General features: G+C 40.4%; 43 protein-coding genes and 2 pseudogenes. 32 read left to right on the plus strand and 13 right to left on the minus strand.

Annotated elements, in window-relative coordinates; all coding sequences use genetic code 11:
* The first annotated feature begins 116 nt into the window (after window positions 1–116).
* The 14 genes from BQ7314_RS13590 to BQ7314_RS13655 all read left to right on the plus strand — a co-directional run bounded on the left by BQ7314_RS13590 (window position 117) and on the right by BQ7314_RS13655 (window position 13221).
* Window positions 117–506: a c-type cytochrome gene (locus tag BQ7314_RS13590; RefSeq protein WP_174484235.1), complete on the plus strand. Its 390-nt coding sequence runs from the start codon at window positions 117–119 to the stop codon at window positions 504–506.
* A 235-nt stretch (window positions 507–741) separates the two neighbouring features.
* Window positions 742–1830, plus strand: coding sequence for a c-type cytochrome (locus BQ7314_RS13595; protein WP_174484236.1), 1089 nt, complete (start codon window positions 742–744; stop codon window positions 1828–1830).
* A 48-nt stretch (window positions 1831–1878) separates the two neighbouring features.
* Window positions 1879–2385 (plus strand): TlpA family protein disulfide reductase, encoded by a 507-nt coding sequence (locus BQ7314_RS13600; protein WP_174484237.1) that lies wholly within the window; start codon window positions 1879–1881, stop codon window positions 2383–2385.
* Window positions 2382–2603, plus strand: a complete 222-nt coding sequence (locus BQ7314_RS13605; RefSeq protein WP_174484238.1) for a DUF4266 domain-containing protein — start codon at window positions 2382–2384, stop codon at window positions 2601–2603. The genes BQ7314_RS13600 and BQ7314_RS13605 overlap by 4 nt, the downstream gene beginning before the upstream one ends.
* Window positions 2604–2620: 17 nt before the next feature.
* Window positions 2621–3793 carry a DUF3570 domain-containing protein gene (locus BQ7314_RS13610; protein WP_174484239.1) on the plus strand — a complete coding sequence of 391 codons (1173 nt, stop codon included), beginning with the start codon at window positions 2621–2623 and terminating at the stop codon, window positions 3791–3793.
* A 9-nt stretch (window positions 3794–3802) separates the two neighbouring features.
* Complete coding sequence (locus BQ7314_RS13615) at window positions 3803–4714, plus strand: FAD:protein FMN transferase (RefSeq protein WP_174484240.1); 912 nt, start codon at window positions 3803–3805, stop codon at window positions 4712–4714.
* Window positions 4715–4780: 66 nt separating this feature from the next.
* Window positions 4781–6718 (plus strand): protein-disulfide reductase DsbD family protein, encoded by a 1938-nt coding sequence (locus BQ7314_RS13620; protein ID WP_174484241.1) that lies wholly within the window; start codon window positions 4781–4783, stop codon window positions 6716–6718.
* Window positions 6719–7497: 779 nt separating this feature from the next.
* Window positions 7498–7980 carry a DUF4956 domain-containing protein gene (locus BQ7314_RS13625; RefSeq protein WP_174484242.1) on the plus strand — a complete coding sequence of 161 codons (483 nt, stop codon included), beginning with the start codon at window positions 7498–7500 and terminating at the stop codon, window positions 7978–7980.
* Between the two features lie 66 nt (window positions 7981–8046).
* On the plus strand, window positions 8047–8388 hold the full coding sequence (gene tnpA / locus BQ7314_RS13630) for an IS66 family insertion sequence element accessory protein TnpA (protein ID WP_174484243.1): 342 nt from the start codon (window positions 8047–8049) through the stop codon (window positions 8386–8388).
* Window positions 8385–8741: an IS66 family insertion sequence element accessory protein TnpB gene (gene tnpB / locus BQ7314_RS13635; protein WP_174484244.1), complete on the plus strand. Its 357-nt coding sequence runs from the start codon at window positions 8385–8387 to the stop codon at window positions 8739–8741. The genes tnpA and tnpB overlap by 4 nt, the downstream gene beginning before the upstream one ends.
* 88 nt (window positions 8742–8829) lie before the next feature.
* Complete coding sequence (gene tnpC, locus BQ7314_RS13640) at window positions 8830–10380, plus strand: IS66 family transposase (RefSeq protein ID WP_174484245.1); 1551 nt, start codon at window positions 8830–8832, stop codon at window positions 10378–10380.
* Between the two features lie 71 nt (window positions 10381–10451).
* The gene (locus tag BQ7314_RS13645; protein ID WP_174484246.1) at window positions 10452–10643 is read left to right on the plus strand and encodes a hypothetical protein; all 192 of its coding nucleotides are present in this window, start codon (window positions 10452–10454) and stop codon (window positions 10641–10643) included.
* Window positions 10643–12601, plus strand: a complete 1959-nt coding sequence (locus BQ7314_RS13650; protein WP_174484247.1) for an HlyD family secretion protein — start codon at window positions 10643–10645, stop codon at window positions 12599–12601. Before BQ7314_RS13645 ends, BQ7314_RS13650 begins: the two co-directional genes overlap by 1 nt.
* Before the next feature lie 2 nt (window positions 12602–12603).
* Window positions 12604–13221, plus strand: a complete 618-nt coding sequence (locus BQ7314_RS13655) for a hypothetical protein (protein WP_174484248.1) — start codon at window positions 12604–12606, stop codon at window positions 13219–13221.
* Window positions 13222–13224: 3 nt separating this feature from the next.
* Here the strand turns inward: BQ7314_RS13655 and BQ7314_RS13660 are convergent, their stop codons facing one another.
* Window positions 13225–14340 (minus strand): ISAs1 family transposase, encoded by a 1116-nt coding sequence (locus BQ7314_RS13660; protein WP_174484249.1) that lies wholly within the window; start codon window positions 14338–14340, stop codon window positions 13225–13227.
* Between the two features lie 103 nt (window positions 14341–14443).
* Between BQ7314_RS13660 and BQ7314_RS13665 the strand changes: the two genes are divergently transcribed.
* From BQ7314_RS13665 to BQ7314_RS13690, 6 genes are all read left to right on the plus strand, one after another.
* On the plus strand, window positions 14444–15058 hold the full coding sequence (locus BQ7314_RS13665) for a hypothetical protein (RefSeq protein WP_174484250.1): 615 nt from the start codon (window positions 14444–14446) through the stop codon (window positions 15056–15058).
* A 23-nt stretch (window positions 15059–15081) separates the two neighbouring features.
* Complete coding sequence (locus BQ7314_RS13670; RefSeq protein WP_217423854.1) at window positions 15082–15894, plus strand: polyphosphate polymerase domain-containing protein; 813 nt, start codon at window positions 15082–15084, stop codon at window positions 15892–15894.
* A gap of 19 nt (window positions 15895–15913) precedes the next feature.
* Window positions 15914–17563: an esterase-like activity of phytase family protein gene (locus BQ7314_RS13675; RefSeq protein ID WP_174484252.1), complete on the plus strand. Its 1650-nt coding sequence runs from the start codon at window positions 15914–15916 to the stop codon at window positions 17561–17563.
* Window positions 17564–17917: 354 nt separating this feature from the next.
* Window positions 17918–18751: a hypothetical protein gene (locus tag BQ7314_RS13680; protein WP_174484253.1), complete on the plus strand. Its 834-nt coding sequence runs from the start codon at window positions 17918–17920 to the stop codon at window positions 18749–18751.
* Complete coding sequence (locus tag BQ7314_RS13685; protein ID WP_174484254.1) at window positions 18714–19469, plus strand: GNAT family N-acetyltransferase; 756 nt, start codon at window positions 18714–18716, stop codon at window positions 19467–19469. Before BQ7314_RS13680 ends, BQ7314_RS13685 begins: the two co-directional genes overlap by 38 nt.
* A 378-nt stretch (window positions 19470–19847) precedes the next feature.
* Window positions 19848–20018, plus strand: coding sequence for a Retron-type RNA-directed DNA polymerase (locus BQ7314_RS13690; protein WP_174484255.1), 171 nt, complete (start codon window positions 19848–19850; stop codon window positions 20016–20018).
* Window positions 20019–20096: 78 nt separating this feature from the next.
* On the opposite strand, the gene BQ7314_RS13695 is transcribed toward BQ7314_RS13690, so the two are convergent.
* The 3 genes from BQ7314_RS13695 to BQ7314_RS16180 form a co-directional block, all read right to left on the minus strand.
* Window positions 20097–20405 (minus strand): type II toxin-antitoxin system RelE/ParE family toxin, encoded by a 309-nt coding sequence (locus BQ7314_RS13695; protein ID WP_174484256.1) that lies wholly within the window; start codon window positions 20403–20405, stop codon window positions 20097–20099.
* Window positions 20402–20608 carry an addiction module protein gene (locus tag BQ7314_RS13700; RefSeq protein ID WP_174484257.1) on the minus strand — a complete coding sequence of 69 codons (207 nt, stop codon included), beginning with the start codon at window positions 20606–20608 and terminating at the stop codon, window positions 20402–20404. Before BQ7314_RS13700 ends, BQ7314_RS13695 begins: the two co-directional genes overlap by 4 nt.
* A gap of 259 nt (window positions 20609–20867) precedes the next feature.
* Window positions 20868–21458, minus strand: coding sequence for a reverse transcriptase domain-containing protein (locus tag BQ7314_RS16180; protein ID WP_425356651.1), 591 nt, complete (start codon window positions 21456–21458; stop codon window positions 20868–20870).
* A gap of 119 nt (window positions 21459–21577) precedes the next feature.
* Between BQ7314_RS16180 and BQ7314_RS13715 the strand changes: the two genes are divergently transcribed.
* Window positions 21578–22819 carry an ISL3 family transposase gene (locus BQ7314_RS13715; protein ID WP_245395004.1) on the plus strand — a complete coding sequence of 414 codons (1242 nt, stop codon included), beginning with the start codon at window positions 21578–21580 and terminating at the stop codon, window positions 22817–22819.
* A 79-nt stretch (window positions 22820–22898) separates the two neighbouring features.
* Here the strand turns inward: BQ7314_RS13715 and BQ7314_RS13720 are convergent.
* Window positions 22899–23019, minus strand: a pseudogene (locus tag BQ7314_RS13720) (hypothetical protein); the annotation flags it as partial.
* Window positions 23020–23890: 871 nt separating this feature from the next.
* Here BQ7314_RS13720 and BQ7314_RS13725 point away from each other — a divergent pair.
* The 4 genes from BQ7314_RS13725 to BQ7314_RS13740 are packed head-to-tail and all read left to right on the plus strand — an operon-like array spanning window position 23891 to window position 29092.
* On the plus strand, window positions 23891–25024 hold the full coding sequence (locus BQ7314_RS13725) for a P-loop NTPase family protein (protein WP_174484258.1): 1134 nt from the start codon (window positions 23891–23893) through the stop codon (window positions 25022–25024).
* A gap of 12 nt (window positions 25025–25036) precedes the next feature.
* Entirely contained in the window at window positions 25037–26740 is a 1704-nt protein-coding gene (locus tag BQ7314_RS13730) for an ABC transporter ATP-binding protein (protein ID WP_174484259.1), read from the plus strand.
* Between the two features lie 9 nt (window positions 26741–26749).
* Window positions 26750–27691: an alpha/beta hydrolase family protein gene (locus tag BQ7314_RS13735; protein ID WP_174484260.1), complete on the plus strand. Its 942-nt coding sequence runs from the start codon at window positions 26750–26752 to the stop codon at window positions 27689–27691.
* A gap of 21 nt (window positions 27692–27712) precedes the next feature.
* Window positions 27713–29092 (plus strand): OprO/OprP family phosphate-selective porin, encoded by a 1380-nt coding sequence (locus tag BQ7314_RS13740; protein WP_174484261.1) that lies wholly within the window; start codon window positions 27713–27715, stop codon window positions 29090–29092.
* A 414-nt stretch (window positions 29093–29506) separates the two neighbouring features.
* Here the strand turns inward: BQ7314_RS13740 and BQ7314_RS13745 are convergent, their stop codons facing one another.
* From BQ7314_RS13745 to BQ7314_RS13765, 5 genes are all read right to left on the minus strand, one after another.
* The gene (locus BQ7314_RS13745) at window positions 29507–29917 is read right to left on the minus strand and encodes a hypothetical protein (protein ID WP_174484262.1); all 411 of its coding nucleotides are present in this window, start codon (window positions 29915–29917) and stop codon (window positions 29507–29509) included.
* A gap of 426 nt (window positions 29918–30343) precedes the next feature.
* Window positions 30344–35359, minus strand: a complete 5016-nt coding sequence (locus BQ7314_RS13750; protein ID WP_245395005.1) for a 2-oxoacid:acceptor oxidoreductase family protein — start codon at window positions 35357–35359, stop codon at window positions 30344–30346.
* A gap of 173 nt (window positions 35360–35532) precedes the next feature.
* The gene (locus BQ7314_RS13755; RefSeq protein ID WP_174484263.1) at window positions 35533–36417 is read right to left on the minus strand and encodes an RnfABCDGE type electron transport complex subunit B; all 885 of its coding nucleotides are present in this window, start codon (window positions 36415–36417) and stop codon (window positions 35533–35535) included.
* 246 nt (window positions 36418–36663) lie between these two features.
* Complete coding sequence (locus BQ7314_RS13760) at window positions 36664–37377, minus strand: superoxide dismutase (RefSeq protein ID WP_174484264.1); 714 nt, start codon at window positions 37375–37377, stop codon at window positions 36664–36666.
* A gap of 145 nt (window positions 37378–37522) precedes the next feature.
* Window positions 37523–37846, minus strand: a complete 324-nt coding sequence (locus BQ7314_RS13765) for a hypothetical protein (RefSeq protein ID WP_174484265.1) — start codon at window positions 37844–37846, stop codon at window positions 37523–37525.
* A 107-nt stretch (window positions 37847–37953) separates the two neighbouring features.
* Here BQ7314_RS13765 and BQ7314_RS13770 point away from each other — a divergent pair, with 107 nt between their 5' ends.
* Complete coding sequence (locus BQ7314_RS13770; protein WP_174484266.1) at window positions 37954–39132, plus strand: ISAzo13 family transposase; 1179 nt, start codon at window positions 37954–37956, stop codon at window positions 39130–39132.
* Window positions 39133–39142: 10 nt separating this feature from the next.
* Here the strand turns inward: BQ7314_RS13770 and BQ7314_RS13775 are convergent, their stop codons facing one another.
* The gene (locus BQ7314_RS13775; protein WP_245395006.1) at window positions 39143–39727 is read right to left on the minus strand and encodes an ISAzo13-like element transposase-related protein; all 585 of its coding nucleotides are present in this window, start codon (window positions 39725–39727) and stop codon (window positions 39143–39145) included.
* A 142-nt stretch (window positions 39728–39869) separates the two neighbouring features.
* On the opposite strand from BQ7314_RS13775, the pseudogene BQ7314_RS13780 reads away from it, so the two are divergent.
* Window positions 39870–40265 (plus strand): annotated as a pseudogene (locus BQ7314_RS13780) (IS6 family transposase); the annotation flags it as partial.
* A gap of 33 nt (window positions 40266–40298) precedes the next feature.
* On the opposite strand, the gene BQ7314_RS13785 reads toward BQ7314_RS13780, so the two are convergent.
* Together BQ7314_RS13785 and BQ7314_RS13790 are read right to left on the minus strand one after the other, a co-directional pair.
* The gene (locus tag BQ7314_RS13785) at window positions 40299–40490 is read right to left on the minus strand and encodes a hypothetical protein (RefSeq protein WP_174484267.1); all 192 of its coding nucleotides are present in this window, start codon (window positions 40488–40490) and stop codon (window positions 40299–40301) included.
* Between the two features lie 4 nt (window positions 40491–40494).
* Window positions 40495–42060 (minus strand): FG-GAP repeat protein, encoded by a 1566-nt coding sequence (locus BQ7314_RS13790; protein WP_174484268.1) that lies wholly within the window; start codon window positions 42058–42060, stop codon window positions 40495–40497.
* 300 nt (window positions 42061–42360) lie between these two features.
* Here BQ7314_RS13790 and BQ7314_RS13795 point away from each other — a divergent pair, with 300 nt between their 5' ends.
* The 5 genes from BQ7314_RS13795 (at window position 42361) to BQ7314_RS13815 (ending at window position 48100) form a co-directional block, all read left to right on the plus strand.
* Window positions 42361–42588 (plus strand): OadG family protein, encoded by a 228-nt coding sequence (locus BQ7314_RS13795; protein ID WP_174484269.1) that lies wholly within the window; start codon window positions 42361–42363, stop codon window positions 42586–42588.
* Between the two features lie 85 nt (window positions 42589–42673).
* Complete coding sequence (gene oadA, locus BQ7314_RS13800; protein WP_174484270.1) at window positions 42674–44443, plus strand: sodium-extruding oxaloacetate decarboxylase subunit alpha; 1770 nt, start codon at window positions 42674–42676, stop codon at window positions 44441–44443.
* 98 nt (window positions 44444–44541) lie between these two features.
* Window positions 44542–45669 (plus strand): sodium ion-translocating decarboxylase subunit beta, encoded by a 1128-nt coding sequence (locus BQ7314_RS13805; RefSeq protein WP_174484271.1) that lies wholly within the window; start codon window positions 44542–44544, stop codon window positions 45667–45669.
* A 440-nt stretch (window positions 45670–46109) separates the two neighbouring features.
* On the plus strand, window positions 46110–46454 hold the full coding sequence (locus BQ7314_RS13810) for a hypothetical protein (RefSeq protein WP_174484272.1): 345 nt from the start codon (window positions 46110–46112) through the stop codon (window positions 46452–46454).
* A 512-nt stretch (window positions 46455–46966) separates the two neighbouring features.
* Entirely contained in the window at window positions 46967–48100 is a 1134-nt protein-coding gene (locus BQ7314_RS13815; protein WP_174484273.1) for a hypothetical protein, read from the plus strand.
* The last annotated feature ends 27 nt before the right edge of the window (window positions 48101–48127 follow it).

Raw genomic sequence — 48127 nt, forward strand, 5'->3', positions numbered from 1 at the left:
TTCTCGCATCTGCGCTTCAATTTCTTTTGAGTAAGGTTTTATCTTGGGTCGATTTTAAATAAAGTTTATGAGTTGCATCATTATAATTCTTAAATTGAACTTGCCTAAATTAATTTGTGCTCATTCCTAATTGGGTGGGTGGTTTGGGGGGATTAAGTTCATTCCAATACTCTATTGGCTTACCCCCGTCTGTAACAAATGATTTAAATAACGATGGCTTTCCTGATGATGATAAGAACCATGATGGGTTTCATGATAATGGCTTAACACCAACATCAAGTACCGCAGAAGGTAAGGCTTTATATGTGAGTCTTGGTTGTGCGGCGTCTTCATGCCATGGCGCTACACCATTAAGTGGTAAAAATGACATTGATCGGGCAATAAACCCCGCAGTGACGCGTAATGCTATTGTTCATAATAAAGGCGGCATGGGCGTTCTATCGCGTGCAGGTATAACGGATGCTGAATTACAAGCTATTGCTGATTATGTAAAAAATCCACAATAAGACTCTTGCTAAAATTCGGAGGTACGATAGCGAAGTGATGATTTTTAGTCTGAAGTAGGTAGCCGATCAGTCGCCAAACTTTTTTGGGAACCGTGACTATGTAGGGTTTAGTGCCTAGTCGTGGTGGTACACCATGTTGTTTTATATAGATATAATTTTTTTATGTCTTCGGAGGGGGGCTAGGTAGGCTCCAAATATTCAATGTATTTTTATTTAAACTAACTGAGGTAATCAAATGAAAAAATTTAAATTAAAACCAGTTGTATTGGCACTAGGTCTGAGTGTTTTCTCGCAGATGGCAACTGCCGTATTATTTTCTGATAAAGCGGTTGTAAAAAATGATGGTTCTGAACGAGTGATAGCCAAAGTGAACTTTCCTAAGCCGGTATCGGGCGATTTGTATGTTGCTACCCAAGTCGGTGGACAGTATTTATTTTTAACTAACGGTGGCAATGAATTTACAACGGATGTCGTGCCCTTAGCCAGCAATAGTGAGTATGTGGGTGAGCATGTTTTATTTGATTTTTCGGGAGCAGGTATAGCACCAGGACGATACCCACTATATCAAGTAGTGACTCAACCAGGAACAGATCCATTAGACTTTACTAATTGGGTGGGTGGTTTGGGGGGCTTAAGTTCATTCCAATACTCTATCGGCTTACCCCCGTCTGTAACAAATGATTTAAATAACGATGGTTTTGCTGATGATGATTTGAACCATGATGGATTTCATGATGATGATTTAGATCGTGATGGGTATCATGATGATGATTTGAACCGTGATGGGCTTCACGACCAGGAGTGTACGGATGGTTCTGAGCGAGAAAATGATCAAAAGAGTAAAGATCATGAGGGCAATGATCAAGAAGGCAATGATAAAGAGGGCAATGATAAAGAGGGCAATGATCAAGAAGGCAATGATAAAGATAACAATGATCAAGAGAGCAATGATGATAGTGGAAGTGAGTACATAAACCCATGTGCACCAGCGCCTGTACCAGCGCCTGTACCAGCGCCTGTACCAGCGCCTGTACCAGCGCCTGCACCAGCGCCTGCACCGGCGCCTGCACCAGCACCGGCGCCTGCACCGGCACCAAGTACTGCAAAAGGTAAGGCTTTATATGCTGGCCTTGGTTGCGCAGCGTCTTCATGCCACGGAGCTACACCGGTAAGCGGTCAAAATAAAATTGGTAAAGCCATAAACCCTGCGGTGACACGTAACGCGATTGTTAATAATAAAGGCGGTATGGGTGTTCTATCGCGTGCAGGTATTACAGATGCTGAGTTACAGGCGATTGCTGATTATGTAAAAAACCCACAATAACCTCCACCTTTTTTTGCACAAGGATGTGCAGTCTTTATAGGATTATTTATGACTAATTTATCTATAAAAGCCTTAGGAATTACCTTGGCTCTAAGTTTTAGTGTGTCGGCACAGGCTCTGGATTTAGGGCAATCTGCCCCTGAATTTTCGTTACCTCAGTTGTCAACAACGCAAGTGAATTCACTGAGCCAGTATCGTGGTAAAGTGGTTTATTTAGACTTCTGGGCTTCATGGTGCGCGCCATGCCGTACCTCCTTTCCTTTATTGGAAAAACTTTATCAGAGCCATAAAGATCAAGGGTTTACTTTGGTGGCTATTAATATGGATGAAGAGCTTGAAGCAGCAAACCGTTTTTTAAAAACGTACCCAGCGACGTTTGATATATTACGTGATGCTAAAGGCGAGTGGGCGGATGCTTATGGTGTAGAAACCATGCCAACCTCTTTTATTATTGATAAAAAAGGTGTCGTTCGGCATATACATAGCGGATTTGCAAAAGATGATATTGCGGATATTGAAAAAATGGTAACTAAACTATTGGCTGAAAGTTTATGAAGGTGCGTGTTATTAAATTGAGCAGCATAGTTTATATGTTAGTGTTTTTGTCGGCTTGTACCCAGGTAAAGCCTTGGGAGCGAGGAGATTTGGCTCTATCTCAAATGGCTCTGGAAGGGGATGCGCAAGAAGCAGGCGTGCGGCATCATACCTTTGCCAGCAAAGAATCCGCCACGGGAGGTTATGGTGGTGCAGGTGGTGGTTGTGGTTGTAACTAGGCTTAAGAGAAAAAATCATGAGTAAAAAAAACTTAATCAGCCGCTTAAGTCTTGCGGCTCTTGCTTTGCCAGGCTTAATACCACAGGCAGAGGCAGGGCGAGCAGAAGAGACCTATAATACGGATGCTCAATATGTGCATTATGAGGAAAGTGGCGGGCGTATGCAGGTTGATGTTGCTGAGATATCGGCTGCCATTCCTATCGGTAAAGCTTATACCCTTGCGCTAGACTTCGTCAGTGATACAATCTCAGGCGCCTCGCCGATGTATAATGCAAAAAATGCCCAAGGAGAGGTGGAGCAAGTGCTTAGTGGTGCCTCTATTACTGAGCAGCGTTATGCAGGAACAGCCTCATTAAGTTATGCGTTTGATGATGTAAGCGTTAGCGTGGGGGGCGGAGTATCAAGTGAGCATGATTATCTTTCAAACTATATCAATGCCGGGTTAAGTTGGGATCTTAATAAAAAACTGACAACTTTGAATGTTTCGGTTTCAGCCGCATTTGATGAGGTTTCACCTACAGGTCAAAACTATACGAAAAATAAAACGAGCCAACAATTTTTGTTGGGTGTTACGCAAATTATTGATAAAAATAGTTTATTACAAAGTAATATGACGTTTTCTTTTAATAAAGGTTTTTTATCAGATCCTTATAAAAGTGTTTATGTAGAACCTGCTGCCGGTGCAAGGTTTGGGCAAATTTTAGATGATAATCGTCCTGATAATAAGTTTCAATGGGCGTGGTTAACGCGTTATGTACGACATTTTAAAACGTTAAATAAAGCGGCATTACATGCAGACTATCGTTTGTATGTCGATGATTGGGGAGTGACGGCGAATATGGTTGAGCTGAGTTGGTTTCAGCCTATTGCGGAGGAATGGCAAATTATTCCGCGTTTTCGTTATTACACGCAAGATCAGGCTAACTTTTATAGTGCAGTCTTTGATAGCGCTACCGTTGGCAGCGTTCATTCCAGTGATTATCGTTTAGCAGGTTTTGGCGCGCTAGGCGGCGGGGTTAAATTAACTAAAAATTTCCAAATGAATGGCATGGTTAAGGACATTAAGTTGCAAGCGGCTTTTGATTATTATGACCGTAAAGCCAGCTATCAAATTGGCGGCCATAATGAAGGTACCTTTGCCGATTACAGCTTTTATATGGTCACAGCATCCATTAATGTAAAATTTTAGGATAATTAAATGAGTAAAAAATGGCAACTGGTGAATTATGCTTTTCATGCAATGGGTTCGCCTTGCCATGTTCAATTTTATGCACCCAGCAAAAAGTTTGGACAGCAAGCCAAAAAAAAACTGAATACTTGTTTGGCGAGTTTGGAGCAACGTTATTCGCGCTATCGTGAGGATAGCCTGATTAGTACGATTAATCGCAGTGCGGGTTTAGGCAAAGCAACGCCTATCGACTCTGAAACAGCGGCCTTATTAACGTATGCGCAGCAATGTTATCAAGAAAGTGATGGCTTGTTTGATGTGACTTCGGGTATTTTACGGCGTATCTGGTCTATGGATAAAACAGCCTTACCTAACGATGATGAGATTAATGAATTATTACCTTTAATCGGTTGGGACAAAGTTCAGTGGAGCGAGAAAACTGTATATTTACCGTTAGTGGGTATGCAGTTAGATTTTGGTGGCATTGTTAAAGAATATGCGGCTGATAGTATTGCACAGCTACTACAAAGTTTGGGTGTAGTATCGGGTATTGTTGAATTGGGTGGGGATATTAAAGTTATCGGTCCGCAGCCTAATGGGCAAGGTTGGCCGGTGGCCATTCGTGATCCCCGGCAGCCTGATAAAGTGATTATCCAGCTGAACTTATTTACGGGTGCTTTAGCCAGCAGTGGTGATTATGAGCGTTTTCAACTAATTGATGGCGTGCGCTATAGCCATTTATTAAACCCGAAAACAGGCAAGCCAGTGACGGGTTTGCGTGCTGTCAGCATTTTAAGTGAGCATTGCGTAGTCGCGGGTAGTGTAGCGACCTTAGCTATGCTTAAAGGGGATCAGGGTTTGCCCTGGTTGCAAGAGAATCAATTGCCTTTTTTCTGCTGTCAAAATGATGGGCAAATTTATAAGCAATTGGAAATTAATTAAATCGTTTTTGTACGAAAGCATTAGCTTTTGAAGTTTGCAAAGATATATTCTTTTAAAGGTTAAACAATGAATTTCGCATTATTTATTAGGTTTTTCTTCTTGTTTTTTATAGCAAGTTCCTCAGTTTTTGCGGGTGCAAAAGCAGAGATTGATATAAAGGTGCTCGACAATACACAATGGCCAGCACAGTATCAAATTAGCTTAACGCCGCCCTTGCATCATCATGCTTATTTAGATAAGGGCGTAGAAAATGCTTATATTCCCGTTGTCATAGATTATAAGAACGAGCTATTCAAGCAGGGGCTAGTGATTAACCAGATCACTTTACCAAAAGGTGAGTTTGATTCTGAAGTTCAGGCGACAGTCTTGCGTGGACAAGGTAATATCACTTTAAGCCTTGTGCCAGAGAAGGGCTACAAACAGGTGGCAGATACAGCTAAGTTTAGTTTGCGCTACCAGTTATGTGATGAAATTAGCAATGTCTGCTTTCGTCCACAAACCGCTAATATCGTCATACAATTACCGGCGTTAGGGGGTGTCGGTAAAGCACTGAATTCTCGTGCTAGTTCTATGGTTGATGATGCACCAGATCAAACATGGATGGAGCAGTTATTAGCCGTGTTTAATAACAATCAAAGCAATACTTTATTGTTATTTTCCTTAATGCTATTAGCCGGCTTGTTATCCGTTGCTACGCCCTGTGTGTACCCAATGCTACCTATTACATCAATGTTGATTGTTAATCGTGCGCAAGGGGTACAAAATAAGGAAAAGTATCATGCCTTTGTGTATTTAATCGGCATGGTAGGAACTTATGTAATGCTAGGTGTTGCTGCAGGTATGACGGGGGGAGCATTCAATAGCTTTATGCAATCAGCTTCGGTAAACCTTGTATTTGCCGTGTTTTTTGCTTTTTTTGCCATTTCTTTGCTCGGTTATTATGAGTTTAGTTTTATGCAAAACGAGGTGGGTCAATTAGATCAAAATACTGACAAGGTCAGCGGCTATTTAGGCACTTGGATGATGGGGAGTATCGCTGGCTTGGTTATCTCACCTTGTGTCGGCCCTATTGTTTTTGCTTTGTTATTGCAGGTTGCAGATAATATTGCTGCCCAAGCGGATGCCTTGGCAGCCATGGGGCAAACACTGAGTTTTTGGGATAAATTAAGTATTTCTATGCATGGTGGGCTCTTAATGGGCGGCTTTGGTTTAGGGATTAGTTTACCCTTCTTTTTAGTCAGTGTGATTAAGTTCAAAAAACTACCAAAATCTGGCTATTGGATGAATAAAGTTAAATATGCTTTTGGTTTTGCAATTCTTTACTTTGCCTATACTTATTTTCATAAAGGGATGGGGGTGCTACAGGTTTCTGAAGAGGTTACCTTGATGCTTGCTTGGGGATTAGTCGGTCTGTGGATTGCCATTGTGCACCTGAATATATTAAGTGACGCAGAGCATGATCAACATCCTACTAGGAAGTTAAGACGGTTTGTGGGAGTCGTTACTTTAATTTTAGGCGGTTGGTTTCTTGTTTCTGGGCTAAATCATATGCCTGTCATAGGAACGGCTAACGCAGCTGTTGCCGTGGTTAATCCGTCGGGAGTTGAACATGATTCTGCCGACACGGGCGGTATTACATGGTTACATTCTTTTGCAGCAGCTAAGCAGCAAGCGAAAGCCAGTGGCAAGCCTATTTTTATTGATTTTTATGCCAGCTGGTGTGCAAATTGCCTTGCTTTTGCTAAAGAGGCAGTAAATGATAAAGCCTTAAATAAAGCACTTCGTGAGCAAGCTGTTCCTTTGAAAATTATTGATAAAACAGCTGAGTTTGAAACGTTTAAAAAAAGCCCTGAACACCGACAATTGAAAATAGGTTTACCTTACTTTGCTATTCTTGATAGTGACGGAGTACTACAGTGGTCTGGTACCGATTATAAAGCTAAGGCAACGATGATTAATATTTTACAGAAGTTGAATAGAGTGGAGGGAGGGTTGAATATTTAGAGCATTTACAATAATCTCATATCTAATTATTATGATTTGTCTATAAAGCACTGCGCCCCATTATTATAGGGTTCTTAACTTAATGGTAATGGGGCTCTAAGGCAAGTAAGTTAATCTTACTCAACAACAAGCTCTTTGGCTTTATATTTCAATATGCTCTTTATTTGTAATATTGCTATGGTTTGTTATGGTGACCTTGTCACCCTTAGAATAATTTTTTTTGTAAAGGCTTACTGGTACAGGCTGTAATTTCAGTAGGCAACTTGTGTCTTAGTTCGGCCTTTTCTTTCCTCCTCCTGTTTACTTTAATAGCCAAAAGTAAATAGAGAAATTCAGTTGCAAACAATCTTTCAGCCGCTACTGTACCATTCCCCGCTTTAATCCATTATTTTGAAAATATGACGTTTATTGCAGAACAATAAATGTTGTACAAATTTTGCACACTCTCGTTTGTTATTTCCCTTTCTTATTATTGATCATCTATAATATTAAAATGCTTATCTTGACAGGTATTGTGCTATCAATATTTAGCCACAGGTAGATCATTTTTCTGTTTATTTCCCCAAAGGCTTGTTGTGGATTGTCTAATTTTCAGAATTCCATTTTAAGGCGGAACAAATAATAGGCATGAAATAGCTATGCAATAGCTTTAGTTGTTGTCGAATCAGCAATAGCTAAACCATTGCACTCCTGCTTATGCTTAATATTTTCAGGCCCCCTGCTTGCCCCATCTTAAGTTCATAGTGACAACCTATTTAAAAGAAATAACAAGGAGATTTATGTTTAACTCAATAACCGTGCAAACTGCCACAGAAACGGAAAGTATTTATATTTTAATATTTACAATTGCATTAGCTTTTGTGTTATCCACCACTTTAGCGTTTGTTTATCAAAAGACTTTTCGTGGTTTGTCCTATTCTCGTAACTATATACAATCTATTGTACTTATTTCTATTATTTCAGCGGTCGTTATTCAGTCTGTGGGTGATAGCTTATCGCGGGGGATTGGGATCATGGCGGCAATGTCTATTATTCGTTTTAGAACTAACTTTAAAGACCCGCGGGATACTTTATTTTTATTTGCAGCACTGACAGCTGGCATTTCTTGTGGTGCATATGCATTTCCTGTTGCTATCGTGGGGACGTTGGGATTTTCGCTTGCCGCTATCATTCTGTATTATTCGCCCTTGGGGCCGCATAGCTACTTTGATGGCATGTTGAGGTTCAATTTACAGGTTAATAGTACTGTAAGCGTCAATTAAAGTACACATTCTAAACCAATATAAAACATGGCAGACTAAGCCCTTCAATTAATTTCGGAGGCACTTATGAGTCCATATCAAAATAAAGCGGCTATGCAAGAGCATATACCGCAATGGCAAGCGAGTCATTTAACACAAGCCGAGTATTGCAAGATCCATGGTATCAAGCCGCATATCTTCAGTTATTATAAGAAGCAATTCAGTTCGACTATTCCACCAGTGAAGCAAGCCAACCCACTGATCCCAGTCAAACTCGTTGCCGAAGATAGCTTGGGCGGCTCAAAATTATTGGCTGGTTCGTCAGTGATTAAAGTGACTCATACCAATGGCTTCAGTCTGGAAATACAGGCTGATACAGAACTCAGTACTTTAAAGCCGTTATTGGAATTAGTGAGGTCTCTCTTATGATAAAGGGGCTTGCTGTTAATCAAGTGTATCTGGCGACAGGCTTTACTGATATGCGTAAATCCATTAACGGTTTGTCATTGATAGTCTCCGAGCAATTTGGGCAGGATCCCTTTGGTGGCAGTGTTTTTGTCTTTTGTAATCGCTCTCGCGACAAACTAAAAATACTCTATTGGGAATGTAATGGTTTCTGGCTATATTATCGCCGCCTGGATCAGGGAAAGTTTCAGTGGCCAACTCAATTGAACGTACAGTCCGTGTCATTAACCTGGCGTGAATTACACTGGTTACTCGATGGTTTACCCTATCGGCAAACACAAGCACACACGCCTGTTTTGGGACTAAAAAATAATTGATTTATGCACTCTATTTTTTGTAAAAATAATGCAATAAAACAGTTGGTTAAGCATGATTAACCTGCCCTTTAGTGGTATAATATTCAGCATGAAAACAGCGTCTGAAATACTGCCAAACGAGACTCATGTACTGCACAAAATGGTGCTGGACTATCAGTCAACTGTCGATCAGTTACAGGAAAAGCTAACGTGGTATGAGGAGCAGTTTCGCTTACTTCAGCATAAGCGTTTTGGCTCATCCAGTGAAAAGTGCCCAGATCAAATGGAATTGTTTAATGAAGCTGAGTCGATTATTGATGATTTAAAACAAGATGACTCTGATATTGAAACCATTCGTTATCAACGGAAAAAGCCCGGCCGTAAACCCCTATCAAATCATATCCCACGCGATGTGATTCGCTATGAGCTGCCTGAAGCCGAGCGTTTTTGTGACTGTGGTCATGCGCTGCATGAGATGGGAGAAGATAAATCAGAGCAATTAGAAATCATTCCTGCTCAAGTCAAAGTTATTGAGCATGTCCAGGTCAAATACGGCTGTCGTGCCTGTGAAAATGGCATTATCAGTGCCCCTAAACCGGCTCAACCTATCCCTCGTAGTTTTGCCTCAGCCAGTCTATTAGCCTACATCATTGTGGCCAAGTTTATGGATAGCTTACCACTCTACCGGCAAGAAACCATTTTCAAACGCTTAAATATTGATCTTTCGCGAGCCACCTTGTCTAACTGGATGCTGAAAGTGGCTGAATTGCTCACTCCCTTTTATGACCGGCTACATGAACTGTTGATTTTGCAAAAAATCCTCCAGGCCGATGAAACGACCTTAAATGTTATTCAGGATGGACGAGAAACGAAATCAAAATCCTATATGTGGCTTTACCAGAGTGGAGGTCATGAACCCGAGCACCCGATTGTTTTGTATGAGTATCAGGCAACACGGGCGGGAGCACATGCCGCAAACTTTTTACAGGGTTTTTCAGGCCACTTACAGGTGGACGGTTATGCCGGCTATCATGCCTTGGCATCAGATGAATGCATCCTTGTCGGCTGTATGGCGCATGCGCGTCGTAAATTTGATGAAGCGCTTAAAGCACTGCCCAAAAAGAGCCGAAAAAATAAAACGGGCATGGCACAAACAGCATTACGGCAGTTTACGCGTCTGTATGCCCTTGAAAAACAATTCAAAGATCTGACTATAGAGCAACGTTATTTACTGCGTCAGGAAAAAAGCAAGCCTTTGCTGGAAGCATTAAAACAGTGGTGCGATGATAATGTCAGCAAGACGGCAAAGGATGCTGCGATAGGTAAAGCCATTCGCTATACCATTAACCAGTGGGATAGCCTGATTCGCTATATTGAAGATGGCAATATACAGATTGATAATAATGCAGCAGAACGACAGATCAAGCCCTTTGTGATTGGACGTAAAAACTGGCTATTTAATCAAACTCCACGCGGTGCTAATGCCAGTGCACTACTATACAGCCTTGTGCAAACAGCGGTAGCTAATAACCTAGAGCCTTTTGATTACCTAAAGTATTTACTGACTGAGCTGCCCAAGTTGGGTAGGCATTATGAACCAGAGGCATTGGATCAATTTCTACCTTGGAACTTAACTGAAAAAATCAAGCCTTTAAAGTAATTGGGGATGTTTGTCTAGGTGGGGAGAATAGACGCTTACATAGTACTCATCAAAAAGAATTAGAGGCGTTGATGTCTGAGTACTGTAAGTCATTTGCTTTAGTGACTTTAAGGGAGGTTTCTCAAGGTCAACGCTTGGATTATGCCTATCATATTAAATTACGAAAAGGAAAGTCGTATGAAGGTTTTATGGCTAGACTAAAGGATATTCATGATTTACAGGGGCTTAGCCTGATGATGCAAGAGTCAACGGTGGATATATAGTGATCAAAAAATTACTTTTACCCTTTTTTTGGGTCGTCTCACTATTTGTTGTGTTTATGCTATCTGATTCATTTACAGATAAGTCATTACATTTTTTTGGCATTGCTGGGGAGCGAGAACAAAGTATTAGCTTTCAATACCCAGTCGAAATTGTACAAATTTTTTCTGCTGAAGGTAAGGATGTAGCGCAAGGTGAGTTAATGTTAGAAGTTAAACGGTATGACCTGAATAATGACTTAACTGTATTGGCTCAGGAAATCAGAGGCTATGAACTACAGAAGCAGGAAACAGATAGTACTATTGGTAGTCAGTTGACGGGGTTGAATGCTAAAAAGCAAGCGATTAGTGCTGATATGGATTATCAAATTCATATTTTAGAGCTTAGATTAAAAATTAATGCAGATATGATGAATAGCATTTCTGCCTCAAAACTGGCAAAAGCAGACCTAGCTGATAGCGTTGAATTGAATGATTTAAAAAGGAAGCGATACTTTTTAATTCAAGGGGTACAAACGGAAATAGATCGTTTGACTGAGCAATTAAATACCCAAAATCGACCTATTGATACCCAGCTTAAGGCACTGCTCCAACACCAAGATGAGTTGCGACGTCAGAATGTTAATTTAAAAGTAAGTGCTCAATTTGATGGGCGAGTAGGGAGTGTTTATTTTAAACCGGGGGAATTGGTTTCCCCCTTTCAGCCTATCATCACTGTACATAGCAGAACACCTCGCTATATTAAGGGCTATATTCATGAGAATATATTGAATGATGTGAAGGTAGGGCAAGCCGTTTGGGTTAAATCTATTGCAAGTAATCAGCACGAAAAGCCATTCAAGGGCGTTGTTGAAAGCCTAGGAAATCGAATCGTTGAGTACCCCGAACGTCTTAAAAAAAATCCACTGGTTCCTGCATGGGGGCGTGAAATACGGGTTCGTTTAGAGACACTAGACCAACCTTTGTTATTCGGGGAGAAAGTGCAGGTGTTTTTAGAGAACCCTGAACATAGCTCCCAGTGGTTTTCCATTTTTGGTGAGGCGAGAGCATCTGGGAGGAACGTTTTGAAAAAGCAAATGTTTACAGAAATTGAATCGAGCAGTGCAAGCATTAATGCAAATAAAATTGAAGCCTCGGGCATTTTATGGAACCCGAAAGAAGAGCATTATCTGTTGGTCAGTGATGAACAATATAAACGTCAAACGAGTATCTTTATTATGGAGGAAGCGGGTGTTATTTCGGCGGGATTAGCTTTAGATGCCGACGATATTAATGATTTAGAAAGTATTAGTCGTGATGGTGGTTATGTTTATGTGCTGAGTTCTTTATCGCATAATAAACATGGTCGACTTAAGCGTAAACGTAAGAAGTTAATGCGTTTTAGGTACCAATCTCAGCGTGTTACTGAGCAGCAGGACATTGATTTATATGCGGTGTTAAAGCAATTGAGTAAGCAATCAAAAAAGACGAGTCTTACGCTTTTTTTAGAACAGGCTATTATTGAGCGCAGCTTAGATATAGAGTCGCATCTTGTACTTAATAATGCTTTATACCTAGGCTTTAAATCGCCCTTTTTAGGCGCAGATAAAACGCTTATTATAAAAGTGACTGATGTAAATGCTTTATTTGGCGGTACTGCACCTAAAGCAGAAATATGGCGGACTATAAATTTGCATGATCCTGAGTCTGGCGAGCCAATGCGACTATCAGATATGATTCAGTCCGGTGGGCAGTGGTTTTTCCTGAGTGTATCTCACTCGTCTGTGAAAAAAAGTGTGTTATGGCATTACCTGCCTGAAGAAGGAAGACTAAAAATGATTCAGCAATTTTTAGGAGTAAAAGCGGAAGGTATTGCTTATCGCTCTGAGAAATCATTACTTACCGTGGTATTTGATGAAGGTAATAATAAATCATCGAAATATTTATCTATTCCTTTCCGGGAATATAAGGGTAAATCGTGATAATGAAGAAATTTATTTTTTTATTAATATTTGGCGTTCCTTGCTGCATTAGTGCGAATAGTTCGGTGAATGCATTTTTATTAGCTGCACAGGCTGAAGTTAATGAGCTGAGTGAAAGCAGCTCTACTGGAACTCATATGAGTATGGCAGGCTCATGGCTTGATGAGGCACAATTTCGATTTAATGCGAGTGAAGGGAATAAATTTGATACTAAAGAGCGTGAACAGTCTTATGAAATACGGGTCAGGCCTAAAGCTTGGGGGCAGCATGAGGTAGAAGAGTCTATTTTAGACCTGCGTTCAGAACAACAAAATTATAGTTATAATTTTGCACTTAATGCGGCGTTGAAAAAACGTTATTTGGTATTGTTAGCCTATTTGGAACAACATAATATAACGCAGTACTTGTTTAATTTACTTGCTTTATCAACTCAAGAAGCAGAATTTATTCGCAGTGAGGTAATGACAGACCGGTTTAGTGCTGAAAAGTTTTTCGATGCTGTGGAAATGACTGAGCAATCTGAAGGTCTGGCAATTTTGAATTTAGCGCGTTTAAATGCCCTACAAACCCAAATAGGTGTGCCACTGGATACCGCTGATAGTCAGGGCAACCGCATATAAATTTCAATCTAAAAACATCACTTTTTCTCTAAACGAATCATTTAATGCGGCTTTAAATCGCTTTTTCTTTAAACTCATTTTCGAGGGTTCTGTCTTTAGTAAATTAATTGCTAGCTGACGAACAATATTAAAATTTTCTGGTGCATAACCTGTACGAATACGAGAGTCATCTTCTCTAAAAGTCACATCAAGTACCCAGTGTAATGAATTCTCTACACCCCAATGAGATCTTGCGGCGCTGGCAAATATCTGGACACCCTCTAATGTACTAATGTAATAACGTCGTTCTAGGCTAGTTCTACCATTAAATGTACGTTGACTTTCAACCATTCCGATACTTTTCAGTCCTTTCCAGCGCGCCACATCAGGCAATGTTGCTAAACAGGTTGATAAATAACACCGACGTACTTCTATGCGTCCATGTTCTGCATTACATTCTTCATGGATCTGCAATTGACAGAGATCAGGCTTGTTAGATGCAGTGGCTTCATTAAAATAATCTTTAATCGCTTCATGTAAGTACTTTTGATTATCTTTAACCGCCAAAACATAATCGGCTTTTTTTTCAATAATTTTTGCTGCAATTTCTGTTTGACAGCCCATTGCATCAATCGTAATGATACAACCTTTAACTTCTAGTAAGTCCAGAAGCGCTGGTATGGCGGTGATCTCATTAGATTTCTCTTCTGTTTTTATTTGACCTAGCGATAATCCCGATTGATTAGCCCACGCACTGACCATGTGAACTGCACCTAGTTTATCTTTTTTATTATAGGAGCGGCGTAATGTTTTTCCATCAATGGCAACCACTTCACCTTCGGTGAGATCTGCAACGCTTTTTACCCATGCAATAAAGCAATCAGTCATTTCAGAAGCAGGTATTCTTGCCATTACACGGGCAATACAATCATGGGATGGAATACCATTTTCCAGAGCTATCCACTGACGTAACCAGTCTTCTTTTTCCTCTCCAAATTGCGCAATAGATTCCCAGCCATCAGAACCGCTAACAACAGCGCAAATAGTCAAAACAATAATGTCAATGAGCTTATGAAGCTTGTGCCTCTCTACTCTAGGGTCTTCAATGGATGAAAAAGATTCTACTAAACTTAATGACATAATACTGGGCTATAGAAATTGACTAGTATCGCTTATTTTTCAGATTATTTATATGCGGTTGCCCTGCGCTGATAGTGTGCTACATACATTTACAGTAGAAAGTATGTTAGATCCTACCGATTATACTGATAAGTTCGTGGATATGAATAATGCTTTGCAATCCGCACCAGCGGTATTGAATGAGCATTTAGCGTTAGAAATGGCTAAGGCGAAGGGGGAGTTGATAAAAACGGAAGGTCAGCTCGGGGTTAACCTTTTGAGCTTTGGGTATAAAGACAGAGCTATCGGTGGTGACAACATGACTTTTCAGGTGGGTATTAATATTCCACTAGGGAGACATTTTAGTAGTGCGGAAAGCCAGTATGAACTATATGAAGCACAAACTCATTTAAATGACCGTATTACTGCAATAGCACAATCACTAACGAATATTCAAAAAGAAATTTCATGGCTGATGGAGGAAATAAAATTAGCCGACCTGCAAGTTCATAGAGTGCAAAAACATTTAGAAAAAGAGTACGTTAAGGCTAACCCTTTACAGACAATACAGTTACGTAAAGAGCTTATTGAGTATAGAAAAAAGAGGAATGATATTAAGATTAAAGCACTTAGCTTGTATGTTAGCTCTTTAACCCTATCAGGTTTTTTAATACGAGAGCCCTTGCGCAACTGGATTCAAAGTGGAACGCCAGAATTAGTTTCTGGTAAGGAATACTAGCTATGTCAGTGACCCAACATACTTTGCCATCCATTTTAGAGCGGTATGAACTTAAATACCTTATCCCCTGGGAATATGTTGAGCCAATTACCGATTTTTTAAGCCTTTATTGTTCACTTGACTATTATTCTGAAAAAGCCACAGATGATAATAATTTTTATAAAGTCACTAGTTTGTATTTTGATACCCCAAACTATGAGCTCCTTAGACAGCGCATTGAAGGCAAGGCCACTCGTTTTAATATGCGTGTCCGTGCTTATGGTGATGGTGAGAAGGCACCTTATTTTTTAGAAATTAAAAACCGTATAGGTATTTCCGGTGTGGTTAAAAAATATCGTGCAATAGCCAATGAAGAGCAATGGCCAAGCATCATGACCGATCCTAGCTTTAGACCTTCAGAAACGGATTCCAGCGCTGAAAAAGCTAATAAAGAATTATTTCTAAGACTGGCAATTAGTTATGCTATCGAACCCAAAATTTTGACTAAATACCAAAGAAGGGCTTTTTTCTCTGTCGTTGACCAGTATGCAAGAGTAACTATGGATGTCAATATGCAGTACCGTCGTGAGCATGAATATAATATTAATTCTAGTTATGGTATGACAAACTATGATAATGAAACCATTTATGCAAACAACACACATAGTGAGGCCAGTGTTATTTTAGAATTGAAGTGTAATGTGGGGGAAGTTCCTTATTGGATACTTGATTTAATTAAACTCTTTAATTTAACGCAAGTAGGATTTTCAAAATATGTCAGCAGCACACTCGTATCACACTATGATAATGGTGATTGGTTCATGGGGGCTGACCGTGAACCCAACTATACATTTTGATAAATAATTAGGAACTACCATGAAGCGAAATAACTTAATTTTGTTTGTTACTATTTTTTATTTAAATGCATTGAGCCCCGTGTCGGCAGAAAATCAGGCAGTTGGGCAGTATAATGCGAGTAATGCCAATACGATTTTTAATTGGGCTGAGCAGTTTTATTTTCAGTTTTTTCCTAACAATCAGTCAATCTTTCCTGATAACTCAAAAACACATTTTCATGAATCAGGGTGGATTTATAGATATTACCCAGCCACAGATAATTATGTTGGTATTTATAATGATGATGTGTATGTTGCGGGAGCCTCTTTTACTACTGAGCCTATTAATATTTTCTCTGTTGCCGCGGCTATCAATATTGTTCATAAGGCAGCCAGCCATGCGGGTAGTGTTGGAGCATTAGGTGTTGAATTACCCTTTAGGGTGATGCACAGTAAGGCAACCTTACTTGACATCAGAAATGGCGGTTATGGATCCGCCTGTGCAGCCCACCCTAGAAACAGGAATCAATTTTATGCATTGACTGACCGGGGGCCTACGATGGTTTTTAATGGCGAAGCAGGGAAAGGAAAAATTTTTCTTTTTCCAGATTACTCCCCTCGCATAGGCTTATTTGAGCTAAAGGAAAATGGGACAGTTGCATGGCTAAAAGACATTGTTTTTAAGGATACTCAAGGCATTAAGATGACGGGATTACCTAATTCACAGGATTTAGGGGGGACAGGAGAAATACCGTATGGCAGTGATGGTAAAGTTCTTAGAAATGCGCAAGGCAATATCAGGTGGGATAATTCCGGCTTGAATAGCGAAGGCTTAGTCGCCTTAAGAGATGGTACTTTTTGGGTCAGTGATGAATATGGGCCACATATTGTTCATTTTGACGCTGAGGGTCAGGAGTTGGAACGTATTAATCCATTTGTTAATGATACACGTGCAGTTCTCAATTTACCGGCTGAATTTTCCAAACGAGGCGCAAACCAATCGATGGAAGGGTTAGCGATAACGCCAGATCAAAAAACACTGGTAGGAATTATGCAGTCTACACTAGAAAATCCTGATAATGGTGTTCTAGGTTCAAAATTAACTCGGATTGTAAGTATTAACCTTGAAACTGGCTTAATCGGTCAATATTTATATAAACAAGATAAAAAACAAAATTCTAATTCTGAAATAGTTGCGTTGACTGCGACTCAGTTTTTGGTAATTGAACGGGATGGTGATCTTTTGAATGGCGGCTCAAAAAAGGCTTCTTCTAGTGCGCAAAAGTTGATTTATAAAATCGACTTAAGGACAGGGACAAACTTAGAGGCGGTTCCATTAACAGGTCAAATATCTCAGGATGATGCTTTAGGGTTAATGCTTAAAGGTAGAACTTTGGAGCAAGCTGTTCGGAAAAAAGGCTGGGGATATTTAGAAAATAGAGGAATTATACCCGTGCAAAAAACCGAAATCATCGATATGGTTAGTGCTCGTGATTACCCGCATGACAAAATGGAAGGTTTATGGTTGATAGATAGTCATACTATCGGTATTCTAAACGATGATGATTTTGGCCTATGGCCTAAAAATGGTATTTGGGAGTATAAGTATATTGATGCTGAGCGTACTCAAGTTGATAAAAATGTTTTGTATATTATCAATAACCTTAATTTAAGTAATAATATTGAGTAGAGAGGAATTAGGGGGGCATATCTGCGCCCCCTAATACTTATCCATTTTACTGGTTTCAATTTTAGATTTTGTCGTTTCGCTTTTCAGTTTAAGCCTTTCTTGCTCTAACTTATCAAGTTGCTTTTGTAGTCATGTAAGCAATTCCAGTAACACATTGACTAGTGACGTTTGATCTTCTTCTTTTATTTCGGGAAGTTTAGGTTTCAGCAAGTTCATGGAGGATATTGTAAAGTTTTTAAGTTCGCTTGCGAGTAATTAGAAGTTACTCACATATTTATTAAAAGTCAGCTGCTATATTGAATCATACGACATTCAAATGCCTGAAAGCCTTTAAAACTCACTGGGAAGATAGCCATGCATCAATTTACAAAAATAATTACTTATATTTCGGCAGGTAAACTTGCAATTGGAGTAAGTACAGCCAATGCAGGTGGATTAGGTAAAGTGGAAAGTCAATCTCCCACGACCACAAGTTCCACCTCATTTTCAATGGATCAGGTAGGTTATCCCTTTGAAATATTAACCCCTCCTATTCTTAAAAGTGATTTGGCTCTAACAACTGAAGGAGGCGGTAAGGTTGCCTCAAATGACCAAGGATTTTTATACAGTTCAAATATCAGCAGTGCTCTTGCCAGTGGACTACAGCCACGAATAGACTTTGTAATCAGTGGGGTTGAAAATAATGACTCTCCAACTGTTATCTTTTTAGCATACAGCACCAAACCAGGTACAGAGGAGGAATGGAGCGATTTACCTCTAGATAATTTTGTATTAAATAGAGATACCTTCAACATTATCGGTGCTTTTCAAACGGAACCCGTTAATCAACTAGAAGAGTTTTCGGTTAAATCAACCCCACTAGGTACTCTTAACGATGCTGGTAAGTCATTCATTATCAGCCTAAACCTATCGGATATTGACACGCTGGAACTTGAAAACAACTCTATTTATTTCCAAGCTGTCTCTATTCCCTTTGTTAATGGGACATTTATTTTTAAAGATGCTACCGTGTCTGAACTGGATGTATTTTTAAGATCAAATCAGGATAGCGATGATATTTATGCAGGTTCAAAGGTCGTAACTGATGGCTCTAAAACTGAGAGTAGCGAGCAAGTGATTGATAACGGTGGAAAATTCTCGGATGGAGGTAATGACGGAACATCAGGTAGCGATACCGGTGGAAAATAATTTGCTTAAATGCCAGCCAATTGGGTTCGGCTCAATACAGGGGCAATCCATTCAACTATCTCGTTCATCGGTAGATTATATTGATTTTATTTATCAGTGTTATAAAAATGATAAATTTATGGATTTATATCGGCTGGCACAAAACAGAGCCATTTCTAAAGCAGATTTAAAAAAAAGGTTATTAAAAGAACAGTCAGAACTGCCCCAAAATGTTAAACGTATTGAATGGGTTATTCTAAAAAAACAAAATGAGAATCTTATTCCAGTGGGCCTTGCTTCTCTAGCAGATTATCAGGTTAACCACAGCAGGGCTGAACTTTTAATTGGAATAGTCGACCCTGAAAGCAGAAACTTTGGTGTTAGTTTAGAAGCCAGTCTACTGGTTATAGACTTTGCCTTTAACCAGATCAATCTTCATAAAGTGTGTTCTTATGTGTATGGTTACAATGATAATGCACAAAAAAACACCTTACACTTAGGTTTTACCCAAGAAGGACTGCTAATAGAGCATATCAACAGTTCTAAAGGCTTTATTGACTTATATCAAAATGGCTTAGTTAAAAGAAACTTCCATCAAAATAAGGTACTTGCTAAATTATCTTTACGTTTATTGGGTAGAGACATTACTCAAGCCAAACCACCTCCAAGAATTCAAGCTTTATCGGGGGATTTGCTGAATAAATTAAAGAATAAAATGATGGAAGTACCTATCAAATAGTTCGGTTTTCTATTACTTTAAATGGTACATAAACCCCCTCTTAAAATAAAATGTAATGGTCAAGCAAAAACGAGATATAGTTAAATCTTGTGTTTAAGTCTAGGCTGGTATTCTATCTTCATTATCCACATTTCTAATTCTTGTTTTTCTCCATTAGTAAATTTCACTCCCTCTATCATACTAGCCAGAAGTTTAAACTCTTTAATTTTCTTCTAGCGGTTTTCAGTACTTTTCTGGCTCTTTTGAAAAGTGAGTGGGTAAATTATAATTAACAATCCTAATAAGCCACCTGAGTTTGTTTTTCATGATAACAGAATTATTTCAACAAGCACTCCATATTAATTCACCTTGGTTGATTGCACACGTATTCATAATCTAATGCGATTAGGCGTTTCCAAATCAGTGGCAATCAGTTTGGGTATGAGTTCAAAGGGATATTACCGCCTAGCAAAAACCAAGGCGGTACAACTGGCTTTAAATAATAAATGGCTAGAGTCGCAAGGCCTAGTCTCGATTAAAGACCAATGGGTTAAGTTCCATTATTCTTAATGGCGATGAGCCGCCCTGTGCGGAGCCGCACGCAGGGTGGTGTGGGGAGGGCTGGAGAGAAACTAGCCCTTACCCGATTTAGCTTTTTTTACTCAGTTTACTACGAACCCAACTTGGGTTTCTTCGCTCTGGTAATACAGCAATAACGTATGCGGTATTGTCATTTAAATCGTAATATATTGAATATGGGAACCTCTTTGAAGACATTCGGTAATAACCGTATGCTTTGGAATGAACTCCAGCGTATATGATTAAAGACTCTATATCTGATAAAAGCGAATCCCAGAAATATTCACCAACACCTTGTTCTTGGCTTTCATAGAAAAACCTCCCTTCTTCAAGGTCAGTTTCTGCCTCTAATAATACCTGAATATTCTTGATATTCATTTTCTATGCTTTGATTTTAATTCTTCTAGCGATATGAAATTGGCATTACCACTTTCTATTTTTTCTCTTCTATCAGAGAGTATATTTTCATGCCATTTAGGCGAATTAACTCCAGTTGGTTCGCGAGTGAGTGAATCCCACAATGCCTCCATTGTTTGGAGTCGCTCAAGAACACTCATTTTTGAAATTTCAGCAATAGTCATTTATATTTCCTCTGTTACTACAGAATACATTTTAGCAGAAGCAATAACATAGAAGCATTTTTTAAATTTCCAGCTAGACACGTAAATTTATTTGTAAAGCTAACGCCATGGTCACTTGACGTTGGCAGATATTCGGTGAAATCTGCAAGAACACTGAACTCTGATAAAAAATGACCTTCAAAAGTCGAGTAGCCCGAAGTACTTCCCCCTCAGGCTCTCACAGAACCGTACGTGAAACTCTCGCTTCATACGGCTCTTATCATCCAACCGTTTCACTAAGTAAAATCCAATGCACAAACAATTTCGGCTCTCGTTGTTGATAACCTATTACCCAACGTATCGCTTGGCTTTTTGTTTTCAATCGTTTGTACTTTCGCTTTGCCCACTTTGCTAGCTTGGCATTGAGATATAATAATACGTGCTTTAATTTTGCTCGTCCATATTTCCCATAGTAGTTTTTCCATCCTTGCAGGATAGCTCTACTGTAGTATGCAATTGCATTAAGATTGGCTTTGCTGTTTCGAAGTATTGACCAACTTGCTATTTTCTCTCTGACCTTTTTAGCTGATTTTCGGCTAATGGCTGGCGTGAAATTAACAAAATACTCCCCTTTTCTGTTTCTACAGAGCCGAGGTTTGAAGGTATACCCTAGAAAATCAAAACTGATGACTGGGTAGTCACCTTTGTTTCTACTGCCTTTGCAGTAAGCTATTTTGGTTTTCTTTGGGTGCAGGGTCAATCCACAGTCGTTGAAGCGTTGTTCCAGTCGTATCTTGAGTTTCTGGGCTTCTTGTTCGCTAGCACAGTGACAAACAATATCATCTGCATAACGTTCAAATTGTATCCCTATCCAGTGCTTTTCTACCTATGCGTCAAACACATAATGCAGGTATAGATTTGGGCTCTTTTGAAAAGTGAGTGGGTAAATTATAATTAACAATCCTAATAAGCCACCTGAGTTTGTTTTTCATGATAACAGAATTATTTCAACAAGCACTCCATATTAATTCACCTTGGTTGATTAAATCTATTGATTTTAATGCTGAAGAAAAGCGACTTGATATACAAATAGACTTTAAGCGAGGAAGTACTTTTGAAGACCCTGATGCCGGTGATGATGAAGTAAAAGAGTATAAGGCATACGATACCGTTCAAAAAAACTGGCAGCATTTGAATTTTTTCGAACATGAATGTCATCTACATGCACGCGTTCCCAGAATTAAACGTGATGATGGAAAGGTTCGACTCATACCTACCCCTTGGGAAGGCAAGGTGTCAGGATTTACGCTACTGTTTGAAGCGTTATTAATTCAATTATGCAAAGCCATGCCGGTTCACAATGTGAGTGACCTGACGGGTGTCTCCGATCATAAAATATGGCGGGTATTGGATACCTACATTGAGCTAGCCAAGATGGATGAGGACTACAGTGATATAAGCCTCCTAGGAATGGATGAAACCTCCATTGCCAAAGGGCATGACTACATTACTCTATTTGTTGACCTGGAAGAGAGAAAAACACTGCACATTAGTGCAGGCAAAGATCATAAAACGGTTGTTGATTTTGTGGAAGTATTAGAAGCCAAACAGGGTGATAGGAGTGCAATCAAACAAGTGAGTTGCGATATGTCTCCTGCCTTTATTAAAGGTGTTAAAGAAAACATGCCCGAGGCAGAAATTACCTTTGATAAGTTTCATATCATAAAACTTATCAATGAAGCCGTTGACCAGGTGCGTAGAGAAGAAGGGAGTTACACACCCATACTTAAGGGAAATCGTTATATTTTCTTGAAAAACGAGTCTAATTTAACTGAAAAACAAAAAATAATAAAAGAGGAGTTAAGCATGGCAAAACTTAACTTAAAATCTGTCCGAGCCCTACAAATTCGTGAAGCATTTCAACAGATTTATGTTGCCGAAAGCACAGAGAAATTTGAAGGCTTACTTAATAACTGGTATTACTGGGCTACTCACAGTCAGCTGGCTCCCATTGTAAAAGTAGCTAAGACAATCAAGAGGCATTGGGATGGAATTGTCAGCTGGAAAAAGAGCCAAATCAATAATGGTATTTTGGAGGGGTTAAACTCGGTTTTACAGGCAGCAAAAAGAAAAGCGAGAGGATATAAAATGCAGCACTTCAAAACAATCGCTTATTTATTAACGGGGAAATTAGACTTTTCTAAAATAAATGCTAATTGCTTACCCACTTAAAATTCAAAAGAGCCACTTTTCTTCAAGTTAAAGACTATGGACAAAATGCTTGTTCGAGAGACTGCATTACTGGGATCAATCGTCCTTAATCTCATGGTTGCAAAGGTGGATTCTATCGGGTTGCTGGTTCGAATAGGTTGCCAATGAATGGCCGGAAAACCATAAAAAGTAAGCATCTGATCCTTATCTTTAACCAAACATTTCATTATTCCAGAGTACTTGTCCCGACAGCCGTCAAGCCATTTGAGGTAGCTTTAATGTAGCGACTTTTGTGCGTTGTGAAGCGGACGCAGGGCGTACTGGGACTTATCCAATTCGTTCCGTATATGAGTGAATATTTGGTGACAGGAGCCTCAAGTATTTCATGAGGTAGGATGGCGCGCCTAAATATTATCATTACATATATGGCGTATTTCCTGTTGTGGTTTCTGTCGCGGTCGATAAAATCCCGACAGAATACGTCAGCCTAGATTTTTTATCAAACACCAGATATATGATCATCACTCGTGTTGCAATGGTCAGAGACGGGCTATCAGGCAACTCAGACTATAAATGTACAGAGCAAGGCAAAGTATTTTTAGTGGTGTCGTGTAATGCTAACAATGGGTATTGATTTTTAATATAGTTTAACGCAATAGCTGTGTTGATCCTTCTGTAAAAAACTTTGTCGCTATAGGACGACTAATTATCATTTGATGTGATATCTGTCGCCGATAGATTTCATACGCGCGAGTTTAATGCTTCGATTTATCCGTAGGTTAAAGTGTTAATATTTGTCTTGTACATATATAAAGTAATTATATTTCAATTTGTTATATAAATAATCCGTTTATTTTTTTGGTTAAATACTGCTTTTATGCCCAATGTAGAACAATTATTGCAGAGGTGCATAAAAGATAGACAAAATTTGCAGGGATAGACGCTTATTAGGCACTTACTTATATAAATATACTTTATATTCAATTACTTAAAAAGTTTTTATTTTATGGCATGGGTTGTGCTTAATTACATGTGATAGTGGGATGCAATGTAATCTATTCGCCCGCAGAATAACCAATATAAGGAAAGATAATGAGTATTTTAGCAAATTATGCAATGAACGATAATATAGAGCCTGTAATGAATTCTTCTAAAGAGACCATCACACAAAAACGTATCAATAATGCGAAAGCCTCTTACAATGTGCGCAATGTTCCATTAGATATCGTGTCTTGTGTGTTAACAGGTGATGTACAACCTAATGCAGGAGACCTGGTGCTTGCTACCGTCACTAAAATTGGTCAACACCAGCGTATCGAATTGGGAAGTGGTCGTCGTGCGGGGCTTCACCTTGGTGATGAGATTATTGTCTGTTTTGGTTCGCGTTATGCGCCTGACCAATTTGAGGCATTTGTCCCCGACTCGTTAGAATCTTGTCATTTGGTTGCAGCAGGTGGCGTGGCGGCGCGAAGCATCAATAGGCACAGTAAAATGAAACGTGCGACTGAAATACTACCTGTTGGCATACTAGCTGATGCACAAGGGCAGCGTATTAATATTAATGACTGGGCGATAAAACCTATGGCAACGGAACAGCCTCGCCCCTTTACGGTTGGCGTACTGGGAACGTCAATGAATGCAGGCAAAACTACGACTGCTGCCGGCATTATTTATGCTTTAAAAAAACAAGGCCTAAAAGTAGCGGCGGCAAAAGTGACCGGTACTGGTGCGGGTTTGGATCGCTGGAAAATGGTTGATGCGGGTGCGGATATTGTTTTAGATTTCACTGATGCCGGTTTGGTGTCTACTTTTGGTGTCCCTTTAGAGCAATTAGAGCTAACTTTAAGTTGTTTAATGGATCATATGAGTGCGATTCAGCCTGATGTGATTGTTTTGGAAATTGCAGATGGTTTATATCAAAAAGAAACCGCCGCATTAATGGCTTCTGATGTTTTTAAATCTACAGTCGATCAAATTGTTTTTGCGGCGGGTGAATCAATGGGCGCGAAAAAAGGCGAAACACTATTAGAGCGTGAAGGCTATTCCGTTTTAGCGGTTAGTGGCGCGATTAATGCCTCTCCACTTGCTAAACGTGAAGCGCAAGATGTATTGAAAGCCCCTATATTGCAACCTAAAGAAGTGGGTAAGATGATTTATGATGTGTTGTTATCAGAGCAATTGATTACAGATAAGATAACGCAGCTAACCAGCGTTAAAAGTCATTAATCTATTTTTATTATGGCAATGCCAAACATATTAACTGCTAGACGCAGGCGTTTATTTTTTAAATTAATCGTCATAGGTTTTGTGCAGGCGGGGCTGACTATTATGTCAGCACTATTGATTCGTTATGTTTTTGATCATTGGGTGACCCAAAGTCAACATACATTTGGTGAGCCAGCGCTTGTTGTTATTATCGCGTTAATACTGACGGCGGTTTTGGGCGCCTTAATGCGCTATGGAGAGCGTGTAACCGCTGAGCAATTAGGGCAAAACTATACTTATGATATGCGCCTAGCACTATATGATCAATTGGTTGCTATTGCGCCTTGGACCTTGCAAAAGCGTAGCCGTGGTGGGCACTTATTGCGTTTTATTGGTGATTTAACAGCTTTGCGGCAGTGGGTAAGTCAAGGCTTAGCGACTTTAACGGTTGCGGTGGTCACCGCATTTTCTGCATTGCTTGTCTTGGCGTTTATTAATGGCATACTTGCGTTCACGGTGGCCTTGATACTTTTTGTTGGTGCCGCTATTTCAATTGCTTCAGGACATAAAATACACGATAGGGTAAAAGAGTCACGCAAATTCAGGGCGCGAATTGCCGCAAATGTGAATGAGAAAATTGCCTCTTTGCCCGTTGTGCAAGTGTTTAATCAAGTACGGCGAGAGCGTCGCCGTTTGTCTAAACAAAGTGTCCGTTTGAAAAGAGCGATGATTAATCGTGCCAAAATTATTGGCCGTTTACGGGCGATTACCGAAGCAACTAATGGCTTTGCAACGATTTGTGTATTATTTGTTGGCTCTTTTGAAGTGTCTCAAGGGCGTACGACGCCTGGTATGGTGGTCGCTTCCATGAGTATTCTGGGGATGTTGCTGCCCTCATTTCGTAATCTAGGGCGTATTTATGAATATTGGCACAGTTATCGTGTTGCCCTGGAGCGTATTCATTATTTTATGAATACGCCTGAGTTAATTGTTGACCAAGAGGATGCACAGCGTTTAAGAGTGAAAAAAGGAAAAATTGAATTTAAAAATATCCATTTAGAGGCTATTTTCAATAATCTTAATGGCACGATACCGGGGCGTACAAAATTAGCCATTGTAGGCCCTAATGGCGTGGGGAAATCAACTTTAATGAATATGATTGCGCGTTTAGTTGATCCTGACTCTGGCGATATATTGATTGATGATCAGAATATTAATGATTGCACTTTATCATCTTTGCGCCGCATCATGGGAATTGTAAGCCCTGATTTACCATTATTGCGAGGGAATATAGAGCGTAATTTACGCTACCGTTATCGTAAGGCCAGCGCGGAGGAGTTAGCCGATGTTTGTACCTTATGTGGTGTTGACAAAGTAATTGCAGACCTGCCCAAAGGTATGCAAACCCGTATTGTAGATGGTGGTATGAATCTTTCTTTTGGTCAGCGTCAGCGCATTACTTTAGCCAGAGCGTTATTGGGTAAGCCCAAAATTTTACTGTTAGATGAAGCGGATGCAAACCTAGATTACAACTCTAAGAAGTTATTGGATGAAATTTTAGACAGTTATTCGGGAACCGTCATCATGATTACCCATAATTTTGAGCGAGTTACTCAAGCTGACTTTGTTTGGTATGTTGCAGAAGGGCGTATTCTTGAGTCGGGAACGCCGTCTGAATTATTTGCACAAGAAAGTCTGACCGCTACTTTATTTAATCGTAAATTGCATGTCGCGTGAGTTCGCATAATGAAACAACATAAAATCATGAGCGCAAGTAAAGAAAAAAAACCTAAGGTAGTAAAGCCGATTACTGCGAATAGGCGTATTAATTGGCAAAAAAAAAGGATTAGGTTATATGCTTCCGAGCATTATCCGGAATTTAATTATCATATTTATGCGCCGTCATACGGTGCAGAAGGCTTGCCTGTTTTAGTCGCCGTGCATGGCATTTCGCACCGTGCTAAAGAGCAAGCGCGTGCATTTTCAGCGTATGCAGAGCAGTATGGCTTTGTCGTTGTTGCGCCCCTATTTGGTCGAAAAAATTTCCCAGCTTATCAGCGTTTAGGTATTAGCAAACAAAGCGTGCCTTGTTATTCAGATATTGCTTTAAATGCATTGCTAGGAGAGCTAGGCAAGCATACGGGAGCATTAACTCAAAAAGTGTCTTTATTTGGCTATTCTGCCGGCGGGCAATTTGTACACCGGTATGCTATGGCCTATCCTGAACGTGTGCATGCAGTCGTAACAGGTGCGGCTGGTTGGTATACTTTTCCTGATGTACATAAAAGTTTTCCACGCGGGGTATGTAACCGCTCTAAATTGCGCACGCTTGAGCTTAAGCCTGAGCAGTTTCTTAAAATTCCAATGGCAACTTTAGTCGGCGGAGAAGACAATCAAAATGATTCTGCTTTTAAGCGGTCTGCCTCGCTCGATTTGCAACAAGGCATCACTCGTATAGAAAGAGCGGAACGGTGGGTAAAAGCCATGCAAGAGATGGCTATTCATTATGGTTTTAATACTCGATATGAACACAATATAATGCCGTTATGTGGTCACTCTTTTTCTGATTGCGTTGAGTATGGCAATCTACCTGAAAAAGTGGTCAATTTTTTATTTGCGTCATGCTGTCAAAAATCTGTATTGCCAAACTCTCAGCTTACCCTAGAACATTTTCATTCCTTAGCTTAACTCGCTATTTTCGGATTATTTATGAATTACCGTGTCACCTATCGGGCTCCATATTTTTGTTGGAAAAAAATATATTTGTGGCTTATTTTGTGCCTGCCTGTTGTTGTATCTGCCGATGAAGGCCTAGACAAGCAGCGCATGTATGAATTGATTAAACAACAGCAAAAACTGTTAGAGCAACAGCAACAGCAAATTAATGAACTACGTGATATTGTGCTTAAAGGGCAGAAACAGCAAGTACAAGTGAGTAAAAAACTGGATAAAACTGAGCGTAAGGTTAAAAAGATAGCAAGGTCTTCTGGTAAATTTAGTGTTAGCAAGAAAGGTTTGCGGGTGCAATCAAAAAGTGGTGATTTTTCTTTTCGGGCGGGAGGGCGAATTCATGCTGATTATGCTAATTATGCTGATGATGTCACGCAGATGGGGAGTGGTGCGCAATTGCGGCGTGCTCGTATTTATTTTAAAGGCAAATTATTTCGTGATTGGGCTTATAAAGCAGAGATTGAATTTGCTGAAAATGGCAAGGTGGGACCTAGAGGCGTATGGCTGGCCTATAATGGCTGGAAGCCTGTTACTCTGACTCTCGGAAATTTTCAAGAACCTTTCAGTCTTGAGGAAATGACGGGATCAAATAATATTACCTTTATGGAACGCTCGCTTATAAATACCTTTGCTCCGAGTTATCACATTGGATTGGGTGCGAAAGGCTATGGTCGTTTTTGGAGTTGGTCGGGCGGGGTTTTTGGGGACGCTTTTAAAAATAAAGATGATAATATTGATAATGGTTGGGGAATTGCCAGTAGAGCTACTTTTGCACCGATATTGTCTGCTAAAAAATTATTTCATATAGGTTTTTCCAGTGAATACAGGCAAACTGATACCGGCAATCAGGCAAGAGTGCGTACTCGCCCTGAATCACACATTACCAACCGACGCTTGGTTGATACGCGAACTATTAAGAATGTTGATCATACCTGGTTATTTGGTAGTGAAATCGCAGCAAATTATGGCCCTTTTTCATTGCAGGGAGAATATATTCATAGTCAAGTAGCGCGTTTGCAAGCTAAAGATCTCGGCTTTGATGGTGCTTATGTACAGGGAAGTTGGTTTTTGACCGGTGAATCTCGCCCTTACAAGGTGAAAAATGGCACTTTTGGGGCAATTGCCCCCTTGCATGACTATGGTGCTTGGGAATTTGCAACCCGTTATAGTTGGATTGACTTAAATAGCAAAGATATTACAGGGGGGCAGGAAAGTAATGTCACGGTTGGTTTAAATTGGTACGCTAATTATAATGTTCGCTTTATGATGAATTACACTTTTGTGCAGGCATACCCTAATAGAAATGGCATAAATGAAAGCCCCAATATTTTTCAAATGCGTGGGCAGGTGATGTTTTAGAAGGCGTCATTATCACATAAACTATTTATTTCCTCGCCTTAAGTTAGCCGTCCTATAAAGTGAATTAGGGGGGGGGCAGGTCTTTAGTTTATGATCGACTCTCTGCTAAACTTAATTTTTAAGTGTCATGGTTTAGGGTAAAGGTGGCAAAAGCTCTTAAGTTTGAATCTCCAAGCGCGCTCTATCATGTCACTACGCGCGGAAGTCGTATATGAGCATGATAAGGAAAGCTTCCTGTTTGATGTTTTCGAGCAATACAAGTGGTATGTTATGCGTCTTGTTTAATGGATAGTCACTACCAATTATGAGTTGAAACACCCGAGTCAAACCTTTCCAAAGAAATACGATAGCAGATCAAAGACCTTGCCCCTTATTACTAACACAAGGGGCAGTCAGTTATTTGAGGGCGATAACTTAATCAGCAATTTTTAATAACCAGCCTTTTTGCACAGGACATCTTTTGGCATTTACACTGACTTGAATACGTGCCGCCGTATTTTCCAACGATGTGGGCAATTCACCTTTGAATAAAATAAAGCCAGTTCTGACTTCTGAGGATACGGGGACTGGAATCTTTTTAGCCGTTACTTCAACATATTTAATTTCACTTTCTTTGAGACCATTTACCCAAAACGAAAATTTGGCGTGAGGGGAAACAACCTCTAAATGTTTAGGTTTAACATGATTGATAATAATTGCTTTACAAGCACTCTTACCACTTTTATTAACGCTGCTGCCATGCCCGCCATGCCCACCAGCTGCCATTGTATTGGTTGATGCGATAAGAAAAGAAATGAGTGCGGGAATTAATATGGACTTGTTCAATGTTCTGCCTCTATTATAGTGATGAGTTTAGTTGATGTGCGTAACTATGTGATGGCTATTATATTACGATTATAGAGGGATTAAAATGCGGATGTGTTATGAAAGACAGGCGGTGTGGAATAGCAAAGTTATAATCATGGCAAAAATATGGATAGTTTAATTAAACCTCTTACGACTCAAAAAACCACCAATAAAACAGCTTATTTTGGCTGCCACAAAAGGTTTTCTCTTCGCCTTGTGTATTTTTCATCGTGAGCTATTAGTATCTAGTTATTTAAAATATATTGTATATCAATCGATTATGAGTTATTAGTCCTTAATTTAATAGCATTGAAGTAAACACTTATTTAGCTTGAGGTTTTCTTGCTTTGTGGAAATGAATCAAGCCCCGAGATCCGTATTCGTGACTTGATTCATTCGCTGTTTTTACTGAAACTTTTCTGCCCGTTTAATTAATTTATCTAGATTTTTTTCATTTGGATTCCATGGTGTGCCGGGGTGAATAATCACCGCAGTACATTTTTCCGCTGCTTTGACAATATCTTCAAAGGTTCCAGCTGTTGGGTCGATGACGATGGCTTTTTTATCTTCGTTGTATTTGAAAATTTTCGGATTAATATCCACGCATTCATCGCAAGTCGTACAATCTGGTGTTTCTATCCAAACCGGTTCATGGCCACCCGCTGCTGGTGCCGCAGGGCTTTCCGCTTGTGGTGTCGCAGCGCCGCCGCTACTCTCTGCTTTAGCAGGGCTTGTTGGCGTTGGTGCAGCCACTTGCGGGGCATTGGCTGCTGGTGCAGCGGCTAATGCTGATGCTAAGGCACTTACATCACCTCCATCTCCACCTGCTATTGACATCAAATTAGACGCAATGCTAGCTGCCATTTCTGCTTTAGCTTGTGCGGCAATCGCGTCGGTATCAATGATCTCTTTATCCTCTCCTGCTAAGCCTTTGAGTGTACGCCAGAAGTTGCGCCGCTCAATAGTGGCATGAACAATTTCTGGATCAATACCAACCCGTACTAAAGTATTAGAATCAGGGTGTACCGCATAGACATAGGGGGTATGGTCTGCCATATCATCATGTGATAAATCAATAAATTCATGTAGCGGTACCATATCGTCGTGCCATTGTGAGGGCGCGATAAATTTAAAGTGCTTTTGGAATCGGCCTTCGGTCATTGCCCAGTCAGCAAAGGTTAATGGTACGGTCATGGTATCTTCTATGCCGTATTCATCAACAAATTGTAATTCATAGCTAGTCCAGTCTTTATCTAAGTCTGGGTTACCTTTTAAGGACATGCTTTTTTCCCAGGTATCATCTTCGCGTGGGTCATAAGTCATGAGAGGGTAGGCGCGTGCCTCAACCGCTAATTTGCTTTGCATATCGGCGGCATCATCGGCTACGCCATGTTCTGGCTGACAGACGGCATAAATATTAAAGATAGCTGGGCCGCGATAATTAAGTCCATCAATATAGCCTTCAATTAAATGGTTGGGGTGGGCGATTGAGCTTTGTAATGTGTACGTGGTTCTGTGCGCCATAGAAATTAAACTCATTTCTTTGCGTCGCTCTGTTTTTCCTTTCCATTCAGTACCATACGGCGCCATATCAGAGACTTGCCCTGTAAATCCTGAGGTACAGGCTTGACCGCCGGTATTAGAATAAACCTGAGTATCCAAGATCAAGATTTTCAGTGGCATACCGGACATAATGCTACGCGATAGGTTTTGAAAACCAATATCATACATTGCACCATCGCCGCCCACAGTCACAACAGGTGGGCACATTAAATATTCTTCTTCGCTGAATTGATGCCAGTCGAAGTATTTGAAAAAATGATCTGACTCGTCTTTGTCGTATTTGCCCGCAATTTCTAATTCCGCCATACGAATTGCTTTAAATCCTTCTGCCATTTTGATCATATGTCCTTCAAATACCCCCATGGCTAAAGAAGGTGCATCTTGGAAAAGATTATTTGCCCAAGGGAATGGGTAAGGGTTAAATGGGAAAGTGGATCCCCAAACTGAAGAGCAGCCAGTGCTATTGGTGATGCCCATTTCGACACGGCCATTGCCTGTGACACCTTGGGTGTATTGCCATTTTAAGTGTTTTAATTTGGCGACAATTTGTGATGCCCATTTGAGCCATTTGGCATCAATCGGGTCGCTGGCTTTACCTGCGCTTAAAGACCTACTTAAATTAGTTAAGGTTAAATCGACATTTTTATTGGCATCAATTGCAGCTTCAACGGCTTCAATATCGCTAATATCCAATTTTTCAGATAATTTCAGGCGGATATGTTTTTCCATGCCGGTGATTAACTGTTCGATTTTTGCCACTTGTTTTTTTGCGCGTGGTTGCATTAAGGCAGTGACCGTGCCAGTAAATAAATGCACAATGGTTTTTTCGCCGCAGCCTAAGCAGGCGCCATCGCCACAGTTCATAGATGAATAAGTGCGTTTATCTAACATCATGGTTGTTAATGCACCGATTTTTTCGTCTAAATCATCAATACGTTTGTACTTAGGATTTGAGGTCGGTAAATCGTTCCAGTATTCCCAATCATTACGCAAAGTTTGGATGCTTTCGGGGGTTTGCGGAGTGGGAGCTAGTGCTTCATCAGGGCATACTTGGACACATTCCATGCAGCCTTTACAAGTCATTGGGTTGATAGTGATCGAGAATAAACCGCCATTGTTTGGTGTGCATTTATTGATCGCATCGTGATACGGCTTGGTAATGGCGAATTTAAAATCGCCCATGGCTTCTTTAAACCAATCAAATTCTTGCCTTACTTCAGCTTGTTCAGGCTCGGGGTATTCTTTAATGGTTTCGCCGATGGATTTATTGAAAATCGGATCTAAAACTGTACCTTCAGATTTATTGGCTGTTAATGCGTGATATTTTTTTTCTACAGTACGAATGGCTCGGCGCAAGTGTTTTACAGTTTTGCCGGTTTTTTCGATGCGCTTGATATTGGTTTCAAATACTTCGTTAACGCTGTTAATTAAGCCAGGAATCGCGCTATCAGGACAAACGGTATAACAATCACCACAGGCGGTACAATTTTCAGGTATCCATACAGGGTGTTCAACACGAATTTGGGTCATATCGCGATAAATACCACTGGCAGCGGGAATAATACTGAGCGCCATAAACGGGTCCGCTAAATTATCATTAGCGCGACCATTAATATAGTTGGTGCCTGTTTGCTCAAAAAAGCGATGAATGTCTGAGGTTGGATCATCATTGGCTGGTTTTTGTAACAGCATTAGCGGCGCCGTTTTTTCTATTTTAACTGCCGATGGTGCTACATCACCAACCGTCATTGCTGCAACATCTAAGTGTTTGGTTTCAGTAAATCCACGCTGAACTGTACGAAAGTTATCAGCAACGACTTTATCACCTTTTTTGCCAAACTTCGTTTTAATGGTTTCATGAATAGCATTTAAAATATCATCTTTACTTTTGCCCGCATTTTTGGCGATTGGCGAGGACTCAAAGAATGCGCCTTGGAAAGCAATACCTTGCATACGAAATTGTAAATCAGGGTGGTTTGTTTCTTCGCGTGCAATTTTAAAACCATCTAAGTAAGCCACTTTGATATTTTTATCAACAAGATACTGTTGTGAAGCTTTTGGAAAAGTACGCCATACTTCTTCAGGTGTATCCAGGCTGCTTTGGATAATAAACACACCATTTTTATTGAGACCTGCTAGAGGGTTAGAGTGCGTAAAAACATTGGGATCAGGTGAGATAACGACATCGACGTGTGTATATTCACAGGCAATACGAATGGGTTCAGGTGCGGCTGATAAGAAGTAGGTTGTTGGCTGACCTTTTTTTTCAGAACCGTATTTAGGGTTGGCTTTGATATGGTAATCAAGCAAATCAAATAAGGTCATGGCGAGATTTTTACCCATGGTCACTGCGCCCCAGCCACCGACAGAGTGCATGCGCACAGTTAATGCATCTTTAGGCATTAAATTGGGATTTTCTGAGCCTTTTAAGGCTAAATCACGAATAGCGGGGTAAGCATCAATAACAGATTGTTGTTGTAACTCTTGTTTGGGGGAAAATGCTTGGGCGCGGACAAACTCTATACCAAGATAAAAGAATTTTTTGTGCTTGCCTTCCGGTAGCATATTTTCCACGACGGCGATAATGCCTTCGGGTTGTAAGTCGCGGCTACCTAGACCAAAACAAGCGGAATAGAGCGGCGAAGTATCGGTAACTTTATTGTAAGACGCATATTGAGGAAAAGGCGTCGCTTTAGAGTGGCCGTTTTCAAAGCCTTTGACCATGGCGTTGCGAATTTCAGACATTAACGGTAAATCTTCGGATAATGGCTGGTCGGTGCGTTCCATGACCGTAATACCTTTACGTCCTTTGGCAACAGCAGAAATTAAATCGCCAGGGAAAGGGCGGAATTGAGTCATATTGACCACGCCGACTTTAATATTACGTGTTTTGCGTAAATAATCGGCAGTTGCTTCGGCAGTATGGATCACGCTGCCTTGGGCAATAATTAAATAATCTGCATCGGCACAGCGATATTGACCAATACGATGATAGCGACGGCCAGTGAGCTCATACCATTCATCCATACAGTCGTCAGTGAATTTTTCGATATGATCGAAAAAGTAGGGACGCTGACCTGCTACTGATTGCATATAAGCATCTTGGTTTTGCACTACGCCGGACATAATGGGGCGGTCAACATCCCATACTGCGGGTATACGGCGGCGTGAATCGCCATATAAAATACGTTGTGCTGGTGTAGGACAGTTAATAATATCCTCAGGCAGACCTAAAAATTCTTCAATTAACTCGCGCTCAGGTAGTTGTAAATCTTCGATTAAATGTGAGGTTAAAAAGCCATCTTGAGCAACGGCTGCAGGGTTTAGGCTTAATTCAGCCACTTTACGAGCAATGATATTTAAGTCAGCTGCTTCTTGGTTATCTTTAGCAAATACTTGAATAAATCCCGTGTCATCCATACAGTGATAGTCGTCATGACCGCAATGTACGTTTAGCGTAGCTTTAGTCAGTGCGCGGCAAGCAATATTTAATACATAGGGCAGGCGTTTTCCAACCGCAGCATATAAAGACTCATGCATATAGGCGATGCCTTGCGATGAGCTAAAATTAGTGGCGCGCAGACCTGTCATTGATAAGCCAGCCGTCATAGCTGCTGCGGCATGTTCGCCTTCGGGTTCAATAAAAATAAGAGGCCGTTCAGAGATATTGATATGACCTTTGCTTTTTTCTTCTGCCCATAACTCTCCCATTTCCGTCGCGGGGGTAATGGGAAAAGCACCTGCTGCATCACTGGACTCTCGTTCACACATAATTACAGCAGCATTGCCATCCATTGCCATACGTAGGCCGGGGTACTTAAATTGTTTGTCTTGTTTTTTCTTGCCAAAAATAGCCATGCGACTTCCTTCTTAGATGGTTTGTTTTGTTATGCTATATAAATAGAATACTTTTTTTGGTAACTTCTTATTATCCACAGGTACTTGAGATAGTAAGGGTGTGCTTCTATCGTTAGCGTACCCGACCCTACACACTATGTGTACCCGTTAAAAAATGAGAATTTACGTTTATTTTACCCTAAAGGTAAAGCATCAGTTCGATGCGGTTTTGCACCTTCTTTGCCTTTGCTGGCATGAGTAGAACCTAGCTTACTATCCAACCAGACAATGGCGCCGGTTGGACAGCGCTCTATAGGTGTGCGGTCAACTTCAAAATCCTGATATTTTTCATAATCAATAACCGCTAAATTGTTTTTAATTTCTATTAAGCCTTTAGGTGCATCAACGACGCATTTTTCGCATGCGGTACAAGCAACTTCACATTCTTGTTGAGCTGTGTCGCCTTCATCTAAACTTTTGCAAGCAACGTATAACTTTTGGCTGACTGGCATGAGTGAAAATAAGTCTTTAGGGCAGACGACGACGCAATCATTACACGCCGTGCACTTATCTTCAATAACAATAGGTAGCCCATGTTCATCCATATAAATGGCATCAAAATCACAGACATCAGCACAATCTCCTAAGCCTAAACAGCCCCAACTGCAACCTTTGCCTCCGCCAGAGACGACCGATGCTGCTTGACAAGATTTTAAGCCTTCATATTTTGCTCGTGTATAAGCAACATGCGTACCACCTGCACAAGCTAAACGGGCGACGACTTTTTCATGATCGTCCATGCCTATCCCTAAGTAAGCTGCAATTTCTGCATTACCTTCGGGTGAGTTTACAGTACATGCCGATGGGTTTTTTGTGCCCTCTACCACTGCTTCAGCAAAGGGGCGGCAGCCAGGCGTCCCGCAAGCACCGCATTGCGCTTGAGGTAGCATCTCGTCTACTTCTGCTATACGCGGATCTTCATAGACAAACAATTTTTTGTTGGCAAAGGCTAATATGATGGCTAGGACCGTTCCTAGTGCAATCATAAATAAAGCGGCGGAGACTATAGTCGATAACATAGTTAAAACTTTATATAGGGTAATTCAATAGAAATATGACGATCTATTATGGGCAAAGAGCTTATCTTTAACGTTCATTTTAACACGAGACATCTTGAAAACAGTAAAGCAGAATGTTTTGTCTTTAAATGGGCTTATATTTTTTACCATTTTAAGGTGGGGCATAATGACTGGGGTAAGCTATTTACGCAGCAGTGATAGCTAAAGCGATTACACTCCTACAAGAGGTGGTGCAACTGTTGTCTGTTAGCCAGTAGTTTTAAATCGGCGGTTAATTATTTCCCAGTCAATATGATGCATATATTTTTCAATATATTGAGTTTTATTATTTTTATAATCGGTGTAATAAGCATGTTCGTAAACATCAATGATGATTAAGGGGCTTGCCATCCAGAGTATACCAGTTGCATGTTTATCACTGGGTATATTGAATAGTTTTCCATTAAGTTGATGATAGGCAAGTGTTGCCCATCCAGAGGATGATTTGGCACAGGCTTGAAAGTCAGCCATCCATTTATCCATAGAGCCAAATCTTTTTTTAATAGCTGCGGTGATTTCAGCTGTTGGGCTATGGGGTGTTGTCGTCATACCATCAAAATAAAGTTCGTGTAATAACACACTATCTGCTTTATTGACTCTAGCACGCTGTAGTGCGCCATAAGCATCAGCGTTAAGTGAGGTTCCGTCGTGAATACTTGATTGTAAGGTTGCCTCAGCGGCAAGGTAGCCGCGTAAAGCACCGCCATAGTGCGCGTCATGATGTGGGGTAAGTTGCTCTGCACTTAGAAATCCAGGGATGGATTTATAAGGCAGCGGCTTGCTTAATCCCGTCAGTAAACCGCCATTATAAAGTAGGTTTTCTTGTTTTGTTTTTGCGCTTGCTATATGCGGTAGCAACAGTGCTCCAGCACTTGCGCTAAGTGAGGCTGATAATAATTTGCGTCGAGTTATGTTAGTCAAAATAGGGTTTCCTATCAATTTTAGAGTGGTAACATTATGGCTATCGTTTAAGCTGGCACTCATTTTGGGGGGGCTTATGATGCGACAGGATACGGAATACGTATCCTGTAGTGGTATTCAGCCTTAACTATATAGTTTGAGTTATTTAGTCAATCCAGGGGCGAGTCTGTTTAATCGCTAATTTTCCACGGCTACCATCTGTTGTTTCTGTGATTTTAAATTCAACATCCATAGCAAAATTATCGTCTCCTTGATATAAGTTTTTGAAGTGACTGTGAATAATCAATAGAATATCACGTAACTGATCAACTTCGCCTTGTAGTAAGACATTTTCCGTCTCGACAGGAGCGCCATAAACGTACTGCACATTAGAGTGTCTTATATATTGAGTCTCCCAAGAAAAACCTCTGATTGAAGCAGGTAAATGAGTCATAATAAATTCATCGGGTATGGGGTTAGGAATGAGCACAAATTAATTTAGGCAAGTTCAATTTAAGAATTATAATGATGCAACTCATAAACTTTATTTAAAATCGACCCAAGATAAAACCTTACTCAAAAGAAATTGAAGCGCAGATGCGAGAATTGTATAGCCGTCTGCCAGAGAAAAGTAGACGCTTATATGCAGGTGTCGAAGCCTTAAAACTTCTCTATGGAGGCATCAGCTATATCGCCGAACTTTTTGGCTGTTCGCGAGATACCATATCGTTGGGGATTAAAGAACTAGCCGAAGCAGAAACTTTGCCCAAAAACCGCAACAGGAAAGCAGGTGGAGGCCGGAAGCTTGCGCTTGAAAAGGAACCTGATCTTAATGATGTTTTTCTGGCTTTAATAAAAGAGCATACGGCAGGTGACCCGATGGATGAAACGAAAAAATGGACTAATTTGACCTGTGCCAAAATTGGCTCTTTACTGGCTGAAGAGGGTTTTAAAGTCAGTCGTAATATCGTCAGAAAACTATTAAAAAAGAATGACTATGTGAAGCGTAAGGCCTTGAAGAATAAGGCGGCTGGCGGGCATGTAAATCGTAATGCACAATTTGAGAATATTGCTGAATTACGAACTTTATATACTTCTGCGGGTAATCCTGTCATCAGCGTGGACACCAAGAAAAAGGAGCTGATAGGTAATCTGTTTCGCGAAGGTAGGGTCTATACTACTGAAACAGTTGAAGTTTATGATCATGATTTTCCGTCATTAGCTGAGGGGGTTGCCGTGCCTCATACACTTTATGATATTGAGCGAAATGAAGCCTATGTCAATATTGGAACGAGTCGTGACACCAGTGAGTTTTCCTGTGATTCGATTTGTCACTGGTGGCGCACGTACGGCATTACCTACTACCCTCTAGCATCATCCATTTTATTGCTAATGGATGGTGGCGGTAGTAACTCTTCGAGGCACTATATTTTCAAACAAGATTTACAGGCTTTGGCGGATGAAATAGGCATTAAAATACGGATAGCACATTATCCGCCGTATACGTCTAAATGGAATCCCATTGAGCATCGGGTATTTCCTCATATTACACGCGAGTTATCCGGTATGATTTTAATCAGCCATCTATTTATGAAAGAGCTAATAGAAAAGACAACGACAAAAGCAGGATTAAAAGTCTTTGCCTGTATTTTTAACAAAGTTTATAAAACGGGCAGAAAAGTTGCAGAGGGTTTTAAAGAGTCAATGCGAATTGTATTTGATGAGCACCTGAGGCAATGGAATTATACTGCCATTCCTGACGCAACAACTTTATAAGTTGCCTAAGTTATTTCATGCACATTCCTTCGCGAAACAGATTACCTATCAGCTCCTTTTTCTTGGTGTCCACGCTGATGACAGGATTACCCGCAGAAGTATATAAAGTTCGTAATTCAGCAATATTCTCAAATTGTGCATTACGATTTACATGCCCGCCAGCCGCCTTATTCTTCAAGGCCTTACGCTTCACATAGTCATTCTTTTTTAATAGTTTTCTGACGATATTACGACTGACTTTAAAACCCTCTTCAGCCAGTAAAGAGCCAATTTTGGCACAGGTCAAATTAGTCCATTTTTTCGTTTCATCCATCGGGTCACCTGCCGTATGCTCTTTTATTAAAGCCAGAAAAACATCATTAAGATCAGGTTCCTTTTCAAGCGCAAGCTTCCGGCCTCCACCTGCTTTCCTGTTGCGGTTTTTGGGCAAAGTTTCTGCTTCGGCTAGTTCTTTAATCCCCAACGATATGGTATCTCGCGAACAGCCAAAAAGTTCGGCGATATAGCTGATGCCTCCATAGAGAAGTTTTAAGGCTTCGACACCTGCATATAAGCGTCTACTTTTCTCTGGCAGACGGCTATACAATTCTCGCATCTGCGCTTCAATTTCTTTTGAGTAAGGTTTTATCTTGGGTCGATTTTAAATAAAGTTTATGAGTTGCATCATTATAATTCTTAAATTGAACTTGCCTAAATTAATTTGTGCTCATTCCTTACTACCGCCACCATCCATTAGNGGTGATACGCTTGATTTCATGCTGTCTGAGCGCCGTGATGAAGACGCTGCAACTGCCTTTTTCAAGCAAGCAATTAACAATAATGGCTTTCCTGATAAGGTCGTTATGGATAAAAGTGGCGCAAACTATGCAGGCTTAGCTAATATTAATCTCTTATTAATTCTGGCTGGGTTTGCCACTCTGATCGACATATGCCAAGTTAAATATTTGAATAATATTATCGAACAGGACCATCGATTTATCAAAAAAATAACTAAACCAATGATGGGATTTAAAGCGTTTCACTCCGCTCAAGCAACCATTGCAGGAATTGAAACAGCACATATGATTCGAAAGGGACAGTTGTCCGAGGAAAATATGCCTGCTTACAAGCAATTTATGGCTTTAGCAGGATAGTTATGCCTGAAGACAAGGCGCTCTTCGCTTTCACTAGTTCTTGCGACAGAACCCTTCTTGATTATTGTCGCTTATCACTTCTTGTATTTCTAATATATTAGATTGACTATTATAAATAGTGCTACTCGGAAAGCAGGCAGGCATAAGCGCTGGTTCGGCAGCAAAAAGCTGCCAAGGGCCTAGTAATAGTAATGAAAATATGCGTACGGAAGCGTGAGTGTTCATAGTTTTAAGGGGTACTGGGTTGAAATGAAGTTATTTTGAATTGCAGTGATGGACTATTTGTATCGCGTTGTAAGGTGACACTCGCCTTAGTACGAGTTCCATCCTGATCTTGAATAATAAGGGAAGGAATGACTAAGGTGCCTGTTTCTATGGAGTAACTGACTGGACTAGCACTTATATTGGTACGTAGCTGGCTGGCAGTGAGTGATAGGCTAAGCCTATCAATGTTTAGAGCTAAAGTTGCGCTAAAGACACCGATACCCGGCACATTCAGTGCATTTAATTGCAAAATATTAGTTTCTTGGTAAAAGATAGCGGGAATATTTTGCTCCGGTGCTTTGTTTTGCAGAACATAGGTTCCTTTTTTCGAGCTAATAAGCATATGAGCAGTGCCGAGTGCGACACTTGTACCAAATTGGTCGTGAGCGACTAAGCCGGCAATTGTTGGGTGCGTGATCAGTGGCCATGCGCCATTATTATCTTGGGTAAATAAATAGGCCTGGCCACTATTGAATCCATTGACGTGCGTCTTGGGGGCGCCGACCAAAATATGACCATCGAGTATAGAGAGACTGGTGCCAAAAGATGCACCAATATTGGGGGTATCAGCCGTAAGTACTGTATTTTCATGCCAAGCGCCATTGGTTTTTTTATAAATGTAAACTTCTCCAGCGCGTAAGTCATCAAAGACATCTTTTTGGTTAACTTCTGCAATAATATAATTGCCTTCAATGGCTATTTGTTCGCCTAAATGATCACCCGTTTCACGATTTTTGGAACCTAAGCGGGAGCTCTGAACCCAAGCGTTTGATATGTTTTCATAGACATAAATAGCGCCACTCTCAATGCCGGGGTCAAAAGTATCACCTTTACTAATAGCAAAACGGGCATCGCGCTGAGGTAATGATTTTATTTTTGCACTGACGAGTGCTGTGTTGTCGGCATTAGTGTAGGGGGCGCCGATAATTAAAGTTTGTTGATCTTGAGCAATAGAGGCACCGAAGCCCATAGCGAGTGAGTCTGTAGGAGAAATATCCGTATTAAATAACCATTGGCTGGATGCTGTGTCGTAAGTAAAAATATAAACTTTGCCTTGACTATGCTGGGGAGCACCGACATAAAGAGTCTGGTTAATTAAGTAAATACTATGGCCAAAATGATCGTTAGCTTGTGCGTCGGGAGCTGTTAATTTAGTGACTAGCCGCCAGTCATTAAGAGCAGTAGTGTCATCCTGTTGAAAAATATAGACGGCACCGCTATCTTTGCCTTTTTCATCATCTCGGTCGGCGCTAATGACTAATAAATCGTTTGATAAGGCTAGGTGTCGTGCAAAATTATCTACACTACTTTGGCTGCTAATTTCATTTATTAAGCTCCAGTTGTTGTCGGATGAGTAAAGGTAAACCGAGCCAGAGGAATTGGAGCTATTTTCGCTTGCTGATACTGCAGCTATTGAATCTGATAGCGCAAGGGCGGATCCTAATTGCTTGTTATTTAATGTTGTAGGTGAGTCGAGTTGAAATGCTTGCAGATTATTAAATTGTAGCGTAATGGCGGATGCCTCAGTCATGATAAGCAACTGGACTAATGCAAGGTAAAGAAAACGGCAGATAGGCATAAGTAAATATTAAATGTTAAATGATCGAAGTTTAGTCGTTTGTTACTTTGGTTTTTGCTTAAATAATATGTGAATGAAAATAGTTCATGTGAACTATTAATAAATATAAGCATTAAGTGTGCCATTAATGGTATTTTTGTGGAGGAGTATTTTTGTTGCTTGGTAATATACAGGCATGACATAAGCAAAATTTGTTTATTAACTGAATTTTAGCGATAATGCAGGCAGTTAAATAAACAATGGTTTACAAATATGAATGAAACAATGACGCAAGGGGTCGAGCTTATGTTTACCGGCATGGGTATCGTTTTTCTCTTTTTAGTTATGTTAATTGGTGCTGTAAAGTTAATGGCTAGTTGTGTTACTCGCTTTTTTCCAGAAGAAGTGCAGCCAGCGCAAGTCGCGCCTCGAGCAGCCTCTCAAAGCACGGCTGTGACTGCTGCCATCACTGCGGCTGTTCATCAACACAGAGCAAAATAAGTAGTATTGCTTTTCTTGATATGGCGCTTTAACCAGTAAGGTAAGCGCACCAACAACATAAAGAAGTCATAGGAATAATAATAAAATGACCCAAACAAATAAGCCTTTAGGCATCACTGAGGTCGTCTTGAGGGACGCGCATCAGTCAATTTTAGCAACGCGCTTGCGCATCGAAGACATGTTGCCAATTTGTGAAAAATTAGATCAGATCGGTTATTGGTCTATTGAATCATGGGGTGGTGCAACCTTTGATTCGTGTATTCGTTATTTAGGAGAAGACCCCTGGGAAAGATTGCGATCATTAAAAGCGGCAATGCCTAATACACCACAGCAAATGTTATTTCGTGGACAAAATATTTTAGGTTACAGGCACTATGCTGATGATGTCGTTGATAAATTTGTTGAGCGTTGTGCGATAAATGGTATCGATGTATTCCGTATTTTTGATGCTATGAATGATATGCGTAATATCGAACATGCGGTTAAAGCTGTATTAAATACTGATGCCCATGCGCAAGGTACGATCTCTTATACTATTAGCCCTGTACACACGACGGCTAAGTGGGTAGAGCAAGGTAAAGTGATCGAAGATATGGGTGCGCACTCTATTTGCATTAAAGATATGGCGGGTCTATTAACACCTTATGATGCGTTTGAGCTCGTCTCGCAACTAAAAGCATCTGTTGATATTCCTGTGCACTTGCATTGTCATGCCACGACCGGCTTAAGTGTGGGGACTTTAATTAAAGCGATTGAGGCAGGCGTAGATAATGTCGATACCGCAATTTCATCTTTAAGTATGACTTACGGGCATAGTCCAACCGAATCAATTGTAGCAAGTATGGCAGGTCAGCCGCGTGATACAGGCTTGGATTTAGAAAAATTAGAAGAAGTTGCCGCTTATTTCCGAGAAGTACGTCTTAAGTATGCGGAACATGAAGGTAGCCTAAAAGGGGTTGATGGGCGTATTTTATTGGCTCAAGTCCCCGGTGGCATGTTAACCAATATGGAAAGTCAGCTAAAAGAGCAGGGAGCAGCCGATAAATTTGATGAGGTATTGAAAGAAATTCCTCGCGTACGTGAAGATTTAGGGTTTTTGCCATTAGTGACGCCGACTTCACAAATTGTGGGTACTCAGTCGGTATTAAATGTAATGACGGGTGAGCGCTATAAATCAATCAGCAAAGAAACAGCAGGTGTTTTAAAAGGTGAATACGGTCTTACACCCGCACCGGTTAATGCAGAGCTGCAAGCGCGTGTTTTGGAAGGTGCAGATGTCATTACTTGTCGCCCAGCTGATTTAATTGAACCAGAAATGGCTAATTTGACGGCAGAGCTTGAAGCAAAAGCTAAAGCTGAAGGGGTGACTTTAGCTGATAATATTGAGGAAGACGTGCTAATTAGTGCTCTATTTGCGCAGGTTGGCTGGAAATTTATCGCTAATCGTGGCAACCCAGATGTTTTTGAGCCCGCGCCTAACCCAGAAGCTTTTGCAGCTACAAAAGCAGCTAAGTCTGCCTCTTCGGTAGAGAGTTATACGGTCAATGTTGATGGTAAAAACTTTAATGTTGCCGTAGGGCCTGGTGGAGCTAATTTAGCTATTTCTGATGCTCCTCAAGTTACTAGCGATGCGGTGGCTAGTAGTGGTGCGGGTGTTGATTCGCCTTTAGCAGGGAATATTCTTAAAATTAATGTGAGCGTTGGTTCAGCAGTGGCTGAAGGCGATGTTGTGTTAATTATGGAAGCGATGAAAATGGAAACCGAAGTGCGCGCTCGAGTTGCAGGAACTGTTAGCTCAGTTAATGTGAAAGAAGGAGATGCGGTTGCGGTTGGTGATATTTTGGTTAGCTTGTAGTTTAAGTCAAATTACCTCATTAAATAAGGCTACACATTAGCGATATTAACTGATGTGTGGTTTTTGTTTGTTCAAATAATTAAAGAAAGAGACACTCTATGGAAAATCTCCTGAGTTTATGGCACAGCACTGGGCTTTATAATTTTACCTTACCTCAAGTTATTATGATGCTTGTCGGGTTTTTATTGTTATACCTAGCGATTAAAAAAGGCTTCGAACCTTTATTGTTAGTCCCTATTGGCTTTGGTGCAGTATTAAGTAATATACCTGTCGCTGGGCTGGCGGAAGAGGGGGGACTTTTATACTATCTTTATTATGGAATTAAAACAGGAATGTTCCCGCTTTTGATTTTTATGGGAGTAGGGGCAATGACCGATTTCGGCCCCATGTTAGCGAACCCTAAAACGTTATTATTAGGTGCTGCTGCGCAGTTTGGTATATTTGCAACGCTATTAGGTGCGTTGGCGCTTAATATGATTCCAGGCTTGGAATACTCTCTCTCCGATGCTGCGGCTATTGCGATTATTGGCGGTGCGGATGGGCCAACGGCTATTTATGTGGCTTCTAAGCTGGCGCCTGATTTACTGGGTGCGATTGCAGTGGCGGCATATTCTTATATGGCTTTAGTGCCATTAATCCAGCCACCTATTATGCGAGCATTGACGACACCTGAAGAGCGTAGTATAGAAATGCAGCAACTACGTTTTGTTGGCAAAGCAGAAAAAATTATTTTTCCTTTAATGCTATTAATATTAACTGCCTTACTATTGCCTTCAGCAGCGCCACTGGTTGGTATGTTTTGTTTAGGTAACTTAATGAATGTTTGTGGCGTGGTGGAGCGTTTAAGCAAAACGTCACAAAATGAGTTGATTAATATTGTTACTATTTTCTTGGGTTTATCCGTTGGCTCCAAAATGAGTGCTGAAGCTTTTTTAAAGGCAGAAACTTTAGGTATCTTGGCTTTAGGTGCAATTGCATTCTGTATTGGTACCGCCTGTGGTGTATTAATGGCAAAACTAATGAATAAAATGAGTGATACGCCGATTAATCCATTAATTGGTGCGGCAGGTGTGTCAGCTGTACCCATGGCGGCGCGTGTTGCTAATAAGGTCGGTTTAGAGTCAAATCCGCATAATTTCTTATTAATGCATGCGATGGGACCAAATGTGGCGGGAGTTATTGGTTCCGCTGTTGCGGCGGGGGTGCTGTTAAGTCTGGTGCACTAGGTTTATAAGTTCTATTAGTTGAAGAGAAAAAGCTCCGGACAGATTACTTTGGCTGGGACTTTTTGTGTCAGAGAAACAACGATTATGTTTTATTTTATGGAGAGAGGGCTTAGGCATCAATTAAACTGTGTTATTTAATTGATGTGATGTGCTATATAGCTTGTTTCTTTAGTTTCTTGATGCAAGGGGCTACTCCTTATCTAAAAAACAAATGATTAAAAAACGTAAAGTTAAAGGCTTTGATGTGGATTAGCTAAAAAAATATGCAAACAGTATTTTTTGTGATGGCCCTCTGCTTAATCGTTTCTTGTAGCCAATGACAAAGACGTGTAGGTATCATACAGTCCTGAAGGAGTTATAGTGATGTGTTTTTAGGTTGGCATAATTAGTGCTTTATTATTTGTGTGACGAATTTGTTCCTATTATAATGAGGCTGTAGAATGAAAAAAATACTTTTACTTTGCTGTTTTTTAGCTAGTTATGCATCAAATGCGTTTGCGTGGTCTTCAGGAGGATATCCGCCCCCATATTTTAGTAGTGAGGACTGTTGGTTGGGTGGGGGGGATTATACCGCCGAAAATGGAGTTGTTGTTACATATGATGGCGCAGATACGCTGAATGTGGGTGGTAGCAATTACACAATGACTGGTATAAGTTGTTATCTTAGTGAAGGGTGGGATCTTAACGGAAATCTCACTGATGTTGATGTAATGAATTTTTCGGTGGATATTAACGGAACCATATATTTTGTGGTAATTGATTCTTTGGGTGAGTTATATTACTAGATAAAAGGTGGTATAAAAAATGAAAGGTTAAATTTAGCCTTTTAAACCTATAATTAGGTGTCGAAAAAAGCTTCAATTAGGACGTCTTAGTTGGAGCTTTTTTTTGCTTAACTGAAAATATATGACAATTCGAGAAGGGTCAAAAGAGGGTGGAATTTAATTAAACTATGTTATTTAAATCATCAATAGGTTATATGCCCTGTTTTTTGTATGGTGAGGTTACTGCTGATATTGAGAAAAAGTTTTCTTTGGCGTAGCGGAGGATGTTGAAGCCTTTAAAATGCAGTGTAATAAAGTCCTAGGCTTTGGCCTGCTCTGCATTAGCAGTTTTTAAGGTGTTATTCACTTTTGGCTACACAAGTTATATGGGGATTTTCCTTTCCTGGTCTAATTATTGCTTAGTTAAACTGTTATATGAGTGGTTTTATACTTATATAGACAAATCAATAATTATTTGGAGTGTAAATATGCAGTTTTTTAAACGTCAAGGGAGGCATAAGGGGTTCATAAATATGAGCGCTTTATTTATGCTTTTCATGTTTAGTAATAGCTATGCGGCGGTAGATCTTCTCAAACCAGGACAGACTTATCAGCTTCCCGGTACTTTGGAGAATACTTATGATAAAGCAGTAAATCATCCGCCTATTCCTTTGTTGGATGAGCAAGGTGAGAATGTTTTGCAATCAAAAAATCCTTATAGCCCGAAAAAGAGTTGTGAAGGCAGTGGTTGTCATGACTATGAAGGGATTACTCATGCTTACCATTTTGAAATGGGGCGGGATGAGGCGAGTGATACGTACGGCGCTAAGCGGGGGTTACCGCATTTAGTCTCGCCAGGTTATTATGGTGGTTATACCTGTATGGGGGGAAGTAACCCACAGGTTCTGGCTAAGAAAAATAACCCAAATCCAGAAGAGTTTGCGGATTATGGCTCGCCAGGCTGGGTCAGAACATGTATGACTTGTCATCTGGGTGGTGGCTGGGCTGAAAAAGATCGAGATGGTATTCGTTATGATCAGAAAAAAGTCGAAGATATTGCTCTGTATGATGGCGATTATTATGATCGTATGACAATGCCTAATGGCAAAAATCATGTCATGCTCTGGGATTGGAAAAAAAGTGGTGTTGGTGAAGCGGATTGTTTGTTCTGTCATATTGACTTTGCTACTGTAAAAATGCCAATCGACAGTGGTTTAGAGCAAAAAAGTTCTTTCACTGGTAGAGATATGCGTAATACTAGACGAGCATTTTCTGGTAAAGGTTTTTTCCGGCAGGCGGCTTCTGGCTTTATGGAGTATGTCGTTAATAAGGACGGCAAAAACATTATGACAGTTGAGCGTGCAATGTTGCCTAATGTCGCTAAACCAGCGGGTCACGGTACAGCCGCAGTACCTGCAGAAGGCGAATCAATGCAGATAGCTTTAGATGATAATGGTATGCCTCAATTTAACTGGCATGCGGATGCATTTGATGATGCGGGTCGAGTGACGATTCCTATGTTGCGTTTTCCAGGTAATGAAAACTGTATGGCGTGTCACGCAACCAGTAAATCTCGTCGTGGATTTTACGGTTTTGGTGACAATGCTAAGACAGAGCTTCACTACCGTACACTTTTTCCTACCTTACAGCAAAGCCTTACCCGATAAAGCGAGGCAGAACTGAGGAAGTGCTTT

It is taken from the genome of methanotrophic endosymbiont of Bathymodiolus puteoserpentis (Logatchev) (assembly GCF_900128525.1).
Lineage (GTDB): Bacteria > Pseudomonadota > Gammaproteobacteria > Methylococcales > Methylomonadaceae > Methyloprofundus.

Excerpts from the sequence above, each read along its gene's own strand:
- BQ7314_RS13595 (WP_174484236.1), top strand. The coding sequence starts at position 742 with ATGAAAAAATTTAAATTAAAACCAGTTGTATTGGCACTAGGTCTGAGT.
- BQ7314_RS13600 (WP_174484237.1), top strand. The coding sequence starts at position 1,879 with ATGACTAATTTATCTATAAAAGCCTTAGGAATTACCTTGGCTCTAAGT.
- BQ7314_RS13605 (WP_174484238.1), top strand. The coding sequence starts at position 2,382 with ATGAAGGTGCGTGTTATTAAATTGAGCAGCATAGTTTATATGTTAGTG.
- BQ7314_RS13610 (WP_174484239.1), top strand. The coding sequence starts at position 2,621 with ATGAGTAAAAAAAACTTAATCAGCCGCTTAAGTCTTGCGGCTCTTGCT.
- BQ7314_RS13615 (WP_174484240.1), top strand. The coding sequence starts at position 3,803 with ATGAGTAAAAAATGGCAACTGGTGAATTATGCTTTTCATGCAATGGGT.
- BQ7314_RS13620 (WP_174484241.1), top strand. The coding sequence starts at position 4,781 with ATGAATTTCGCATTATTTATTAGGTTTTTCTTCTTGTTTTTTATAGCA.
- BQ7314_RS13625 (WP_174484242.1), top strand. The coding sequence starts at position 7,498 with ATGTTTAACTCAATAACCGTGCAAACTGCCACAGAAACGGAAAGTATT.
- tnpA (WP_174484243.1), top strand. The coding sequence starts at position 8,047 with ATGAGTCCATATCAAAATAAAGCGGCTATGCAAGAGCATATACCGCAA.
- tnpB (WP_174484244.1), top strand. The coding sequence starts at position 8,385 with ATGATAAAGGGGCTTGCTGTTAATCAAGTGTATCTGGCGACAGGCTTT.
- tnpC (WP_174484245.1), top strand. The coding sequence starts at position 8,830 with ATGAAAACAGCGTCTGAAATACTGCCAAACGAGACTCATGTACTGCAC.
- BQ7314_RS13645 (WP_174484246.1), top strand. The coding sequence starts at position 10,452 with ATGTCTGAGTACTGTAAGTCATTTGCTTTAGTGACTTTAAGGGAGGTT.
- BQ7314_RS13655 (WP_174484248.1), top strand. The coding sequence starts at position 12,604 with ATGAAGAAATTTATTTTTTTATTAATATTTGGCGTTCCTTGCTGCATT.
- BQ7314_RS13660 (WP_174484249.1), bottom strand. The coding sequence starts at position 14,340 with ATGTCATTAAGTTTAGTAGAATCTTTTTCATCCATTGAAGACCCTAGA.
- BQ7314_RS13665 (WP_174484250.1), top strand. The coding sequence starts at position 14,444 with ATGTTAGATCCTACCGATTATACTGATAAGTTCGTGGATATGAATAAT.
- BQ7314_RS13675 (WP_174484252.1), top strand. The coding sequence starts at position 15,914 with ATGAAGCGAAATAACTTAATTTTGTTTGTTACTATTTTTTATTTAAAT.
- BQ7314_RS13680 (WP_174484253.1), top strand. The coding sequence starts at position 17,918 with ATGCATCAATTTACAAAAATAATTACTTATATTTCGGCAGGTAAACTT.
- BQ7314_RS13685 (WP_174484254.1), top strand. The coding sequence starts at position 18,714 with ATGACGGAACATCAGGTAGCGATACCGGTGGAAAATAATTTGCTTAAA.
- BQ7314_RS13690 (WP_174484255.1), top strand. The coding sequence starts at position 19,848 with ATGCGATTAGGCGTTTCCAAATCAGTGGCAATCAGTTTGGGTATGAGT.
- BQ7314_RS13695 (WP_174484256.1), bottom strand. The coding sequence starts at position 20,405 with ATGAATATCAAGAATATTCAGGTATTATTAGAGGCAGAAACTGACCTT.
- BQ7314_RS13700 (WP_174484257.1), bottom strand. The coding sequence starts at position 20,608 with ATGACTATTGCTGAAATTTCAAAAATGAGTGTTCTTGAGCGACTCCAA.
- BQ7314_RS13715 (WP_245395004.1), top strand. The coding sequence starts at position 21,578 with ATGATAACAGAATTATTTCAACAAGCACTCCATATTAATTCACCTTGG.
- BQ7314_RS13725 (WP_174484258.1), top strand. The coding sequence starts at position 23,891 with ATGAGTATTTTAGCAAATTATGCAATGAACGATAATATAGAGCCTGTA.
- BQ7314_RS13730 (WP_174484259.1), top strand. The coding sequence starts at position 25,037 with ATGGCAATGCCAAACATATTAACTGCTAGACGCAGGCGTTTATTTTTT.
- BQ7314_RS13735 (WP_174484260.1), top strand. The coding sequence starts at position 26,750 with ATGAAACAACATAAAATCATGAGCGCAAGTAAAGAAAAAAAACCTAAG.
- BQ7314_RS13740 (WP_174484261.1), top strand. The coding sequence starts at position 27,713 with ATGAATTACCGTGTCACCTATCGGGCTCCATATTTTTGTTGGAAAAAA.
- BQ7314_RS13750 (WP_245395005.1), bottom strand. The coding sequence starts at position 35,359 with ATGGCTATTTTTGGCAAGAAAAAACAAGACAAACAATTTAAGTACCCC.
- BQ7314_RS13755 (WP_174484263.1), bottom strand. The coding sequence starts at position 36,417 with ATGTTATCGACTATAGTCTCCGCCGCTTTATTTATGATTGCACTAGGA.
- BQ7314_RS13770 (WP_174484266.1), top strand. The coding sequence starts at position 37,954 with ATGCGAGAATTGTATAGCCGTCTGCCAGAGAAAAGTAGACGCTTATAT.
- BQ7314_RS13775 (WP_245395006.1), bottom strand. The coding sequence starts at position 39,727 with ATGCGAGAATTGTATAGCCGTCTGCCAGAGAAAAGTAGACGCTTATAT.
- BQ7314_RS13785 (WP_174484267.1), bottom strand. The coding sequence starts at position 40,490 with ATGAACACTCACGCTTCCGTACGCATATTTTCATTACTATTACTAGGC.
- BQ7314_RS13790 (WP_174484268.1), bottom strand. The coding sequence starts at position 42,060 with ATGACTGAGGCATCCGCCATTACGCTACAATTTAATAATCTGCAAGCA.
- BQ7314_RS13795 (WP_174484269.1), top strand. The coding sequence starts at position 42,361 with ATGAATGAAACAATGACGCAAGGGGTCGAGCTTATGTTTACCGGCATG.
- oadA (WP_174484270.1), top strand. The coding sequence starts at position 42,674 with ATGACCCAAACAAATAAGCCTTTAGGCATCACTGAGGTCGTCTTGAGG.
- BQ7314_RS13805 (WP_174484271.1), top strand. The coding sequence starts at position 44,542 with ATGGAAAATCTCCTGAGTTTATGGCACAGCACTGGGCTTTATAATTTT.
- BQ7314_RS13810 (WP_174484272.1), top strand. The coding sequence starts at position 46,110 with ATGAAAAAAATACTTTTACTTTGCTGTTTTTTAGCTAGTTATGCATCA.
- BQ7314_RS13815 (WP_174484273.1), top strand. The coding sequence starts at position 46,967 with ATGAGCGCTTTATTTATGCTTTTCATGTTTAGTAATAGCTATGCGGCG.